The organism is Streptococcus sp. 2020WUSS084 (assembly GCF_044427445.1).
In the GTDB taxonomy this organism is placed as follows: domain Bacteria; phylum Bacillota; class Bacilli; order Lactobacillales; family Streptococcaceae; genus Streptococcus; species Streptococcus suis.
In genome coordinates this window covers 57,672-115,342 of the sequence record NZ_JAOTGC010000001.1, presented here as the reverse complement: position 1 = coordinate 115,342, position 57,671 = coordinate 57,672, and the positions used below count along the sequence as shown (strand labels likewise).

The 57,671-nt window shown below is 41.1% G+C and carries 46 protein-coding genes, 3 tRNA genes, 3 pseudogenes and 1 other annotated feature (1 of these 53 only partly in view); of the genes and pseudogenes, 10 read left to right on the top strand and 42 right to left on the bottom strand.

Annotation, left to right across the window (positions count from 1 at the left end; genetic code table 11):
- The 8 genes from lspA to ODU50_RS00520 all read right to left on the bottom strand — a co-directional run.
- Window positions 1-299, bottom strand: partial view of a signal peptidase II gene (gene lspA / locus ODU50_RS00555; protein ID WP_024400529.1) — the 5' portion only. Its footprint begins 166 nt before the window's first position; only the first 299 of its 465 coding nucleotides appear in the window; it begins with the start codon at window positions 297-299; its stop codon lies beyond the left edge, outside the window.
- Window positions 292-1,206, bottom strand: coding sequence for a LysR family transcriptional regulator (locus tag ODU50_RS00550; RefSeq protein ID WP_023370460.1), 915 nt, complete (start codon window positions 1,204-1,206; stop codon window positions 292-294). Before ODU50_RS00550 ends, lspA begins: the two co-directional genes overlap by 8 nt.
- 137 nt (window positions 1,207-1,343) lie before the next feature.
- The gene (locus tag ODU50_RS00545) at window positions 1,344-1,427 is read right to left on the bottom strand and encodes a hypothetical protein (protein ID WP_323755042.1); all 84 of its coding nucleotides are present in this window, start codon (window positions 1,425-1,427) and stop codon (window positions 1,344-1,346) included.
- Window positions 1,428-1,619: 192 nt separating this feature from the next.
- Window positions 1,620-1,913, bottom strand: a complete 294-nt coding sequence (gene rpmA, locus ODU50_RS00540; RefSeq protein ID WP_009909754.1) for a 50S ribosomal protein L27 — start codon at window positions 1,911-1,913, stop codon at window positions 1,620-1,622.
- Window positions 1,914-1,959: 46 nt separating this feature from the next.
- Window positions 1,960-2,274 (bottom strand): 50S ribosomal protein L21, encoded by a 315-nt coding sequence (gene rplU / locus ODU50_RS00535; protein WP_002941330.1) that lies wholly within the window; start codon window positions 2,272-2,274, stop codon window positions 1,960-1,962.
- Between the two features lie 36 nt (window positions 2,275-2,310).
- Window positions 2,311-2,399 (bottom strand) — a sequence feature (ribosomal protein L21 leader region).
- A gap of 67 nt (window positions 2,400-2,466) precedes the next feature.
- Window positions 2,467-3,795, bottom strand: coding sequence for a branched-chain amino acid transport system II carrier protein (gene brnQ / locus ODU50_RS00530; protein ID WP_398581287.1), 1,329 nt, complete (start codon window positions 3,793-3,795; stop codon window positions 2,467-2,469).
- A gap of 118 nt (window positions 3,796-3,913) precedes the next feature.
- Entirely contained in the window at window positions 3,914-5,131 is a 1,218-nt protein-coding gene (gene thiI / locus ODU50_RS00525) for a tRNA uracil 4-sulfurtransferase ThiI (protein ID WP_014638031.1), read from the bottom strand.
- A gap of 1 nt (window position 5,132) precedes the next feature.
- Window positions 5,133-6,275, bottom strand: a complete 1,143-nt coding sequence (locus tag ODU50_RS00520; protein ID WP_136671632.1) for a cysteine desulfurase family protein — start codon at window positions 6,273-6,275, stop codon at window positions 5,133-5,135.
- A gap of 112 nt (window positions 6,276-6,387) precedes the next feature.
- On the opposite strand from ODU50_RS00520, the gene ODU50_RS00515 reads away from it, so the two are divergent.
- Window positions 6,388-6,801 carry a DUF6556 family protein gene (locus ODU50_RS00515; protein ID WP_398581259.1) on the top strand — a complete coding sequence of 138 codons (414 nt, stop codon included), beginning with the start codon at window positions 6,388-6,390 and terminating at the stop codon, window positions 6,799-6,801.
- A 60-nt stretch (window positions 6,802-6,861) separates the two neighbouring features.
- Entirely contained in the window at window positions 6,862-7,245 is a 384-nt protein-coding gene (locus tag ODU50_RS00510) for a hypothetical protein (protein ID WP_105179460.1), read from the top strand.
- A gap of 18 nt (window positions 7,246-7,263) precedes the next feature.
- On the opposite strand, the gene ODU50_RS00505 is transcribed toward ODU50_RS00510, so the two are convergent.
- The 13 genes from ODU50_RS00505 to parE form a co-directional block, all read right to left on the bottom strand.
- Window positions 7,264-8,292: a threonine aldolase family protein gene (locus ODU50_RS00505; protein WP_398581258.1), complete on the bottom strand. Its 1,029-nt coding sequence runs from the start codon at window positions 8,290-8,292 to the stop codon at window positions 7,264-7,266.
- A gap of 60 nt (window positions 8,293-8,352) precedes the next feature.
- Window positions 8,353-8,424 (bottom strand) — tRNA-Arg (locus ODU50_RS00500).
- A gap of 37 nt (window positions 8,425-8,461) precedes the next feature.
- Window positions 8,462-9,667 carry a 30S ribosomal protein S1 gene (gene rpsA / locus ODU50_RS00495; protein WP_013730343.1) on the bottom strand — a complete coding sequence of 402 codons (1,206 nt, stop codon included), beginning with the start codon at window positions 9,665-9,667 and terminating at the stop codon, window positions 8,462-8,464.
- Between the two features lie 123 nt (window positions 9,668-9,790).
- Window positions 9,791-9,862, bottom strand: a tRNA-Gln gene (locus tag ODU50_RS00490).
- Between the two features lie 275 nt (window positions 9,863-10,137).
- Window positions 10,138-10,218, bottom strand: a tRNA-Tyr gene (locus ODU50_RS00485).
- Between the two features lie 51 nt (window positions 10,219-10,269).
- Complete coding sequence (locus tag ODU50_RS00480; RefSeq protein WP_012775068.1) at window positions 10,270-10,503, bottom strand: DUF2969 domain-containing protein; 234 nt, start codon at window positions 10,501-10,503, stop codon at window positions 10,270-10,272.
- 66 nt (window positions 10,504-10,569) lie between these two features.
- Entirely contained in the window at window positions 10,570-11,592 is a 1,023-nt protein-coding gene (locus ODU50_RS00475) for a branched-chain amino acid aminotransferase (RefSeq protein ID WP_171997297.1), read from the bottom strand.
- A 422-nt stretch (window positions 11,593-12,014) separates the two neighbouring features.
- A complete protein-coding gene (locus ODU50_RS00470) occupies window positions 12,015-12,632 on the bottom strand; it encodes a DUF4230 domain-containing protein (protein WP_398581257.1) in 618 nt (205 codons plus the stop codon).
- A 61-nt stretch (window positions 12,633-12,693) separates the two neighbouring features.
- On the bottom strand, window positions 12,694-15,147 hold the full coding sequence (gene parC / locus ODU50_RS00465) for a DNA topoisomerase IV subunit A (protein WP_398581256.1): 2,454 nt from the start codon (window positions 15,145-15,147) through the stop codon (window positions 12,694-12,696).
- Window positions 15,148-15,487: 340 nt separating this feature from the next.
- Window positions 15,488-15,838: a hypothetical protein gene (locus ODU50_RS00460; protein ID WP_398581255.1), complete on the bottom strand. Its 351-nt coding sequence runs from the start codon at window positions 15,836-15,838 to the stop codon at window positions 15,488-15,490.
- 104 nt (window positions 15,839-15,942) lie between these two features.
- Window positions 15,943-16,446, bottom strand: a complete 504-nt coding sequence (locus ODU50_RS00455; RefSeq protein WP_024401695.1) for a YkvA family protein — start codon at window positions 16,444-16,446, stop codon at window positions 15,943-15,945.
- Window positions 16,447-16,478: 32 nt separating this feature from the next.
- Window positions 16,479-17,081, bottom strand: coding sequence for a protein adenylyltransferase Fic (fic, locus tag ODU50_RS00450; protein WP_398581254.1), 603 nt, complete (start codon window positions 17,079-17,081; stop codon window positions 16,479-16,481).
- Between the two features lie 23 nt (window positions 17,082-17,104).
- Complete coding sequence (gene parE, locus ODU50_RS00445) at window positions 17,105-19,054, bottom strand: DNA topoisomerase IV subunit B (protein WP_398581253.1); 1,950 nt, start codon at window positions 19,052-19,054, stop codon at window positions 17,105-17,107.
- A gap of 142 nt (window positions 19,055-19,196) precedes the next feature.
- Here parE and plsY point away from each other — a divergent pair, with 142 nt between their 5' ends.
- Window positions 19,197-19,841, top strand: a complete 645-nt coding sequence (gene plsY, locus ODU50_RS00440) for a glycerol-3-phosphate 1-O-acyltransferase PlsY (protein WP_398581252.1) — start codon at window positions 19,197-19,199, stop codon at window positions 19,839-19,841.
- A 10-nt stretch (window positions 19,842-19,851) separates the two neighbouring features.
- Here plsY and addA read toward each other — a convergent pair whose 3' ends face one another.
- The 11 genes from addA to ODU50_RS00385 form a co-directional block, all read right to left on the bottom strand.
- Window positions 19,852-23,505 (bottom strand): helicase-exonuclease AddAB subunit AddA, encoded by a 3,654-nt coding sequence (gene addA, locus ODU50_RS00435; RefSeq protein ID WP_398581251.1) that lies wholly within the window; start codon window positions 23,503-23,505, stop codon window positions 19,852-19,854.
- A complete protein-coding gene (gene rexB / locus ODU50_RS00430; protein ID WP_398581250.1) occupies window positions 23,505-26,771 on the bottom strand; it encodes an ATP-dependent nuclease subunit B in 3,267 nt (1,088 codons plus the stop codon). Before rexB ends, addA begins: the two co-directional genes overlap by 1 nt.
- Window positions 26,772-27,065: 294 nt before the next feature.
- Window positions 27,066-31,370, bottom strand: a complete 4,305-nt coding sequence (locus ODU50_RS00425) for a MucBP domain-containing protein (protein WP_398581249.1) — start codon at window positions 31,368-31,370, stop codon at window positions 27,066-27,068.
- Between the two features lie 374 nt (window positions 31,371-31,744).
- Window positions 31,745-31,909: a hypothetical protein gene (locus tag ODU50_RS00420; protein ID WP_024393955.1), complete on the bottom strand. Its 165-nt coding sequence runs from the start codon at window positions 31,907-31,909 to the stop codon at window positions 31,745-31,747.
- A 612-nt stretch (window positions 31,910-32,521) separates the two neighbouring features.
- On the bottom strand, window positions 32,522-33,835 hold the full coding sequence (gene obgE, locus ODU50_RS00415; protein ID WP_105179441.1) for a GTPase ObgE: 1,314 nt from the start codon (window positions 33,833-33,835) through the stop codon (window positions 32,522-32,524).
- 204 nt (window positions 33,836-34,039) lie between these two features.
- Entirely contained in the window at window positions 34,040-34,168 is a 129-nt protein-coding gene (locus tag ODU50_RS00410; protein WP_002935474.1) for a DUF4044 domain-containing protein, read from the bottom strand.
- Between the two features lie 56 nt (window positions 34,169-34,224).
- Window positions 34,225-36,009, bottom strand: coding sequence for an excinuclease ABC subunit UvrC (gene uvrC, locus ODU50_RS00405; RefSeq protein ID WP_205014510.1), 1,785 nt, complete (start codon window positions 36,007-36,009; stop codon window positions 34,225-34,227).
- A gap of 114 nt (window positions 36,010-36,123) precedes the next feature.
- Window positions 36,124-36,951, bottom strand: a complete 828-nt coding sequence (locus tag ODU50_RS00400; RefSeq protein WP_044679453.1) for a hypothetical protein — start codon at window positions 36,949-36,951, stop codon at window positions 36,124-36,126.
- Window positions 36,948-37,388: a hypothetical protein gene (locus ODU50_RS00395; protein ID WP_105106152.1), complete on the bottom strand. Its 441-nt coding sequence runs from the start codon at window positions 37,386-37,388 to the stop codon at window positions 36,948-36,950. The genes ODU50_RS00400 and ODU50_RS00395 overlap by 4 nt, the downstream gene beginning before the upstream one ends.
- A 103-nt stretch (window positions 37,389-37,491) precedes the next feature.
- Window positions 37,492-39,717, bottom strand: a complete 2,226-nt coding sequence (locus ODU50_RS00390; protein WP_105153306.1) for a S8 family peptidase — start codon at window positions 39,715-39,717, stop codon at window positions 37,492-37,494.
- Between the two features lie 5 nt (window positions 39,718-39,722).
- On the bottom strand, window positions 39,723-40,766 hold the full coding sequence (locus tag ODU50_RS00385; protein WP_105153305.1) for an ATP-binding protein: 1,044 nt from the start codon (window positions 40,764-40,766) through the stop codon (window positions 39,723-39,725).
- 126 nt (window positions 40,767-40,892) lie between these two features.
- Between ODU50_RS00385 and ODU50_RS00380 the strand changes: the two are divergent.
- The 6 genes and pseudogenes from ODU50_RS00380 (at window position 40,893) to ODU50_RS00355 (ending at window position 45,184) form a co-directional block, all read left to right on the top strand.
- Window positions 40,893-41,465 (top strand): annotated as a pseudogene (locus ODU50_RS00380) (recombinase family protein).
- 226 nt (window positions 41,466-41,691) lie between these two features.
- Complete coding sequence (locus ODU50_RS00375) at window positions 41,692-42,189, top strand: hypothetical protein (RefSeq protein ID WP_105153304.1); 498 nt, start codon at window positions 41,692-41,694, stop codon at window positions 42,187-42,189.
- Window positions 42,190-42,209: 20 nt separating this feature from the next.
- On the top strand, window positions 42,210-42,359 hold the full coding sequence (locus ODU50_RS00370; RefSeq protein ID WP_238145689.1) for a hypothetical protein: 150 nt from the start codon (window positions 42,210-42,212) through the stop codon (window positions 42,357-42,359).
- Window positions 42,316-42,537, top strand: a complete 222-nt coding sequence (locus tag ODU50_RS00365; RefSeq protein WP_172033402.1) for a DUF4368 domain-containing protein — start codon at window positions 42,316-42,318, stop codon at window positions 42,535-42,537. The genes ODU50_RS00370 and ODU50_RS00365 overlap by 44 nt, the downstream gene beginning before the upstream one ends.
- Window positions 42,538-42,833: 296 nt before the next feature.
- Window positions 42,834-43,577, top strand: a complete 744-nt coding sequence (locus ODU50_RS00360) for an ABC transporter ATP-binding protein (protein WP_011922278.1) — start codon at window positions 42,834-42,836, stop codon at window positions 43,575-43,577.
- Window positions 43,574-45,184, top strand: a complete 1,611-nt coding sequence (locus ODU50_RS00355; protein ID WP_105153303.1) for a permease — start codon at window positions 43,574-43,576, stop codon at window positions 45,182-45,184. Before ODU50_RS00360 ends, ODU50_RS00355 begins: the two co-directional genes overlap by 4 nt.
- A gap of 43 nt (window positions 45,185-45,227) precedes the next feature.
- On the opposite strand, the pseudogene ODU50_RS00350 reads toward ODU50_RS00355, so the two are convergent.
- From ODU50_RS00350 to ODU50_RS00310, 9 genes and pseudogenes are all read right to left on the bottom strand, one after another.
- Window positions 45,228-45,649 (bottom strand): annotated as a pseudogene (locus ODU50_RS00350) (VOC family protein).
- A gap of 88 nt (window positions 45,650-45,737) precedes the next feature.
- Window positions 45,738-46,493, bottom strand: coding sequence for an LD-carboxypeptidase LdcB/DacB (gene ldcB, locus ODU50_RS00345; protein ID WP_105153310.1), 756 nt, complete (start codon window positions 46,491-46,493; stop codon window positions 45,738-45,740).
- 466 nt (window positions 46,494-46,959) lie between these two features.
- On the bottom strand, window positions 46,960-47,211 hold the full coding sequence (locus ODU50_RS00340; RefSeq protein ID WP_024414993.1) for a phage holin: 252 nt from the start codon (window positions 47,209-47,211) through the stop codon (window positions 46,960-46,962).
- Between the two features lie 386 nt (window positions 47,212-47,597).
- Complete coding sequence (locus ODU50_RS00335) at window positions 47,598-48,362, bottom strand: CPBP family intramembrane glutamic endopeptidase (protein ID WP_002935463.1); 765 nt, start codon at window positions 48,360-48,362, stop codon at window positions 47,598-47,600.
- A gap of 77 nt (window positions 48,363-48,439) precedes the next feature.
- Window positions 48,440-49,123, bottom strand: a complete 684-nt coding sequence (locus tag ODU50_RS00330; RefSeq protein WP_105121110.1) for a YjjG family noncanonical pyrimidine nucleotidase — start codon at window positions 49,121-49,123, stop codon at window positions 48,440-48,442.
- A 259-nt stretch (window positions 49,124-49,382) separates the two neighbouring features.
- Window positions 49,383-50,147, bottom strand: a complete 765-nt coding sequence (locus ODU50_RS00325) for a translation initiation factor 2 (RefSeq protein ID WP_105153302.1) — start codon at window positions 50,145-50,147, stop codon at window positions 49,383-49,385.
- A 438-nt stretch (window positions 50,148-50,585) separates the two neighbouring features.
- Complete coding sequence (gene pcrA / locus ODU50_RS00320; protein ID WP_105153301.1) at window positions 50,586-52,868, bottom strand: DNA helicase PcrA; 2,283 nt, start codon at window positions 52,866-52,868, stop codon at window positions 50,586-50,588.
- 180 nt (window positions 52,869-53,048) lie between these two features.
- The gene (gene nox / locus ODU50_RS00315) at window positions 53,049-54,416 is read right to left on the bottom strand and encodes a H2O-forming NADH oxidase (RefSeq protein ID WP_044759654.1); all 1,368 of its coding nucleotides are present in this window, start codon (window positions 54,414-54,416) and stop codon (window positions 53,049-53,051) included.
- A gap of 185 nt (window positions 54,417-54,601) precedes the next feature.
- On the bottom strand, window positions 54,602-54,940 hold the full coding sequence (locus ODU50_RS00310; protein ID WP_002935455.1) for an ATP cone domain-containing protein: 339 nt from the start codon (window positions 54,938-54,940) through the stop codon (window positions 54,602-54,604).
- Window positions 54,941-55,106: 166 nt separating this feature from the next.
- Between ODU50_RS00310 and pepF the strand changes: the two genes are divergently transcribed.
- Window positions 55,107-56,897, top strand: a complete 1,791-nt coding sequence (pepF, locus tag ODU50_RS00305; RefSeq protein WP_398581248.1) for an oligoendopeptidase F — start codon at window positions 55,107-55,109, stop codon at window positions 56,895-56,897.
- Between the two features lie 139 nt (window positions 56,898-57,036).
- Here pepF and ODU50_RS00300 read toward each other — a convergent pair.
- Window positions 57,037-57,342, bottom strand: a pseudogene (locus ODU50_RS00300) (MIP/aquaporin family protein); the annotation flags it as partial.
- Between the last annotated feature and the right edge of the window lie 329 nt (window positions 57,343-57,671).

The window sequence follows — 57,671 nt, the reverse complement described above, 5'->3', positions numbered from 1 at the left end:
AGAGCACCAGCAATCATCAAAGACAGACTGAATAAAATCCAGATATTGCCCTTGATCTGTTTGATATAGTACCACACTAGGCCTGTCACGGCAACAATTGTCATTATCGTGAAAAACCACTGCTGATTTTGTAAAATCGACCAGGCCGCACCATAATTTCTTAGATAAGCTAAGCTCATCAATCCTGGTATAAATTCCGTTACCGTATCTAATTCAACATTGGCAACTGTCCAAGCTTTTACAAGCTGGTCCAGACCAATTAATACTACCATCAAAAATGGAAATCCAATTTTACGCATTTTCATCCTTCTTCTTATCAAAATATGCCTGCATGGTTTCAATAAAGTCTTTGGCACAAGAACTAAGTTCATCATTGGCTCGTTTAACGTAGACCATGCGATTGTCTACCTTTCCTTTGAGAGGAATTACTGTAATGCCATTGACACTCTCATCATCAAGATAGCCCGAACCAGTTGCATAGGCATCCGTACGCTCCAAAATTCCATTCAAAGTAGCACGGTCTGTCACATCAAACACAACCGAGGAATCCGACGTATCAATCAAGTTCTCGGAATAATAAAGATAAGCCTCTTTTTCTTGAGTGAACCGTACGGTAGGTAGACCTACCAAATCTGCTGGCTCAATCTCAGCTTTCTTCGTCAAAGGATGATCTTCACGAAGGTAGATATGAGTCTGAAATGCAGACAAATCTACAGCTTGCAAGTGAAGTTTATCCAATTTCTGCATGATTCCTTTTGTATTTCTCTCGTTCAAATAAATAATACCAAGCTCGCTATAACCTTGAGCAACCTCATCTAAGATCTGTACTGTAGTCGATTCAAAAATGCGAAAATGAGGGTACTGCGGGTGGCTACGAGAGAACTCCGTAATCAATGGGGGAAGAAAATCATAATGCTGACTTGAGATTGAAAAAGTCTTCTCACCTTCTTCAGGTTGCAAATAGAGATGCTCAAACTGATCAAATCCCTTAACTAAAGCCTGAGCTTTCTCATAGAATTCCATCCCTTTTTGTGTCAAAAAAGTTCCTGAACTAGTTCGGCTAAAAATTTGAAAACCTAACTCTTTTTCCAAATCACGAATGGAAATAGACAAACTAGGCTGGGAAACGTACATTTTCTCTGCTGCTTCCCGAAAAGTACCACTGTTGGCAATGGCTACAACGTAGCGTAATTGTTGAATATTCATACCTGATACCTCTTAAAACTGCTTCTACCATTATATCAAAAAACGCAAGAATTTGCTGAACTCTTGCGTTTTTGCAAATAGACTATTCTTCTCTTATATAACTTCCAGGTTCCCAATTTCTCTTATTCAACTGCAATTTAAAAGGCTTTGGAATTTCTGTTCGCCAAATCATCGATGGCTAATTTTACTAAGTTGGAACCTATACCACTTCCTCTGAACATTTCATCTACTGCTGAACGTAGACATTATAGGAAGCGCAACAGTGCAGAAGGCAAAATATTTTTATCCTATAGAGAAGATATTGCCGTCTCGAATCACTTCTATCGTACACTTTTAAAAATATCAAAATCAAATTACAAAAATAGACTCTCCGAAAACAACTCGGAAAGCCTATTGTTAAGCCATTTTCAGACTTATTTTGCGATTGGGTAAACAGATACTTGTTTCTTATCGCGACCTTTACGTTCGAAGCGTACAACGCCTTCTACTTTAGCGTAAAGAGTGTCATCTCCACCACGACCTACGTTAGCTCCTGGGTAGATTTTTGTACCACGTTGGCGGTAAAGGATTGAACCACCTGATACAGTTTGGCCGTCAGCAGCTTTCGCACCAAGGCGTTTTGCTTGTGAGTCACGACCGTTTGACGTTGAACCTCCACCTTTTTTGTGGGCCATAAATTGCAAGTTAGCAAGATTCAAGTTTAACATATGTTATTCCTCCGAATTTCTGTAATGATTGCTTCAAGCTACGCGATTAAGCGTTGATAGCGTTGATAACAACTTTTGTGTAAGGTTGACGGTGACCTTGTTTGCGGTGGCTACCTTTTTTAGGTTTGTACTTGAAGGTAACAACTTTTTTCTGTTTACCTTGTTTTTCAACAGTACCAACAACAGTAGCGCCTGCTACAAGTGGAGTACCCACAACAGTTTTCTCACCACCAACAAGAACTACTTCTTCGAAAGTAACTTCTTGACCTGCTTCAACGTTCAATTTTTCAACGTAGATAGCTTGACCGACTTCAACTTTAACTTGTTTGCCGCCAGTTTTAATGATTGCGTATGTGCTCATTATGCACCTCCTATGGATTTTAGGGCCTTGCCCGAATTTGATGTGAAGACTCGCCTAGTACCGTGGGACGAACCACTTACTCTACTCTCAACGAAAGAACGGTATTCGTGCGGTTGCACAGGATGTGTGCATAGTCAACACTCCTATTATAACAAAAACACCTGCAAATGCAAGTGTTTTGTATCATTTTTCTTACATTTCGAAAACTTCGCTCTCCTGCTTGTTTGGTAAGAATAGAGAGAGGACGATTCCGACAAGAGCTGGTAATAACCATGCTAATGATTGTCCTGCCAATGGCAGAGCTGAGATGATTTTTGAAATAGCAGTCCAGTTGAATTGTCCTGCTAACACTTCTACCAATGACAAAGCTGTCACTACTCCCACAGTTAATTGCATACCATAAGTGGAAAGCGGTACAAATTTGTTAACAATGGTAATCAAGACAATACAGATAGTAATTGGATAGAGAACCAAAAGAACTGGAACTGAGAAAGTGATGATATTGTTCAAACCGAGGTTGGCAATCCCAAAACCAATCAAAGTAAAAATTGTCGCATATACTTTGTAGCTAAAACGTGGGAAGCGCTCAGCGAAAAATTCACCTGAAGAAACAATCAAGCCAGCCGTTGTCGTAAAGCAAGTAACGATAACCATAGCTGCCAAGAAAATTTGTGCACTTGGACCAAAAATAGCCTGTGTTGCTTGCGAAAGAATATAAACACCCTTGTTGGTATCGGACGCCAAAATATCAGCAGGCGCAGGAAAATGATTTCCTAAGAAAGCCAAACCGACATATAGAGCTGAGAAAGTTAGGGCCACAACAAGACCAACTGACCAGATGGTTGAGACATATTCCTTCTTGTTGGAGAAACCAAGTTGTTTCAAGGTATTTACTGCTACGACACTAAAGGCAATAGAAGCAAGTGCGTCGAGTGTATTGTATCCCTCGATAAATCCTGTACCAAACGCCTGTCCAGCTGAATAGGCTTCTGCTGCTGGTAGTGGACTAGTCGAACCATACTTGAAGATACCCAGCACCACCAGAATCACAATCAGAACGGCAAAGACTGGTGTCAGAATACGTCCGATACTATTTAAGATTTGAGACGGATTGAGGGCAATCAGATAAGCTGCCACAAAGTAAAGAGCTGTAAAACCAAACAACCATAGACCAAGATTCGCATCGCCCAATAATGGCGCAATACCAATTTCGAAGGACGTTGTAGCCGTACGCGGAATGGCAAAGAAAGGACCGATGGCCAAATACAAGGCAACAAGATAGACCGTTGCAAAAGTCGGTGAAATCTTACGAGAAATCTCATGCACATAGCCTTTTGGGTTTAATGTACCGACAATCAAGGCAACAACAGCAATACCGACACCCGATACGACAAACCCTAAAATAGCTGGCCAGAAATTCTCACCAGATAAGACACCAAGTGCAGGTGGGAAAATCAAGTTTCCTGCACCAAAAAACATACCAAACAGGAGTAATCCTGTTAGTGCTCCTTTTTTCATAATAACTCCTTTGTATTTTTCTGAAGTCTTATTATATCATACAAATTCAATTTTTCCGAACGATTCGAACTAAAAAATCCAGCAATAGCTGGATTTAAATGTATGCCAAAACAATTGAATTCTACAGTAAGTCTTCAATTAAACTATCCACTTCGTCTTTCACTTCCTCTTTCGGTGTGATTTCAGTTACGATAATCCCAGCCACAGCTCGTTCCACCAAGCCTTCAACATCCATACGGGCTTCGTATTGCTCGACATTTTTAATTTTAGGGTTGGTTTTTGGACGGTCAGGGGCAAAGATGGTACAGCAATCCTCAAATGGCTGGATGGAAATGTCAAATGTATCAATTTCTTGAGCAATATCAATGATTTCCAACTTGTCCATGGTAACGACAGGACGGATAACAGGTGTATTTGTCACCGCATTGATAGCCTGCATGGATTCCAAGGTCTGACTTGCCACTTGTCCTAGACTTTCACCATTGATAATAACCATGGCACCACGCTCTTCCCGTACTCGGTCTGTAACCCGCATCATGAAGCGACGTGTCAAGGTCATCAAATAAGCTTCAGGTGCTTTTTCTTTGATTTCTTCTTGAATTTCTGTAAACGGCACTTCGATAAAGGTGATATTACCACCAAAGGCAGTCAATTTACGAGTCAAATCATGGGCTTTTTTAAGCGCACCTGGGCTAGTATAAGGCGGACTTGCAAAGTGCAGGGCTTCGATTTCAACCCCACGTTTAAGTGCTAAATAGCCCGCAACAGGCGAATCAATACCACCTGATAGCATCAGCGTACCCTTGCCAGATGTACCAACTGGAAGACCGCCCGCTCCCTTGATTTCTTCATGGGAAATATAAGCAGCGTCAGGACGAATCTCCACTCGCAAGGTAATATCTGGTGACTTCATTTGCACTTGCACATTTGGAATGGCTGTGAAAACCGCATCTCCAAGGACTTGGTTAAGGTCACGGCTGTCCAATTCAAAACTGTGGTCACTACGACGTGCCGCAATCTTGAAAGTCATCCCTTCCTTGTAAATGGACTGCATAATCTCCACAACCGCCTCTTTCAAGGCTGGAACAGACTTTTCAATCTTATAAGACGGTGCGAAATTTTGGATACCAAAAATCTTCTTCAAAGAAGCTGAAACTTCCTGATAATCTGCCCCATTCAAATAGACATGACCACGGTCACGGTCAAAATAAACCGTCACTTCTGGGTAAACAGAAAGGACATGCTTGATATTATTGCGGAGTTTGTTAACAAACCGCATCTTGTTTTTCCCTTTGGTTGACAATTCGCCATAGCGAATCATAATTTCTGAATAGTTCATTCTACCTTACTTTCTGTGTGTTCTGATAAATTTGTTTGAAAATCGTGAGGAATTGCTCGATTTGCCCCATATCGTTGTCATCATCCAAGCTGATACGGACGGCAGTTTGAGCCAACTTCTGCGGAACACCCATGGCAATCAGTGTTCCAGCTGGTTTTCCAGCCTTGGACGAGCAGGCTGAGGTGGTCGAAATGTAAATCTGGTGATCTTCAAAGGCGTGGACAATGACCTCGCCACGAATATTCTTAATCCCAAATGTCACAATGCTTGGCACAAAGTCCTCTAGCCCAGAAAAGACTGTCACATCTTGGTATTTGCCCAATTCATCCACAAGGATATGCTTCATGGCTGCCAGTCGCTTCTGGCTGTCTGTCGCCTTATCTAGGGTCAAGCGGAGCGCCTTAGCAGTTGCTGCGATACTAGCCACATTTTCAGTAGTTGAGCGTTTGTCGCTTTCCTGTCCTCCTCCTGTCAATAGCGGAGCGATTTTCTTGCCAGCTTTGACATAGACGAAACCTACTCCTCTGACAGAGTGGAATTTGTGACCTGAAAAACTAGCAAAATCAACTCGGTCTGTCAAATACCCTTCCGTCGGAACCTTACCGATAGCCTGCACAGCATCCACATGGAAAGAAATGGTAGGCTTATCAGCTAACAGTTGAGATATTTCCTGAATGGGCTGAATGGCACCAATTTCATTATTGACGGCCATGATTGAAACCAGTGTGGTATCTGGACGAATCAAGCTTTCTAAGGCTGAAACATCCACAAAACCTTGGGCATTGACCGGAGCCAAATCAACCTCAAAACCTTGCGTTTTGAGCCAAAGCGCTGATTCTTTTACCGCTGGATGCTCAATTGCTGACACGATGATGTGCTTGCCCAGATGTGCCTTTTCAAATGCCACTCCCTTGATGACCCAGTTGTCACCTTCCGTACCACCTGAGGTAAAAAAGATTTCTTTGCTATCCTTGCCAAGCAATTCTGCGATTTGCTTGCGAGATGCTTCCAAAATACGGGTTGCCTGACTGCCTAGACTATGGAGGCTAGAGGGATTTCCCCAGATTTTTGTCGCCACTTCCGTATAGGTCTTGAGAACTTCTGGATAGACCTGTGTCGTTGCCGCATTATCAAAATAGATCATTTTTTATATTCCTTTTATTGCAATAGTCCTATTTTATCACGTTTCACATCTTGTTTCCACTCTTTAAGATAGTTTTAAACTTCCTATCTTAAACTAAAGGTGGAGGTACATCATGAATACACGTAAGAATACAAATAAAAAACCGGCTGCTTTAACTAATTTTCAAAAATATTTAACCTTTATCGGATCTATTTTAGGGATTATCACTGCCTGCATCACTATCTACAGCTTTACAGCACAACCTGCAACATCCTCAACATCTCCAAGTACTACCATTTCATCATCCAGCGTCACTAGCCCCAGCCAATCATCAAGCGACAATCCATTAACAGAAGTACAAGATTCAACAAGTTCAAGCTCCGAAACAACATCCTCAACCCAAACCGAGACCAGCTCTTCAGTAGAGTCTACTGCATCTTCCTCGTCTACAGAAACGTCTACTACCCAAGCTTCGGAGATAACGACAGAAACCAGCACTAATACAGAGGTAACTAGTGGGGCATCCGAAACGACTTCTAATCAATAGAACAAAAATATTTGTTTTGCTTTCTTGGATTTGATATACTAATTTCAGGAGGAAGGCAATATGAAATACGTCATTCTAAAAACGCCGATTTTCGTTTGGCTACTGATTTTTGCGCTTATACAAATCTTCGCCTTATCGTCATTTTTACCAGAACCATTTGATACTCGTTCATTGCTCCCCATGGGAGTATTAACCGGCTGTTCAATCAGGGTTTCCAGTGAAGTTAAAGACCAGGATGGTCAGTATGCTCCACTTAAGTACTTATGGTGGGTGATACTAGGATGGACTGTAATCGGTATTCTATTTGGTATCACTATAAAAGCACCACTAGAATTGCACATTGCCCTGATTGTACATGCAATCGCAGGAGGAATAGGCTACCGCCTTATTGAACGTTATGCAGTTTATCGCTATCATTATTTACAGACTAAAAAGAAAGGCTAACCCTTTCTTTTTTGATTACTATAATCTATTTCTCAATTCATCAATATCTGCTTGACTAGTTGACCAGCTGGTCGCAAAGCGGATGATACTGTGGCTATCGTCGTATTTTTCCCAGAAGCCATAGGCAATTCCAGCTTCTGTCAATCTAGTCAATTCTTCATTCTTAACAATAACGAATTGCTGATTGGTCGGGGATTTGAGATAGAATTGAAAGCCTTTCTCTTCCAAAATCTGGATCAGTTGCTCTGCCATTGCGATAGCATGACGCCCCAATTCAAGATACAAGTCATCAGTAAATAAGCAATCAAACTGGACACCCGCCACTCTTCCTTTCGCCAACAAGGCACCATGGTGTTTGACAATCGATACGAAATTCTTTGGCTGGTTGTTCTTTGTAAATACCAAAGCTTCCCCCATCAAGGCACCGAGTTTTGTCCCACCAACGTAGAAAACATCTGTCAGCTCTGCAATTGTCTTCAAATCAAGATCCGTTTCACGAGCAGCAAGACCATAACCCAAACGAGCTCCATCTAAAAAAATCGGAATATTATGGGTGCGGCAAACTTGGGATAATTCTTCCAACTCTGACTTGCTATAAAGTGTACCATACTCTGTTGGATGGGAAATATAGACCATACCAGGATGAACCATATGGGCATGATTAGCATCTGCGTAGAAATCGGAAATATAGTTCTCAACTTCACTTGCAACAAGTTTGCCATCCGTATGCGGTAAGGCCAACACTTTATGGCCTGTGAATTCAATTGCCCCCGCTTCATGAACTGCAATATGACCAGTATCCGCTGCAATGACTCCTTCATAGGAAGCTAACATAGACGAAATGACAATTTGATTGGTCTGAGTGCCACCTGCTAAAAACGTAACTTGTGCATGAGGGCAGGCAGTTGCCACTTTAATTTTTTCGATAGCAGATTCAGTATATTTATCAGTGCCATATCCAGATAAACCTTCTTGGTTGCTTGCAACTAAGGCTTCTAGCAAGATAGGATGGGCACCTTTATTATAGTCATTTTCAAAATGTAACATATCATGCCTCCTTGATATAATATAACAAAAAAGCCTGTTAATCCAGGCTTTTCAATTTAGTCCACCCTGAGGGAATCGAACCCCCATCTCAAGAACCGGAATCTTACGTGATATCCATTACACTAAGGGTGGAAAGGAAAAACTTGCACAAGGCAAGTTTTTATATGAATTACAATTCAATGTCACCGAAAAGGTCAGCCATTGAGAATCCAGATTGAGTTTCTGGCAATTCGTAATCACGTTTTTCTTCACGTTTTTGACGACGTGGACGTGGAGCACGTTTTTCAGCTTTTTCTTCACCTTCAACTGCTGCTGGACGCTCTTCCAAAGCTTTGATAGAAAGTGATACACGCTCATCAGCTGCGTTTACTTCAAGAACTTTAACAGTTACTTCTTGACCTACTGACAAAGCATCTTTTGGATTTTCAACACGTTTGTGTGAAATTTGTGAGATATGTACCAAACCATCGATACCTGGCAATACTTCAACGAAAGCACCGAAGTCAGTCAAGCGTTTTACTTTACCTTCGATGACATCGCCAGCTGCCAATTTTTGCTCAACGCCATCCCATGGACCAGGCTGTGTAGCTTTCAATGACAATGATACACGACCTTCAACTTCATCGATTGCAAGAACTTTAACTTCAACTTCTTCACCAACTGTTACAGCTGATTTAGGAGATACGTTACGCTCGTGTGACAATTCAGTCAAGTGTACCAAACCATCTACACCACCAAGGTCGATGAATGCACCAAAGCTTGTGATACGTGCAACTTTACCAGTCACAACTTCACCAACTGCCAATTTACCGAATACTTCAGCACGTGCAGCTGCAGCTTCTGCTTCAACAACGTCACGACGTGACAAGATGAAACGGTTCTCAGCAGGATCAACTTCTTTGATTTTAGCATCAAATTCTTGACCTACAAAACGCTCAGTGTTACGAGTGAAACGGCTGTCGATCATTGAAGCTGGGATGAAACCACGAAGACCTTCAAATTCAACTGCAAGACCACCTTTAACGGCACGAGTTACTTTAACTGTAACAACTTCTTCTTCACGACCAACAAGCTTGTCCCATGCTTTACGTGCTTCCAAACGTTTTTTAGATACAAGATAAGTAACAGTGTCTGTATCTTTACCAACAACTTGGCGAAGTACTAACAATTCAAGTGTTTCACCAACTTTTACAAGGTCGTTGATATCAGCATCACGGTCGTTAGTCAACTCACGAAGAGTCAATACGCCTTCAACACCAGTACCTGAGATAGCTACGTTTGCTTGACCAGCATCAACTGTCAATACTTCTGCAGTTACCACATCACCAGGTGTAACTTCGCTTACACTGTTCAACAAATCTTCAAATTCGTTCATTATAAAAAAACCTCCGACAATCAGGTCTTTCGACCCAACATAAAATATATTTTATTTAAGGCACACGCAAGGACAACAACAATTAGACATCTTTGACGAACTAGACTATATCTAGTACCTTTACTGGGGTAGCTGGATTCGAACCAACGCATGAGGGAGTCAAAGTCCCTTGCCTTACCGCTTGGCGATACCCCAAAAAATAGATACAATTCATTTATTTACTAATCACAAGAAATTGAACTCGATATTAATTTCTTAGGAAAATAGATAGCCTTCCTTGAGTGTTAACATTCAGCGTCAGTCTCCTAATTTTCTACAGAAATTTCTGATAAACCAGAACATCTCTCGTATCTTAGTTGAACACGGACTAAAATCCTAGTGAAAAAGATAAACTTCCTTTTGTGTTTAGCACACTACGTCAGTTTCCTATTTTCATACGGATTTCTTAACGTCCTTTGTATCCTGTTCAATGGAGAGAGAGGGATTCGAACCCCCGAACCCGAAGGAGCGGATTTACAGTCCGCCGCGTTTAGCCTCTTCGCTATCTCTCCGTGCACTAACAGTTACTATTCTAACATAAAATAGCGACTATTACAAGCCTTTTAGTGACTTAAATTATAATTTTCAATAATATTTCCGACTGCTTTTTCTAATTTTTTGTAAAAGCTTTCGGTATTTCCATTTTTAATAACTGCAAAGTTATTTTCAGCCAATTCTGCAATTTCTCCAATTACTTTTTTACCTATAACAAGGCGGTAGCCAGGGAACTCTTCTCTATTGACAAGAACTTTGCTATCTTCAATCTGAATTTCAATTTTTTTATCTTTTTTACTCATTTTCAAACCTCACTTTTACTATTCTACAAAAAAAGAGAAGAGCTTGCAAGTGCAAGCCTTCTGAAATTATTCTACTTCGACAATCCAGCCTTCAGGCGCTTCAATATCACCAAACTGGATACCTGTTAATTCGTCATATAATTTACGAGTGACAGGTCCTACTTCTGTTTCACTATGGAAAACATGGAGTTTGTCTGCAATCTGGATACCACCAATTGGTGAGATGACTGCAGCTGTTCCGCAAGCTCCTGCTTCGACAAACTGGTCTAATTCTTCGACAAGGACTTCTCGTTCCACTGCCTTCATCCCCAGACGATGCTCTGCCAAATACAAGAGAGAATACTTGGTAATGGACGGCAAGATTGATGGTGAAATCGGTGTGACAAACTCGTTATCAGCTGTAATACCAAAGAAATTTGCAGACCCTACTTCTTCAATCTTGGTGTGGGTAGCTGGGTCCAGGTAGATGACATCTGAGAAGCCCTGCTTTTTGGCATATTGGCCCGGTAAGAGTGATGCCGCGTAGTTACCACCAACCTTAGCCGCCCCTGTTCCATTTGGTGCTGCACGGTCGTACTTGTCCTGAATGAGGAAGTTGGTCGGAGCCAAACCACCCTTGAAGTAGTTGCCAACCGGCATGGCAAAAACGGTAAAAATGTACTCTTCCGCAGGTTTGACGCCGATAATGTCGCCGACACCAATCAGGAGCGGACGGAGATAAAGGGTACCACCAGTTCCATAGGGAGGAACGTAGTCTGCATTGGCTTTGACCACCTCTTTACAGGCCTTGATGAAAAGGTCAGTCGGTACAGGCTCCATGAGCAAGCGGTCAGCTGTCCGTTGCAGGCGCTCGGCATTTTGGTCTGGACGAAAGAGCTGGAGTTTTCCCTCTTTGGTGCGATAGGCTTTAAGGCCCTCAAAGGCCTGCTGACCATAGTGAAGGGCTGGTGAGCTTTCTGAAATGTGCAGTTCCGCATCTTCGGTCAATTGCCCTTCAGACCATTGGCCGTTTTTGAAATGAGCGATGAAGCGATAAGGTAGTTTCATATAAGAAAAACCAAGGTTTTCCCAGTCAATGTTCGCTGTCATATAGTTTCTCCAAATTCATTTTTTATTATTTTACTACTTTTGAAAGTGATTTTCAATTAAAAATTCAGAAAATTTTGTGAATATAAGAAAAGGGAGTGAGAAAGAACTCGACTGGTCTAATAAAGAGTTCGTCAACAAGTCTTTATTTCTAGTTGTTGAGATGAAACAGTCTATCCTCAGACTGTTTCACTCCCACCCCCGCACAGCTCAAACTGTCTGGGAGACAGTTTAAGGTTGGAGATGAAGCGAACTTTGTTCGCAACAGTCGTAATGGTCGAATTTGGAGTGTAAGACACGAATTGCTGAGATTTGCTTCGCAAATCTTATCTCCAACCTTTAACAGTCCACTGGACTGTTAAACCCAATCAACCACTGCGCTGAGATGTTGACACGAACTCTGATAAGTGGCGTCGGGCTCCACCTTACTCTTTAAAAACAAATTCTAGTTGAATTTCAGGTGAGATAGCACTAAATAAATTTTGATAGTAGGTTTTGGCTGACTCTTTTATGTCATCCTGATAATCTGCTAAAAACTTTTCTTGCTCTACTGACTGAAATTCATCTGTGATGAGTTGGGCAGTATCGATTTCTTCTGTCGCAAAACTCAGTATCTCACCGCTCTTATCATATAAGGTATAAGGTTCTTCTGCATCTAATTCCAATCCAATGACTTCAAAGGCTGGAAGGGTAATTTTGTACCGATTTTCAGAAAGATGTTCAATGGATACAGGACTTTTGATACCAAATTTTGCCTTGTACTTGATGATTAAGAGGGCTGATTTTTCTGAAAAAGGCATTTCTTGACCAAATAAGACCGTGTAGTTTTTAGCGGTCACAATTTTCTGGACAGCTGTATTTAGAAATACTAGTTCATTGACCTGCTCGACAGATTCAATAGCTGTATGAACACTCACTTCCTGCTGACTGCTCCTTTCGCCAGAGAGATAGCCATATCCCCATACACCACACAATAACAGAAGGAAGGACAGAACAAGCCATAGATAGACTTTTATACTGAAAAATAATTTGATAATTTTCATAGCATTTACCTCCTCTACAGTATAGCAAAAAGACTGCTTTGCGAGCAATCTTTTCATCTTTTTAGTCTATCCAGGCTCTGAAAACTTCTTCATCAGAAATGGTATCCGAAATGAAGCTACCGTTGCTAGTGCGTTCAGACAGGCTAAGCTGGGTCACATCAACCTCATAGAGTTTGCCTGTTTTGGACTGCACGTGAAGGATTTGATTAGTCGTTTCATCTTCATTTGCTGTGCTAAAGAGGTCAAAATCTCCCTGGTCCGTCAAGACTGGACCCGCCGCAAAGACACGGTGAGGCTTAGCCTTGAGTTCGCGAAGCACCTGCAAACCACGCTTGGCACGGCTGGTCACAGGGATTTCCTCCGCCGCCATCCGCTTCAAACTACCACGCTGGGTCAGGAGATAGACGGAGCTGGTATTGCTGATAAAGGCCGCAGCCACCACATCCCCATCCTTGAGGTTGACCGCCTTGACACCGGCCGCCTTGGCACCGATGATTGGCACTTCTTCGATGTTAAATCGCAGAGCGTAGCCCTTTTCTGTGATGAGCATGATGTCGTCCAAAACTACAGGCGATACAGTTATGACCACATCATCCGCATCTTTAAGTTTGGCATACTTGGTTGACTTAGACTTGTAAGTCCGCCATGGAGCAAACTCCTTCCGCTCCACACGTTTGATTTGACCGTATTTAGTCACCGCGAAATAAGTTCCCTCTTCAAAATTCTCAACCAGTTCAGCGAAGATAATCTCTTCATTGGTATCAAAGTTCATTAGGGTCTGGCTCAGGTGTTCACCAATATCTTTCCAACGAATATCTGTCAGTTCATGGACAGGTCGGTAGATAACATTTCCAAGATTGGTAAAGAGCAGGAGATGCTGGGTTGTCTTGGCATTCTGCAAGAAAATCAGCTGGTCATCCTCTCGTTTGCCCATTTCTTCAAGGGTTGAGGCGTTGAAGGAACGCGGACTTGTTCGTTTGATATAGCCTGCCTTGGTCACGCTGACAAAGGTTTCTTCTTCGACAATCAAGCTGGCGGTGTCAATCTCAATCGCTTCTGCCTGATCCTGCAATTCACTCAAACGAGGATTGCCAAACTGCTTCTTAACCTCACGCAGTTCCTTCTTCATGAGATTGAACATGGTCCGCTCATCACCGATAATGGCTGCCAAGGTCTGAATCTGCTCGCGTAAGCCTGCTTCTTCATTTTCCAAGGTCACAATGTCGGTATTGGTCAAGCGGTAGAGTTGCAAGGTCACGATTGCTTCTGCCTGTTCCTCGCTAAACTCATAGCTGACTTTCAAGTTTTCCTTAGCATCCGCCTTGTTTTCAGAGGCACGGATAAGGGCAATGACCTCGTCCAAAATAGAAATAACACGAATCAAGCCTTCTACGATATGGAGGCGTTTCTCTGCCTTTTCCTTGTCAAACTTAGAACGGGCAATGATAATCTCACGGCGGTGGGCGATGTAGCTAGACAGAATTTTCTGCAAGCCGACCTGACGCGGTGTGAAGTTATCAATGGCCACCATGTTGAAGTTGTAATTGATTTGTAAGTCGGTATATTTGTAAAGGTAGTTGAGAATGGTTTGCTCATCGCTGTCTTTTTTCAGCTCAATGGCAATCCGCAGACCTGTACGGTCTGACTCATCACGCACCTCAGCAATACCAGGCACCTTGTTGTTGACACGGATATCATCAATCTTCTTAACCAGAACAGCCTTGTTGACCTCGTAAGGAATCTCAGTAATGACAATCTGTTTCTTGCCAGCCTTGAGTTGCTCGATTTCACAACGGCTACGGACTACGACACGGCCCTTACCAGTTTCATAGGCCCTCTTGATTTCGTCAGCCCCTTGGATAATGGCACCTGTTGGGAAGTCTGGTCCAGGAAGGAACTCCATTAGCTTGTCTAAGCTAGCTGTCGGATGATCAATCATGTAAACAACGGCATCGATGACCTCCGCCAAATTATGCGGCGGGATGTCAGTCGCGTACCCTGCTGAAATTCCTGTCGCTCCATTGACCAAGAGATTAGGGAAGGCAGCTGGTAGCACAGTGGGTTCTTTTTCCGTATCGTCAAAGTTCCAGGCAAATGGCACCGTCTTTTTCTCGATGTCAGCCAAGAGATAGCCAGCCATTTCCGACAGGCGAGCCTCGGTGTAACGCATCGCCGCAGGCGGATCGCCGTCCATGGAACCGTTGTTTCCGTGCATCTCCACCAAAATCTCGCGGTTTTTCCAGTCCTGACTCATGCGGACCATGGCATCATAAATAGAGTAATCACCGTGCGGGTGGAAATTCCCCATGATATTCCCGACTGACTTGGCAGACTTACGGTAGCCCTTGTCAAAAGTGTTGCCGTCCTTATTCATGGAATAAAGAATCCGACGTTGCACGGGCTTTAGACCGTCACGAATGTCCGGCAAGGCCCGCTCCTGAATAATGTATTTGGAGTAGCGACCAAAACGCTCTCCCATGATGTCCTCAAGGGACATGTTTTGAATGTTAGACATAAATTAAGATACAAAGGGACGATTCAGTCCCGTGTTCAGTTAGACAGACTAGCTGAACATTCCTTTCTTTGTTTCTTGTCGAAAAATTTTCTTTTTTACTTTTTTTGATAATCGCCTTAAGTAGTGAGAACGGAAGAGACCTTCGGGAGTGGGAAAGAACTCGACCAGTCTAAAAAGAGTTCGTCTTTCCACCCCCGCACAGTTGATTAGGTCAGATTGGGAGTGGGAAACACGAACAAATCTGCCAATCAACCACTGCGCTGAGATGTTGACTCGAACTCTGAGAAGCGAGGCTGGACTTTCTGCCCAGCCTCTCCTTAGCTAAACATTAGTTCTTTACCTAAGTTCTCTGATAAAAGAAAGCAATCATATCCCCTACTCTATCATAAAGATTATCATCAACATATGCTAATTTCTCAATTTCTAGTTCCTCATCATCAATCAAATTTTCTTGATAAGCTTGAGCATATTCACCACACGATTTTAGATAATCCATTATTAAAACTAACTCTTGCTTCTGTTGAGAAGAAAGGACTTTTCCTTTATAGAGAGTCTCCTTTATGAATCGACAGTAGTCTGAGTGCTCTTCACACCAATTGACATTGCCATTTGCTTGAGCTTCCCAGCGAAGTTTTTCTAATTGTCGAAGTAATTCACCTTGTAAAGTAGAAGAAATCCCGTATTTAGGCACATCTGCTCGCCAAATTGAACGTAGAACCTCTGTATGCTGAGAAGCATACGGAACTTTCTTAAGTTGCTCGATAGTTGGCTTTTTTCTTAAAAACTTTAGCAGAGCTACTCATCCACTTTCCACTGGCTTGCTTGCCAGCTTCTAAAGTCCTCGACATCTGCTTTGATTAATTTCAAACAGGCATTAAGGACAAAGGCATCGTCAAGTAGACCTGCTCCAAGGATGAAATCTGGTAAGGCATCAATAGGACTGAAAAAATAAATCAAAGCACCTATAATTGCGAGGATTGTCCCTTTGGGTAACTTGCTGTAATCTCTACGGATATAGCTTCGCACCATGGAAATCAAGCCTGGAATAGCCGCAAATTTATCTCCACCAAAAGGCATACGAGACAGTTTCCGTTCCGTGCTATGTAAAAAATGTTCTAATTTTCCTTGCTCAGATAGCAAGTTTTCTGCATGTTGCCGAGTTTTGGAAGATTGCCAAATCTTCAATGCTTGGTCAAATTTCTCTTCCAACTCCTGTTTATTTTTAAATGGCTTGCGCTTTCGAGCCCATTCAGACAACCGTTTTTGAAAACGGTCAGTTAATTTTACTCTTAATGGCATAAAACACCTCACATCATTTGTTTATGCTAGATTTACAAATCCTCAATACGATAAAGGTTGTAACCCTCGTAGTAATAGGATTGATCGATGCCTTTGAAATATGTTGCTTGATCAAGATTCTCTGTTAATGCCTTAAATAATAAATATTTAAGCTCGCCTGTTGATACATGACTTCTAATCATCGCATTGAAATAGTCATCTTTATCAATACTATTCCAATCAACCACCTTGCCCAAACTATCTCGTAGCATACAATCCAACCAGATACGCATACTACGACCATTTCCCTCACGGAAAGGGTGAGCAATGTTCATATCCGCATATTTTTCAACAATTTCATCAAAAGTTTCGTGAGGTAGCTTGTCGATATAGGTTAAAGACTGCTCAAGAAAGATTCGTGGAGCGAATTGAAAATTATCTTTGGCAATGTTGACATCGCGAATTTTACCTGCAAAGTCGTAAATATCCTTAAATAAAGCCTGATGAATGTGTGCCAAACCTGCAAAAGTCCCAACTTCTATCTGGAATAACTGACCAGTTTCGAACAGTTGAGCTGCTTTTTTCTTGCTGATTTGTTCTTCAAGACGGGCTAATTCAGCCGAATCTTCAATCCCAAATTTATTTTCTAAAACCATATGGCACCTCAACTTCCCTGAGATTATTTAGTAAAAGCTGTCGCTTCCTCCAAGGTAAACTTGACATTGTCCTCAATCCACTTGCGGCGTGGCTCGACCTTGTCGCCCATGAGGACGGATACACGGCGTTCAGCACGGGCTAGGTCTTCAATGGTGACGCGGATAAGGGTACGGGTTTCAGGGTTCATGGTTGTTTCCCAGAGCTGATCGGCATTCATCTCACCAAGTCCCTTGTAGCGTTGGAGGATAAAGCCCTTGCCAAAATCCTTGCGGAGATCTTCTAATTCTCCGTCAGACCAAGCATAAGCAATCTTTTCTGTCTTGCCCTTGCCTTTTGACATCTTATAAAGTGGCGGAAGGGCAATGTAAACTCGTCCTGCTTCTACCAATGGTCGCATATAGCGATAGAAGAAGGTCAGCAAGAGGGTCTGAATGTGGGCACCGTCCGTATCCGCATCGGTCATGATAATAATCTTGTCATAGTTGACATCTTCGATAGTAAAATCTGACCCAACACCTGCACCGATGGTATAAATCATGGTGTTGATTTCTTCGTTTTTGAGGATGTCCGCCATTTTTGCCTTGGCGGTATTGATAACCTTACCACGCAAAGGTAGAATGGCTTGGAACTTACGGTCACGCCCCTGTTTGGCAGAGCCTCCGGCCGAATCTCCCTCGACCAGATAGAGTTCGTTTTTGGCTGGATTTTTGGACTGGGCTGGAGTTAATTTTCCTGATAGGAGGCCCTTATCCTTCTTGTTTTTCTTGCCATTTCGGGATTCGTCACGCGCCTTACGCGCAGCCTCGCGAGCGTCACGGGCCTTAATGGCCTTGCGAACTAGATTAGATGCTAGCTCGCCATTTTCCAAAAGGAAGAAGGTTAATTTATCCGATACAATGCCGTCCACCACAGGACGAGCAAGTGGGCTTCCCAACTTGTCCTTGGTCTGTCCTTCGAACTGCAAATGCTCTTCTGGTACAAGGATAGAAAGGACCGCAGACAAACCTTCACGGTAGTCAGAGCCTTCCAAATTCTTGTCCTTTTCCTTGAGCAAGTTGGTCTTACGAGCATAGTCGTTCATGGCCTTGGTAATAGCTAGTTTGAGACCTGTTTCATGGGTACCGCCATCCTTAGTCCGAACGTTGTTAACGAAAGACAGGATGTTGTCTGAATAGCCGTCATTGTACTGCATAGCCACTTGGACCTGGAATCCTGCATCTTCCCCTTCAAAATAGAGGACTGGTGTCAGAGTTTCCTTGTCTTCGTTGAGGTAGGATACAAAGTCCTGGACGCCATTTTCATAGTGATACTCTTCCTGCTCACCCGTCCGCTCATCTGTCAAGGTCATGGTGACTTGTTTGAGCAAGAAGGCTGATTCTTTCAGGCGTTCGGCAATAGTATTAAACTTGAAATCAGTCGTTGAGAAAATGGTATCATCAGGCATAAAGGTAACTTTTGTACCTGTTTTTGATTTTGGAGCGGTACCAATCTTCTCTAAAGTCGTAACTGGCTTTCCGCCCTGCTCAAACCGTTGTTTGTAAACAGCACTGTCACGGGTAATCTCAACTTCCAACCAGCTGGACAGGGCATTGACCACCGAAGAACCAACCCCGTGAAGACCACCTGAAGTCTTGTAGCCACCTTGACCGAACTTACCACCTGCGTGTAGAACGGTGAAGATGACTTCGACTGTTGGCTTGCCTGTTGCATGCATACCGACAGGCATACCGCGTCCACGGTCAGACACAGACAGGCTACCGTCCTTGTTAATAGTCACGTCAATCCGATCACCAAATCCTGAGAGAGCCTCATCGACAGCGTTGTCGACAATCTCCCAGACCATGTGGTGCAAGCCGTTTCCGTCTGTGGAGCCGATGTACATACCAGGGCGTTTGCGAACGGCATCCAGCCCTTCCAATACCTGAATGGCATCATCATTGTAATTATTTATATCAATCTCTTTCTTAGCCAAAATTGACCTCCATACTTATCATCCTTTCTATATTACAAGTTTTTTAGCATTTTTGCAAAATATTTCTGCTACCTATCGGCTGAGACAGCTCATAAAATAAGATTTTGGACTAAATTAGATGAAAATATGCTATAATGAAAACATGTTAGTCAATCTTATTTTACTATTTATTGCATATTTATTGGGATCTATCCCGTCAGGACTTTGGATAGGTCAAACTTTTTTCAATATCAACATTCGTGAACATGGTTCGGGAAATACTGGAACAACCAACACATTCCGTATTTTAGGTCCAAAGGCTGGTACGATTGTATTTGTAATTGATTTTCTCAAGGGAACTGTGGCAGCCTTGCTTCCGCTGATCTTTCATGCCCAAGGAATTTCTCCGATTGTATTTGGGCTAATGGCTGTACTGGGACACACTTTCCCTATCTTTGCCCAATTCAAAGGTGGAAAGGCGGTTGCAACATCTGCTGGTATGCTTCTGGGCGTCGCACCTGCTTTTTGCCTCTATCTAGTCATCATTTTTGTGACTTCTCTTTACCTCACTTCGATGGTTTCCTTCTCCAGCGTATTGGCTGCTGCTTTAGCAATCTTAGGAGCTCTGCTATTTCCAGCAATAGGAATCATCCTGCCAAGCTACGACTGGCTCTTTACCATCATCATCGTCTTTTTGGGCCTATTTGTCATTATCCGCCACAAGGAAAATATCCAGCGGATTTTGAAAAAAGAAGAGAACCTTGTCCCATTCGGACTCAATCTAACCAAACAGAAAAAGCGAGTTTAACCACTCGCTTTTAATTTGTATTGACTTCTACCACTTCAATCCTTTCCCCACCAAGCAAAATCAAATGACAGTCTACACGATCTATCTTGTAGGCTTTTTTCAATGCCTCGGCATAGAGTTGCATTTGAGCTTGGTAACGTTGGCTGAGTTGGATTGGTTGGTCATATTTGTCTGTCTTATAATCAAAGAGGACAATATGATCATCATATAGCAGGTAGCCATCGATAATCCCACGAAGGACAAATTGTTCCTGCGATACAGAATCAGTCTGCAAACTTGCAAATGGAGCTTCTCTGTGGAGTTTGTCCGTATTGGCTAGAATTTCTCTTCCTAAGTCTGTATCAAAGAAATCCAAAATCATTTGAACATTGATTTTGTCTTTAACCGCTTGCTCAGCATGAACAGTTTCTAGGGCTTCTCTTACCGTATCTTCTGTCACCAACCAAGACAGATCCAAGCGTTGCATGAGTTCATGGATTGCTGAACCGACTTGGGCTCCAGTGATTTTTGGTTTCTTGGAAAAATCTGGCAAGTTGAAGGTCCGTTTTGGCAGGTATTTTTCCATAACTTCCATGCCTTCTTGTTCCAAGACAGGCTCATAGAGTTTCTTGATTTGACTTGGAGTGCGTAAACTTGGTAATTCAATCGCAGCCTTATAGCGGGTATTCAACTCTTGGACAGAAGATAATTGGTCCAAGGCTTGGGCAATGTCTTCTGATTGACGAATATCTTTAAGGCTGGCGTCTTCTAGCTTATTCTTCAATGTAAGTTTACCAATCTTCTCCTCTGTCAAATCCTCGTCCGTCACAAAAACTTTTTTGAAGTGCAAGTCTTCTCCTGAGAAGGCCTCATCAATGGCTAAAATCCAGTCTTGGAAGGTCGCCATACTTTCACGTGTTGATTGGGCAAGTACGCCATCTTCCTTCTTGCCATCGTATTTTTCAGCTAACTTGTCAGCATTGCCCTTTCCAACCAGATACAGCTTCTTCTCAGCACGCGTTAATGCGACATAGAGCAACCGCATTTGTTCTGAAAGATTGGCAATTTTTAGTTCTTGGAGATTCTTTTGATAAGGAAGGGTGTTCATTAAGACTCGTACCTGAGGCAATGGGCTATTTACCTTATCTTTCATATCCGCTAAATATTGGATACCCAGACCATTTTTCCGGCTGATGATGACTGATTGGTAATGGTCTTCCAAGTTGAATCGCTTATCGATATTCATGAGGAAGACATATTTGAACTCCAAACCTTTTGACTTGTGAATGGTCATAAGTTGTACAGCATTTTGCGGTAGAAACTCTTGTACATCTGCCAAATCCTTATCATTTGCTAAGGCACGGTCAATCATGGCGATGAAGCGGGACAAGCCCTTGTAGCCTGTTTTTTCAAATTGGTTGGCACGCAGACCTAGTGCATATAGATTGGCCTGACGCTTGCTGCCATTTGGAAGAGCGCCGACATAGTCATAGTAGAATTTTTCATTGAAAATCTTCCAGATCAAGTCATAAATAGAGTGCAGTTTAGCAAAGGCACGCCAGTTTTCCAAAATAGACAAGAAATCCGTAATTTTCTTCTTCAACTCTCCTGACATAAGTTCAGGATGTTGTCCACTTACTTGTTGGGCTAATTCCATTTTCTGGTAAAAGAAACCTGTCCCAGCCTGCAAGGAAATCCGTGTCAGTTCATCCTCATCGAATCGGAACATAGGCGATTTTAACAGGGCAACCAAGGCATAGTCATTGAGTGGATTATTGATAACCCGCAAGGTATCCAGCATGATCATGACTTCTAAAGATTGCAGATAGGAGGCTGCTCCGCCATCTGCCACAATAGGAATCCCATGTTTTTCAAAAATGGACATAATGAGGTCATTGTGCGTCCGTTTTTGTACCAAGAGAGTGATGTCCTTGAAGTCTGCTCCTTCTTCATTGTGAAGACGAATAATCTCTTTTGCAACGACCTCAATTTCACCAGCAGTCAGAGGAGTTTCCTCCTCAGCATCCGTTGAAGAAGGTGCACTATCCTGCTGGTCGTAAATCAAGTATTCCATCTCATGCTTGGGCTGGGCAATTTTTTGACCAGGACTACCAGCCACTAGACTGTGGGTGTCGTCATACTTGATTTCCCCTACTTGACGGTCCATCAGGCGCGTGAAAATAGCATTTGTTGCCTCCAAGACCTCAATCTGACTACGGAAGTTTTCCTTGAGCAAAATCAATTTTCCAGCCTGAGGATTTGCCTGGTACAGTTCAAATTTCTCTTGAAAAATCATCGGATCCGCCTGACGGAATCGATAGATGGACTGCTTAATGTCGCCCACCATAAAGCGGTTGTGACCGTTAGACAGCAGGTCCAGCATTCGCTCTTGGCTATGGTTGTTATCCTGGTACTCGTCCACCATGACTTCGTGGTATTTTTCTTGGAAAAACTGGCGGATGTCCGCATTTTCTTCTAAAATGCGAATAGCGAAATGCCCAATATCGCCAAATTCAAAAGCTGCTTCCTTGATTTTGACATCCAGATAAGCCTGTGAAAAGTCTAGGACAAAATCACGTAATAATACAAGCAGTGGCAAAGCTTGAACCTGATAATCTTTCAGCAAGGTCAATTCATAGACTTCCTGACCCAAATCCCGTAGTCCTGAGATAATCTGGCTCTTGCCAGCATTGTATTCTTCTTTAAAGGCTATCAAATGCTCATCTTTTGGTCGATTGACATTGGTCAGGCCTTTTCCTCTGGACTGGTCATTGATGAGAAGGATTCTTTCAACCCGTTCCATCAAGTCCTTCTGGTCCAGACTATCTAAACCTGTCAACAAATCCAAGACTTCTTCCACATTGGCAAAATACTTGGCGGAACCAAAGTCATTTCTGCCCCATTCCACATGGTAGCGGAAGAAATCTGCAGCTTGATAGAGTTTGTCTAATACTTTTTCTTTAAAGCCTTGCTCTAAGATCTGCTCTATACGCTCTTGACTGTACAAATCAGCTTGAACAGCCTGCTCTTTCAGCCATTTAGTTGGATTGCTCGTCGATTGGCTAAAATCATGCACCTGATAAACAACCTGACGGAAACTACTATTATCCTTGCGGTTACCTGAAAAATTGCGAACCAGTTTGCGGAATGCACCATTTTCATCCTGTTCAAGATAATCTGCAAAAAGCTGATCGAAAACCTCTTTTTTCAGACTTGCTTTTTCAGTCTCATCCTGTAAAATCCGAAACTGCGGAGAAATACCAAGGCTATAACCATAGGTTGTGACCAATTTCTGCGTAAAGGAGTCCATGGTCCCAATATCCGCCTTGGTCAAATCCGCCAACTGGGCAGACAAATGCCGACGCAATTCCATATCGGTCGTCTCCGCAATGGTTTCGTTGAGATTTTTCTCAATCCGCTCCTTCAACTCACCAGCCGCTTTGACTGTAAAGGTCGAGATAAAAAGCTGGTCGATTCCCACACCACGCTTCAACTTATCCAAAATCCGTTGAACCATGACAAAGGTCTTGCCTGACCCAGCCGATGCAGAGACCAGAACATTCTGATCGTGCGTGTAGATGGCTTCAATCTGCTCAGGTGTGCGTTTTTGTTGCTTATCAGAATTGGCTTCCGCCAGCTGCACAGCCTTGATTTTTTCCGCGCTTAAAAATTCTTCAAAAGCCATTAGTCCTGACCTCCTTTCATTCGTTCCATCCAATCTTGACGCTTGGCCTCTTTGACCAACCGCCGTGCCATGCCCATGTGCCGATCCGCCTCAAAGCCAGTGATTGCCTTCAACTGCTCACCTGCCACCGAGCGACCATCTTTGGTATAAGGGTTAATAGCAAAGCGACCAGCCAGGATGTCCTTGGTAGCTTGTTTGTAGAGTTCTTGGTTGTGGTTCAATAAAACCGCAAACTCATCTTCCGTGTAGAGTTGGTTACGAGTCTGATAAAAATGATTGAGCCCCAGACTTCCCTCCTTCAAGAAAAGCCCCTTGTAAACCAAGCTAGTATTGGCAGCTCCTTCTAGCTGTTCTAAATTCTTCGTATCCTTTAATTTGATAATCGGATCCTGCAAATGCAAATACATAGCCCCAAAAACAGGTTTATCCTTGGTTTCATCCAGCTCTTGTAAGGCTGCCAAGTAGGTCACCAACTGAGGTTTGAGACCATTGTAAAAATCCCCAACTGAAAAAGATTGGTCGCTGGACTTGTAATCCACAACACCGACAGCCTGATTGATTTGCAAGGTATCCAAGCGGTCAATTGTACCATTTACATGCACACTCTTGCCATTTTGAAGGTCAAAAACCAGCGCCTTATCCTGACGGAAACTCTTTTCCTGACCATCAATTTCAACCAAATCATTATCCCGCAAAATAGTCGCACTGGAACGAGCAATCTTATCCAGCACCTCCTCCGTATAGCGAGCATCTGCATCTTGTCTATAAAACATAGCAAATTCTGCCTCGTCACGCGTATGCAGGATAGCCTTGTCCACTTTTTGATCAAAATCTAGATCAGACTGGTCCATGACCACTCGTTCAAAAATCCGATGCAAAAACAAACCATGCTGAAAGGCAGTCGGATGGATGGATTCCTGTTCCCGCAAGCGAAGAACATTGCGGATAAAGTAAAGATATTGGTTATTGTAGAAATTGGTCAAGCTGGATGCAGAAAGATTGAGCGGCTTATCCTCTGGATAGAGAGCAGCCAAGGTATCAGCTGCAAGTTTTTTAGAAGTTATTTCGCCAGTAATGGTCGGAATTTCAATGCCTTGCGACTCCAATTTCTTCTTCAAATGGCGAACCAAGACTGTCCAGAAGGCCGTCTGCCCTTCCCATTCTTCATTATCAAGAGATGGTCTTTCTGACTCAATCAAACGGGATAAGAGACTCTTGTAGTGACCGATGTCTTGCGGACTAAGTGTTTTAATCCGACCATGTTCTTCGGATTTCAGCCCCATTTTTTGGAGAATCTTGATATAAGGGGAGAGACTATCTTCGCCTTCGTTATAAATCTGAGGAGTTGAAATAACTAACTGTTCCGTCGCAGCATTAAACAGAGACATCATGGCAGCATGGTTCTTCTTGATATTCTCTCGGCTGACCAAATCAAAACGTGAAGAACTAGCCGAGACAAGATTGACTTTTTCCATCTCTTCTTCTGTCAATAGACTGGTATTCTTAGCAACTTTTGGAAAATTGGACTGGCCCATTCCGATAGCATAAACATACTTAGCAGTGTGCGGCTCGATCAAATCATAGGATTTGACATTGACCACATCAACCGTTGCAGGAACGGTACGATAGTGACTGGCCTGCATACCAGCCTGTAAAATAGCCAGAAAGTCATCCATTTTCAATTTTTCTTTTCCGAAAATCTGATGAAAATTCTCTAGAATATGGGTAAAACTTTTCCAGACCTGTTCTTCTTTTTCTTGCTCTACTTCACTCAAATTTCGAGACATATTTTCCATATTTTTAGGAAGCTCAATTGCCTCCAAAAATGCCATAAATTTCTCAAGCAAGGCAGTTCCAGATTGTGGTCCAGCCTTAAACAGCTGGTTCAAAGGCTCCATAATCTTAGCACGTAGGGGTTCCAAGACATTCAAATCATAGACAAGTCGCTTCTCCTTGACAGTCTCAACATCGTAGTCCGCTCTGCCATTGACCGAAAAAGCCCTCGAAAAAGCAGCCTGCCCCTTCATATCCGCAAAAAGGATGTAAGACTCAAATAGGTCCAGCTCCTTTTGGGAAATGCTGGCGTACAAACCAGATTTGAGGAGATTGAGCAGGTCTTCTGCACGGAAACGATAGCGACGCAAGCGTTCCAAGGACTCCACAAAGTGGACCAGGGGATGATGACTCATCTCCTCTGCCTTGCCGAAATAGTAAGGAATATCATACTTGTCAAAAATCTTGCCAATCTGCAACTTGTAGCTATCTACATCACCCAAGAGCAACAAGATGTCTTTATAGCGAGCCCCTTGATGCACATGCTGACGAATGGCGGTCGCAACCTGCTCCACCTCTTCTTTTTGGTTAACGACTTCCCAGAGTTGGATTTTTTCTTGGTCTGCTGGAGTCAAGTCTATCATGGTCCCGCTGTAGTCATAATAGGCTTCCATATTCTTTGAAAATTTACCAATACTGTCCAAGACTGGCTCTTGACCAATATAAGTAGCCTTAGTCTGGAACTGCGCTGATAACTGACGTAAAAAGTCAACGTTGGCTTGATAAACGTTCCCTTCCGCATAGGCGGCTTGCACAGCTTTCTTGCTGGCATATACACCAATCAGGATTTCCGACACCCGTTCATTTAAAGCACTTACTAAAGCTTCTTCTTCTGCCGAAAAACGAGAAAATCCGTCTACCACCAGCACAATGTTCTTCAACTGCTCATCCAACTGACCAGTTTCCACCAAGCAAGTCAGCTGTGCTAACTTAGACTGATGCTCAAAGCCTTCTTTGGACAAAATGTCTGTTACAGCCAGAAAAATCTTCACCAAATCAGCCTGCTTATCTGGTGACTCCATGGCTTCCAAGTCCAAAATAGACATATTTGCCTGTTGCAATTCTTTGTATAAAGCAACTAGCTGGTTAATGAACCCAAAATCTGTCTGTAAACGACCATAGACTTTCAAGTCGCCGTCTTCAAATTGCGATAGAACACGAAAGAAAATCATGGCAAGACCAACATCATCCAGTGGTTGACCTGTTTCTTTCTTATCAATCATCAAATAGCGTACCAATTGCCCAAAACGGGTCACGATAATATCAAAAGTTGCCTGTTCAGGCAGGTATTCCAAGACCTTGCGCTCCATCTCAAAGGATAGAGAGTTTGGAGCAATGTAAAAAACTCGCTTACCTTCCTTAGCAAATTCTGCTGCGGTATTCGTTAAATATTGCGTCAGAGGATTGCGAATATCTGTATAGACTAATTTCATATCAAATTCTCATGCTTTCGTTGAATATACTATATCTAGTATATCAAAATAAGACAAAAAAATGGGAGTGAGAAAGAACTCGACCGAACAAAAAAAGAGCTCGTCTCCCACCCCCACACAGCTCCAACAGTCAGAGTAGTGACCGACTGTTGGAGGTTGGAAATGGAGCGAACTCTAAGATGTAGCTCTGGACTTTTTGCCCAGCCTCATTTTTTCGGAAAGGCAATCCTGCCTGTTACGTACAATTCTTATACTTTCTATATGGGGGAATAAAGTCTGTATAAAGAATTTTGACTAATCTTCGTTACGACGACGTTTTCTTGCAAACGCAAGCGTTGCGACAAGCATTGCTGTACCAAGTGCACCTGCCACAGATGAAGCCTCACCAGTATTTGGCAATTGAGCTTTACCTGAAGCGGTTTTACCTGCTTGAGGTTTTGCAGGAGTTTCCTTCTCAGGTGTTGTTGGTTTATTAGAAAGTTTGCGATAAATATGTGTCGTATTACCTTCTTCATCAACTACAGTACGCACATACTCGTAACCTGAAATTTGACGTTTTGGTGTTGACCCATCCTCTTTTGGCGCAATAGGGTTACCCTCTTCATCAACGTGGTTAGTCACAACTTTCTTAGCAGGTGTTTTCTTGTAGATGTGAGTTGTATTACCATCTTCGTCAGTAACAGTTTTACCTGTGAACTCATAACCTGGGATTGATTTGTTTGGTTTTGTTCCCTCTTCTTGTGGCGCAATAGGGTTACCTTCTTCATCAACGTGGTTGGTTACAACTTTCTTAGCTGGTGTTTTCTTGTAGATGTGGGTTGTATTACCATCTTCGTCAGTAACAGTTTTACCTGTGAACTCATAACCTGGGATTGATTTGTTTGGTTTTGTTCCCTCTTCTTGCGGTGCAATAGGGTTACCTTCTTCATCAACGTGGTTAGTCACGACTTTCTTAGCAGGTGTTTCAACTTTACGGTAAACGTAAGTCACAACTGTTTCACCTTCTACAACTTTACCGTTTTCTGTACCATCAACACGAACCAATTCATACTCTTCATCTTTGAAAGTAATTGTCTTAGGTTTGTTGTCTGTAGTGTCGTATGGTGTACCCTCTGGGGAAGTTGGTGTATCTGTTACAGGAGCCTTGATAACTGTGCCATCTTCTGTCACATAGTTAACAACAACTGTACCATTCTTAACTTCTGGTGTTTTCTTGTAGATGTGGGTTGTATTGCCATCTTCGTCAGTAACAGTTTTACCTGTGAACTCATATCCTGGGATTGATTTGTTTGGTTTTGTTCCCTCTTCTTGTGGCGCAACAGGGTTACCCTCTTCATCAACGTGGTTAGTTACAACTTTCTTAGCAGGTGTTTCAACTTTACGGTAAACGTAAGTCACAACTGTTTCACCTTCTACAACTTTACCATTTTCTGTACCATCAACACGAACCAATTCATACTCTTCATCTTTGAAAGTGATTGTCTTAGGTTTGTTGTCTGTAGTGTCGTATGGTGTGCCTTCTGGGGAAGTTGGTGTATCTGTTACAGGATCCTTGATAACTGTACCATCTTCTGTTACGTAGTTAACAACAACTGTACCATTCTTAACTTCCGGAGTTTTCTTGTAGATGTGAGTTGTATTGCCATCTTCATCAGTAACAGTTTTACCTGTGAACTCATATCCTGGGATTGATTTGTTTGGTTTTGTTCCCTCTTCTTGTGGCGCAACAGGGTTACCCTCTTCATCAACGTGGTTAGTTACGACTTTCTTAACTGGAACATAAGGAATTGGTGTATCAACACCTGGATTTTCTGGTGTTGGTGGTACATATCCCTTACCTGGATCGTTTGGATCAACTGGTTCCAACGGTGTGTTGTCCTTAGGATCAACCGGTGTGTATCCTGGAACGTAAGGAATATTTGGAATCTCACCATTTGTTCCTGGTATCGTTGGATCGATTGGCTCATCTGGCTCTGTTGGGTCAAATGGGTAAGGTACTTTTGGACGCTCTGACTCTGGTACATTTGGAATCTCTGGAATCCAGTTTGCAACTTTCTGGTAAACATAAGTTACTGTGATTGTTCCTTCGATAACTTTACCATTTTCCTCACCATCTGTCTTAGATGGAACAAGGACATAGCGTGACCCATCTTTTGTGACGATTTCGTTTGGTTTCTTGTCAGTTGTAGTATAAGCATCTCCAACCGGTGCATCAGACACATCCGTTTCTGGATCTTTAATTACATTACCTTCTGTATCTTTGTAATTTACAACTACAGAACCTGTCACTGCTTTATAGACATAGGTAACTTCTTTGTTAACACCAGCTTCAATCTTACCTGTTGTTGGGTCAATACCTTTCGCAGTATTATTGCCAACTGCAATCAAGTTATTTCCCTTGCCAACTTTACCAACCGGATAATCACCAGCAGGAACAAGTTTGTACACCTTGCCTTCAAAAGTGATGGAAGCTAATTTCTGATCCAAGTCGGTATCATAATTATAACCAGGTTTCGCATCTTTTTCATCTGAAACAGGAGCTTTGATTACTTTACCATTGACATCAACAAAGTTAACATTAACGCTACCAGCTTTTTCGTAAACATACTTAACAGTTGTTGTACCTGCAACTACTGTACCGGTTGTCTTAGCTGAATCAGATTTCACTTCTTTGTAGAAGTAGACTGTACCATCAACAACCAATCTATCCGGTCTATGGTCAGCATCTGTATTATACTGGGTACCAAGTTCTGACTTAGGAGTATCCACAACTGAATTTACAATTTGTTTTCCGTCAGTATCGTAGTACTCAACAATAACATCACCATACTTGGAATTTGCTTTGTAGATATGAGTTGTCTCGTATGCTGTAGTTACCGCACGATTTCGAAGCGTCAACACTTCACCACCAGGAACATACCCCTTATTAGTAAAGCTTTCAAATACACCACGCCAACCGTACTCTTTGCTACCTGTATCTGCAGTTGTCCAAACTTGAGTACCAAGATAGAGTATTCCATACGGACCACTCGTTGCATCACCTTTCCATTGAGCAATTACACGATACTTACTACCTTGATCATTTGTAGCACTTTCACCAAAAATCATCACACCATTTTCAACGGTATGTGGTGCAATAATAATCGAATTTGTATTGTAAGTATCCGTTTTTCCATCGTAATAGACCGCTGGAGATGTATTTAAAATATGAATAAAGCCTTTTGTATCAGTTCCAGTCCAGTCCACTTCGCCTGTATAAGCTGGATCTACATGATAAAACTTCAAGATAGTTTTATTTTCCGCAACAAACTCTCGAAGAACTTTATAACCTAATGTGCTTTTCCCATGATTATTAAAAATATTCGCAACTGTACCTTCTGGATAAACACTTGCAACAGGTTTAGTCGTTGTTTTTACGTAATCATAACCCGTAAAATCACGTACACTAGACGAGGTAACTTTTTGACCTGCAATGGTTTGTAGGCTATAGGTTGCCAGAACTGTCCCATCTTCAGTGACATAACGAGTCGTATTGACTTGATAAGCAGGCACTATAACCATGTTGATGAAACCTGGTCCAACAAAATCTAATCTACCTGGGCTTCCCCCTTCAACGGCTTCCGAAACATCATATGTCAAGGTAAAATTTTGGCTTGAGGCATCAACTGTTGAGGGATATGTAAATGTAACTTTTGCTCCCGCATCAACTGTATGAGTTTCCACCACATTTCCAGCTTTTTTATCCACTAATTCTGCCATCACGGTCGTAGTTGACGGGTCGTTATCTAATGAGTAACGAATGTAAACTCCCTCATCTTTTTTGGTAGGATTTGAATCGTATGATGCAAAGGTGTACCAACCAGATTCTTTAGTTGCTTCATGACCAGTGATAAGCATATGAGGAGCAATAGCCGCATCTTTTGGATCAGACATTGAAGGTGTTGCTGTTGTCGTTCTATCTAGAAGAGTACCTTCGCCATCGCCAACTTTCAATGTTGATGCAGTTGTATCAAGTGCTGCTGTATCAAGAGCCGCTGTCAAGAGACCATCTACAGTGTATTTTTGCAATGCATTCCCCAACGCCTCATTGGCTGCTTTAACCGCTGCGACTTGCGCTTCAACTTGCTCAACAGTTGCTGCTGGGTCCGCCCAAATTGCCTTAGCTGTTGCAAGTTTTGCTTGAACATCCGCTACAGCTTCCGCAAGAGTTGCATCTTCAGTTTTAGCCAACTCTTTTTGACCAAGATCAACCAACAGTGGTGATTCTGATGTTACCTGTTCAAGAACAGCTTTCGCTTTTTCAACTTCTGTCGAAGTCGTAGCTACCGCACTCGTATTTTCAGCCGGTGCTGGCATAACTTCAGCATTTGTTTTTCCAACTTCTTCTGCAACCGCTTCTGTTGAAGCAGGCGCTACACTACTGGCAATAGTTGGTTCTGATGAAGCACCAGCTTCTTCAGCTTTAACAACCTGTGTACCGGCACCTAAAACTAACGACACACCAAGCAAAACACTTGCTGCACCAAAATGATACTTACGAATCGAAAATTGTTGTTTCGTACCGTACCAGTCAAATGATTTTTTATTTGCTTTACGCATAAAAAATCCCCCATATAAATATTAATTTAATTACACAAATTTTCTACTCTTTGTATCAAAGCCTTGAAAACTCCTGCAATCATCCGAGGTATTATACTACAAATAACTTTAAATGCCAAGTAATATTATAAAATTCCTCAAAAAAACATTATGAAATATTATGAATCCGCTTCAATTCGAGAAGAAACCAGTATATTCATAGTTTTTTCATATTTTTTAAGAAATTTCACTTTTGAGAATTTCTATAAAATTACCGACACCGCAAAAATATTCGCACCATATCTTGTATTCTTATGCATATAGCCAATAATAAATAGTCAATAAATTTTTAAAAAAATCTGCCTGTTTTCTGATACAACAAGCAGATTTTGACTTTATTCCTTTTCTTGCTCTCTTGCCAAACGCTCACGTTCCAAACGGAATTTGCGATTGGGATTGAGCCTGTTAAAGAGTTCTTCTAATTTTTCAGCATTCCAAACATCGGCTGCTGAAACAAAATTCCCATCTTTATCCTTGAAGGATATTGGCTTATCACCCATACAGACCTCCAACTATTTTTTTAGATTGCTCACAAACGACTGTCACCAACTGAATGAAATTTGTAAAGCTATAGTCTGCTCTAGAATTTCTAAGTTCGTACTAGACTAACTTACCGGACAGGTTACGACATGGAGTACAGGCAGTCGAAACTACTGCCTGTACGGAATAGTCCACCATAGCGGCTACCGTACTACATCAAGTCCTTTAGGACTTAAAGGTAGTTCCAACGTTACGACACGGAGCCCAAATGGTTGATACTACCATTTGGGTGAAGTTAGTAAAGTAGCTAGCCAAGATCCCCTAGGACTTGGCGTAGTTTGACTAGAGGCTGGGCAAAAAGCCCAGCGGCTACTACTCAGAGTTAGTGTCAACATCTCAGCGCAGTGGTTGATTGGCAGATTTGTTCGTGTTTTACACTCCAAATCTGATCTAATCAACTGTGCGGGGGTGGGAAGACGAACTCTTTTTTAACTAGTCGAGTTCTTTCCCACTCCCAGTCAAACTGCTTACCTCGCTTGCGAGTTTTCAGGCTCGGGTTAAAACTGTCCCCCAGACATGGTCGCTTTCGTATTTCAAGGCGACCAGCTGATACAGTCTATCCCCAGACTGTATCAGTCCACAAACTCAAATTCGAACTTGCCGATACGGACGATGTCGCCGTCTTTGGCACCACGCGCACGGAGGGCTTCATCAACACCCATTCCACGTAACTGGCGAGCAAATTTCATGACAGATTCGTCACGATCGAAGTTGGTCATGGTGAAGAGTTTTTCCAGCTTGTCACCAGATAGAATCCAACTTGCATCGTCTGCACGACTGATTGCAAATTCTGGTTCATCTGGATTAAAGCCATAGTAAGCCTCTTCTTCTTGGAAATCTGATTCGTCGTAGAGCAAGAATTCTGGCGTTTTCTCAAGCAACTCGGCTGTGGCTTCTAGTAGATTTTCCAGACCTTGGTGAGCAATACCAGAAATTGGGAAAATCTGTGGCAATTCTTCAAACTCATCATAGTTGGCTGCCAATTTTTTCTTGAACTCTTCCAGATGTTCTTCTGCCTCTGGCATGTCCATCTTGTTGGCAACGATAATCTGAGGACGCTCCATCAAACGAAGATTATAAGTTTCCAATTCATTGTTGATGGCTACATAGTCCTCATAAGGATCACGACCTTCACTTGCTGACATGTCCAAAACATGCAAGATAACACGTGTCCGCTCGATGTGACGGAGGAATTGCGTTCCAAGTCCCACGCCTTGACTAGCACCTTCAATCAAACCAGGCAAATCAGCCACTGCAAATGACTCGCCTGACTTGGTCCGCACCATTCCCAAGTTAGGAACAATGGTTGTAAAGTGATAGGCCCCAATCTTTGGTTTAGCAGCTGTAATCACGCTAAGAAGCGTTGACTTACCAACTGATGGAAAACCAACAAGACCAACGTCAGCTAGTACTTTTAATTCCAATTCAAGGTTGCGCTCCTCACCTGGTTCACCATTTTCAGAAATCTCTGGCGCAGGATTCTTAGGTGTCGCAAAACGAATGTTTCCTCGACCACCACGACCACCATGAGCAATAACAAATTCCTGCCCATTCTCAACCAAGTCCGTAATGATTTTACCTGTATCAGCGTCACGCACAGTTGTTCCCTGCGGTACACGAACAATTAAATCTTCCGCTCCTCGACCGTGCATACCTTTGGTCATCCCTTTTTCACCATCATCAGCCTTAAAGCGACGGTTGTAACGGAAGTCCATCAAGGTCCGCAAGCCTTCATCTACAACGAAGACAACATTCCCACCATGACCACCATCACCGCCCCAAGGACCGCCGTTTGGTACATACTTTTCACGACGGAAGGCAACCATCCCATCGCCTCCCTTACCTGCCTTGACCTTAATCTTGGCGGTATCTAAAAACATACTCATAATTTACCCTATTCTTTCCTAGAAAAAAACGCTTAAAAGCGTTTTAGACCTCTATTCACAAGCGAAGTGCTTATATATAAGAGAAGTTTTTTAGCTAATCAAGGTCGTTCTTTGAGAGAATACTGACTGTATTTTGAAAAAACTAACGATGAACAGCTTAAAAACCAACCTTAGATAAAAGTGCCGAACTGTAAATACAGGTTCTTAATTCATCAATGCATTAATAGCTGGTAAAATCAAGCCAGCCAATGTCGCTACAACCATCACGACAACGATTACTAAAGTCACTTTCTCAAATGTTGTTTTTTTGTGTTTTTCTTCACCAAAAGCCATTGCTTTCTCCTTATTTAGTCATTGATAGTTTATTCTAACACATTATGGGAATGTTTTCAAATCTCATCCTTTGAAGAAAGGCTTTCCTTGACCTTTTCCGCCACCTTATACGGTACACCAGCTTCTGCGATTTCTTGCAGGCTGGCTGACTGGATATTGCCAATAGACTTGAAATGCTTCATCAGAGCCTGCTTGCGTTTTGGTCCCAAACCTTCTATACCGTCCAATTTGGATGAGAAGGAATTTTTTGACCGAACCTGACGATGAAACTCAATAGCAAAGCGGTGAACCTCATCTTGAATCCGATGCAGGAGGAAAAATTCCTGAGAATTACGTGGCAACTCCACCACTTCCAGCGGATTGCCAAAGAGCAATTCGTGGGTTTGGTGCTTGTCATTCTTCTGCAAACCTGCAATTGGTATAGACATGCCTAACTCCTGCTCGATGACCTGCTTGGCAATGTTAACCTGCCCCTGACCACCGTCAATGATAATCAAATCAGGCGGTGTCAAACCGTCCCGAAGTACCCGACTATAACGGCGTTGCAGCACTTCACGCATGGAAGCATAGTCATCTGGCCCCTCCACCGTCTTAATCTTGTACTTACGGTATTCCTTTTTATTAGGCACCCCATTTTCAAAGACCACCATAGCCGACACAGGACTGGTCCCCATGATGTTGGAGTTATCAAAAGCCTCAATCCGCACAGGCGTCGGAATCCCCAGCAACTGACCGATATTCTCCACAGCACCGTAGGTCTTCTCCAGATTTTTTTCCAAAAGATTAAACTTCTGCTCCAGACTGACACGCGCATTCTTGGTTGCCAGATTGATGAGCTGCTTCTTCTCACCACGCTGGGGCTTGATGACCTTGGTATCTACCAGAGCTTCTACGGCTTCTTGGTCAATATCCTGCGGTATCAAGACCTCTGAGGGAATCAAATGTTGCTGGTCCCTGTAAAACTGACCTATGTAGGTCAAAAAATCTTCGTCCGCATCATTATAGTATGGAAAAAGATTGACATTCCGCTCAATCAGTTTCCCCTGCCGAACAAAGAAAACCTGCACACACATCCATCCCTTGTCAACATAGTAACCAAAGACATCCCGATTCTGCAAATCATGAGCCATCACCCGTTGCTTGGTCCGCAGGGTTGAAATAGATTGAAGAATATCACGATATTCCGCAGCTCTTTCAAATTCCAAATTGCCAGCTGCCACTTTCATCTTGTCCTGAACTTCCTTGACAATCTTATCATCATGCCCTGTCAAGAACTGGGCCACTTCCTTGGCCATCTTGTCATAGTCAGACAGGCTGGGCAGGTCTTCCCCGTGAGCCAGACATTGCCCCAAATGATAATAAAGACAATACTTGTTCTCAGGCAATTTACACTTGCGGAAAGGATAGAGGCGCTCCAATAGTTTGAGGGTCTGATTGGCCGCACCCACATCTGGATAGGGACCAAAATACTGACCGCCATCCTTCTTAATCTGCCGTGTAATGAGCAGCCGTGGATGACGTTCCTTGGTAATCTTGATAAAGGGATAGGACTTGTCATCCTTAAGCATGATGTTATAGCGAGGCTTGTTTTCCTGAATCAGATTGATTTCCAACAAGAGCGCCTCGATATTAGAATCCGTTACGATGAATTCAAAGTCGGCAATCTCTGACACCAGGGCTTCTGTCTTGGTATCATGGGCACCACGAAAATATGACCGCACCCGATTGCGCAGGTTTTTGGCCTTGCCCACATAGATAATCTTACCGTACTTGTTTTTATGGAGGTAGCAACCCGGACTGTCCGGCAGCAACTCCAACTTATGCTTGATCAAATCGTTCATAGGTCTATTATAGCACAGTCCAGACAGCAGTCCAAATCGCCACAAATCCTATAACCACAAAAATCACGGAATAGCCCGTGATTTTTATATATCCCACAATAAGAGATTGTAGTACTAAAAAAATAGTGCGGATAATTTCTCACCCAGTTCTATTAATTGTAATGTGACAGGTATTCCTGCTGGGATTTTAGGGAGAAAACTTTGAATTGAAGACCACGCTTTCTTAAGCTTTATTTTCTTAGGTCTATCGGAAACGACTTGCGATTGAATCGTTTCAATATCATCAATAATCACTTCCTTATCATCCTCAGACAACATATTTAATCCAGTTAAATCTTTCAAAATATTTGAACAGAGATTTTTTAAAGTTTCAATATCCGTCGTAGAGACATTATTTATTGATGATATAGTTCCAGTTCCCACTGCTGAAGCTGTTCCGTAATTATTTTCAATATTTTGTGTAATTTGAGACATGGCTTGATTTACTCCGGTTAATTCTATTATTTTTTGAGATAATTGATCGTTGATATAGTCAACTAAGGGTTTGAACGCTTTCTTCAAAAACTCTCGTATTTTATCATTAAATTTTTTAGAAGAAGTTAAAAGAAATGCACAAGATAATTCTGCTAAATCAACGTCATCTTCTATAATTTTATTCAAATAATCATAGCAAAGTTTTAAATGTTTCGATTCATCTATGGGAATACTGAAATTGCTCCATCCTGAATTATTATCTTCCGATACGAGCTTTTCATTAAAGTCTTTCGGTAAATCAGTCCATAGGTCTTCTAAAATTTGACATATAATATCGTTCTTGTCAATAAATTCTTTAAATCTGATGAGATATAGTAAGCCATCATTATACTTTGTATTCAACATATTTGATGAATTTCTTCTGAAATCTAAACTGATTTTCCTATATTTTTGTAATTCTTCCATCATAAATCACCTCCACAGTAAGCACAGAAAACTTTTGAAGCTCCTGCACTGAATAAAACTTTTTCATGTTTTTCGCACATTTCACAAGTAAATACTTCCTCAACGGAGTCTATTTCAGATGGTTTAGCAATGGAGTTATGCTTTATCTTCTTGAAGTCAACCTTAAAATTTTTTGAACTTTTGATTGAACCAAAACTCTTATTTATAGTGTTAATCATCCATTCTTCGGCGAGATTTTGAATATAGGCTAATACTTCCTTTGAATAGAACTTATCCGCATTATCAACTAATCCGCAATACGGACAAAATAGTTCCTTGAGTTCAAAATCTCTATCTTGCACCTCGGAAGCCAATAGCTTAAATTGCTCTTCGCAAAATGGACACTCATAAGTAAAATAGCCATCTGAATCGGCTTCAAATTCAATTGTAAAGCTTTCCATTCATTATCCACACTTTCTTAATAATTTCTAATTTAATTTCTAACCGATTCAAACAAAAATACTACAATATTTACCAAATATAAAGGAACACTTTTGACGCTCGTTACTCATCAAAACTAATTTCTTCTTCAGCAATACTGTGAACTTGAATCAGTTCTTCCACATCGATTCTTTGCACTAACCAGCCACGCATTGAGCATTGGTTTATAAAGTCGTCAATCCTGTTTATACCGTTGATTTCTTTAAGAGTGACAACAATTCCAAATTTTAGCCCTTCTCCGTCTCCAGTATTTAATCTCTCCTTAGTCTTGAGACTGAATCCCCATAAGCCATTATCATAAGCTTTCTTCGCACGTCCACGTGGTTTAACATATTCTATAATTGATTTTACATTATCCCATTTTCTGTATTGTTCCCGCGCATCTTCTTCGTGGAGTGCTACATTATCACTTTGCTTATTGTCATTTATTGTTTTAATACCTTTACCATTAGGCAACATTCTTCCGAAATAAATATCTAATTCTGTGTTAGTATAATCAACTCCCTGATTTCTGGAACATTTTGGGAAATAACAGAGTGTCGCTTTAGCAACAAAAGGATGTTGTCCATTTACAATAGGAACTGGTAACTGGTGGTTATATGTATCATACTTGAGAGATTCCCCAGTCAAAATGAATTTTATCTCATCATCTTTTGCATTTATTACTTCATTAATATCTTGAGGAACAACACCGTAACCTATAACATTTGAAGATGCCATATTTTGGCTCCAAGATATAGCTGAATCAATCACTAATGCTTTAGCAACTTCCCTGCTTAATCCCACTTTATGTATGAGGTATGCAATTTTCCTCGTAATCCAAGGCGCTGCAAATGAAGTTCCCTTAACAAAACCTTCTCCTAAAGGGAAACATACCCTAATTCTATCTCTACCATCTCCACCATAATAACTAACATCTGGTTTATTAAAGAAAGATAGAACTTTACCTATTCTGGAATATGAAGCAGGCATATTTTCCCTATTTACTGCGTTAACGATAAGTGAATTTATTGAGTCTGCTGGTGCTCCAATTAACATCGGGCTATTCGAATCTGATGGCTTATTTGTTCCAGCAACAACAAATATAACATCATAATCGTATTGAATTTTATCCAATATTGCCGCCTCAGGAGAGATAAAATCTTTATGAATTTCAAGTGCAGAACCAAGAGATAAATTCCAAACTTTAATTTCTCTATTTTCAGCAACTATCTCTTTTATGTGTTTCATAATGGTAAAGGAACTAAATTGTTTGCTTGTAGCAACACCAAAATGTTTGACTCTGAAACGACCACAATTATCATCAAGATCCGGATTAATTGAAGCCCCATCAACAATTATAGATGATACGCCCGTTCCATGCTCATAATCACTTGACATTTTTTCAATTTGACTATCAACTCTATCTTCATATTTTACCCATTTCGAAAAATAAACGCTCTCATCAAATAAAGTATCAATAACACCGATGATAGGCTCATTGGTAGGATTTGGAATTGACAATATTTGGCTCGATTTTGCCTCATCAAAATCCAGAATATCTAATTGAGATAAATCCACTGTCGCCATAGATATGAGATAAGGTGCCTTTTCCATTATTAAGGCAATCTCATCCGGAGTTAATAAAATGGTTGAATCATCTATTACTCTACCGATAGAAATATCTAAGCCCAATCTACGAAGCAGTTCGGACGTTTGTAGTTCCGTTTTAAACACACTAACAATTGACAGTTGCCCTGAATCAATATTTGCCTCTGGAATAGTGAACTCTGCGATAGAGCTAACATCAACAATGACTTGTAAGAATGTTGTCTTCGATAACTTAGAACTTCCATATGGATACAACTTAGCATTTATTGCATCAACTACTTCTGTAGTAATCTTGCCGGAAAATTCTTCATCAAGAATTTCTATCGCTAAGTCTAATTTATTTATTGTTTCAACAATAGTATTGTTATCAACATAGTAAGTAATGGCATGTCGTATCTTGTCACCTTCTATATAACGAGCACCAACAATTAGATCATTTGGAAAAGTACGACTATTCTTCTTTAATAGCTCTTTTGCTCGCCGACTCTTAGCTACTATGTCTTTATAAACAATTGTTATAAAAGCTCCTTCAAAATAGGTAACAGTTTCCCAGTATTGTCTTAGTGACTCTAGCTGATTTCTTAACTCCACTAACTCATTAATCGTCACAACTTTATTGGATAAGAGTTTGGGTGCTCCTGGCTTACTACTACTCGATCGTTGCTCAAAACGCCCTTTCAATTGTAAAAGATCATTCATCTATATCAATCCTCCTTTAATTCTCTAGCTGTTTGACTTTTAGATATTCCTGTCAAAATTTCGATTTCTCTTACCGTAAAACCTAATTCTTTCAACTCTTTTAAGGTTGTGTTGTCAACCGGTTTATAAAAAATTGAAAATAATCGTCGTAAATAGTCGAACTTATCTGTTAGACTACTGAATGCGACTGCACTTTTCAAGGTATTCTTAAGCTCCCCAGGATATGGAATAGGGGAACAAAGCGCAACTATCTTTTTAAAAAGTCTCACATTTTTACCAGAATGCTTTGAATCGTTCAAAATAGTTGACATCATAGATTCCGCAATCACCAATAAATCTTCTTGACTATATCGATTAAAATTAATAACTGCATCAAATCTTCGAATTAGAGCTTTATCAAAAGCGCTAAATAAATTAGTGGTTGCAATCAAAACAATTCCGTCTCTCAACGTATCCATCCCTTTTAATATTGCTGTAGTTGCACGCCCCATCTCCCTAAGATCATTATTATCTAATCTGTTTAATGCAATAGCATCAATTTCATCGAACAAGATAAGCGTTTGTTCAGGGTGTGTAAAACTATTGATTTCTTTAAATAAATTAGCTATATTTTTTGCAGTTTGACCTAGTTTACTATCAATAATAGTTTCAAAATCTACAACATATAGTTCTCTTTGCAGCAAGCGAGCAATCTGCTTTACTGTTTCTGTCTTCCCTGTCCCAGGTGCACCTTCAAACAGAAATTTATCTACCCCAATGTTTCGTCGCACGGCGTTCACCACTCCTATAACATCTGAAGATATAGCTTCTGGAAGTGGTAAAGGGTTGAAATTTGTCAACTGAATTTTTCTTAGTGATTCAAATTTTTCTTCACTTACTTGTGGAATAAATGTATTGTTTTCTGAAAGCATTGCTATAATATATTCTGCTAATTGGTGATCCCCCGCTTTGTCGAATGCTTTAGCTATCTCATAAGCTTCAGTTCTAAATCCAGAAGTATTGCCCTCTGTAAAATATCTAATAAGGTTTATCACTTGTTTTTTTTTCATCTGTCTATCCTCCTAGAAATATAATAACAATCTTTTGGGACAAAGTCAATGTTATAGGGACAAAAACATCTTTTTAATATACAAGAAATCTAAAAAATTATTACATAATTATAATTTTCTTCTAAAATAGAACCGGGATTAGAAGTTCAAAAAGAAGCCCTGAACTTCTGCGACAAACTCTACATCGAAAAAGAATCTGGACCGCCCACAACTTCAAAAAGCTCTCAAGCTCGCCAAAGAATGTACCGACACCGACAGCGGCATAAAAACTAGCTTTGTGGTGTATAAGCTAGACCGCCTAACCAGAAAAATGCTCCACCTGTCTGCTATCATCTCGAAACTAACCAGCTACAATATCCGCCTTCAATCTCTTCACGAACAAATTGAAACAGACCACTGACCGGCAAGTTCTTCTGCCTTATATTGGGCTATGTGGCAGAGTGGGAGCTTCAAGCTATTTCGGCACGCACCAAAGACGGACTACGTAAAGCTAAAGAACGAGATGTGAAATTAGGAAATGAAGGTATATCAAAATCGAAAGAAAAGCAAGTTATTATAAGTTATCTGGAAGAAGAGCTGACCGTTCGAGACCTCGCCAGCCAGTTCCAGATTTCTACCGCTACCATTTATAGCGTCCTGAAGCGTAATAATATCCAAATAAACAGAAAAATTAACCCAAAAATCGTTGACAAAAACTAGAAAAAACAGTAAAGTAAGATCGTGAAAAGTTTTAGTGGACGGTCGTTTGTTAAAACAATTAAAGGTATCAATAAAAAATATTAGAAATGCTGATTTGACGGGGTTTTTGAAGCCTTGCCAAGTCGGCATTTTTTGATTTTTCATTGTTTTAGTTAACGACCATTCACTAAAACACACTCAAACCCTATTGTAGCAGGGATTTTGATGAAAAAAATGGAGGGATTTTATGGAAAAGATAATAATTACTTGTATAATAGGTATTTTTATCTATTGTATCCGCAATTTCTTCATAGGGCAACGCCGAGATGAGCTACTCAATCAAGGAGCTATCGAATCGCGAGATAAATTATTTCTATCTCAAGAGCATTACTTCTTTTCAAGCAAAATTAGTTCTGTTCAAGAGATATTATCCGTATTGGATATGGGGAGTTTCAAAGATAACCATATCCAACTGCTAAACGTAACAGATGACGGTGCTGCTGTTTTCAAAATAACGAACAATATCATTGTCAAGGAAAGCTATGTTCTCGCTCTTTTAGCGTCTGAAATTAGAAATGAAGAAAAAGCGTATGTGCTTGTTATCACCAACACATATAATTGCGATAAGAGTATTATAGAAAATCCTTACAATGTCTTATTGACTCAAGTCGAGCGAGCTATCAAAAAACTTGATAGCAATACAACGGTTGAACGTCGCGTCATCCAATACCATACAACAAAATAAAATTATTTAGGAGATTAAAAATGAATGCAGAAACACTTTATGTAATCCTCGTCATCGGATTGATTATTGGTGCCTATATTTTGAAACATATTTTGATGAAGGGTATATATCATTTAGAAGACTCATATAAAAATAAACGCAACCAAGCTAAACAAAGAGGTTCTGGTTAGCCAGACCGAATCTACGCAAAACACTGACAAGTTTATGCGAACTATTCGCCAATACACAAAACTTGAGAACTTGACAACACAACTGATTGATAAAATCGTCATTCACCAACCAACTGGACGTGGCAAAAATCGCCAAGTTACGATTGAACTACATTATCGATTTATCGGAGAACTATAAAACGAGCAAACTAAAACCCGCTCGTAAAATAATAGCTAACGGACTGCTCGGTGAGATGTGGACATTATAGCAAATTTTCTGATAATCGAGCTTATTACATTCCTTTTTACACTCGACTTCTTGGAATATATCCGCATCTATACTACAAAAATATTGATAGAAACTATTGCTTTTGTACTAATTCAGCAGTATAATAAATGTAATTAATTGTATATATTATTCGAAGAACATTTGGAATAAGGCTTGGAATACCTACAAGCCCCTACTTTTAGTTCACGAATAACAAGGAGGTTATTATGATACAATTTGACCATATCACAAAAACATACGGCGAAACAATCGCACTTGATGACCTAAATTTGACAATTGAAAGCGGCGAGATTTTCGGTTTAATTGGTCACAATGGGGCAGGAAAAACAACGACAATCAGTCTACTGACTTCGATAATCGAAGCCAGTTATGGAACTATCTCTGTTGATGGTTTAAACCTAGAGGAAAACCGCGATGAAGTCAAAAAACGGATAGCCTATGTTCCAGATTCGCCAGACATCTTCCTACACTTAACAGCTTTTGAATACTGGCACTTTATGGGCAAGGTCTATGGTGTAGAAAAGGATACAGTTGATGACCGTATCGCTAAACTATCTAGTCTATTTGATATGACAGCGCGCCAGCATGAGCCTATTGATAGTTTTTCACACGGTATGCGTCAGAAAACCATTATTATTGGTGCATTGATCCCTAACCCTGATATTTGGATTTTGGATGAACCCCTAACTGGACTGGATCCTCAGGCCTCTTTCGACCTAAAACAAATGATGAAAGAACATGCTCAATCTGGTCACACCGTTCTATTTTCTACACACGTCCTTTCAGTAGCTGAACAACTCTGTGACCGCATTGCTATTCTCCGAAAAGGGCAACTCATTTTCGTAGGAAGTCTTGATGAACTCAAATCACAGTATCCAGATAAAGATTTGGAAACCATCTATTTGGAATTAGCTGGACGCCAACAAGTGAAGGCAGGTGAGGAAGTATGAGTAAATCCATCATTTGGGAATTAGTAAAGATTAATATTCTTTATTCCAACCCTCAACTTCTAGCTTCCGTCAAGAAGAAACAAAGTAAGCGCAAAGACGCCTCCTTTTCAGCCTATAAAAGTGTCCTCTTGCAACAAGTATTTATGGTTTTGAGTTTCGGACTTCTCTATTCTGTCTTTTTCATGGGAGTAGATTATAGTCAGTCTATCGGTTTCTTTTCTCTGCAACTAGCGCTCTTTACCATTATTGCCATTGTCTACGGTTTTACAGGTTTCTTCTCCGTTTTCTACGACAGTAAGGATACAAAGTTGTATTTAGCACTTCCCCTGAAGCCACAAGAAGTCTTCCTCGCTAAAATCCTCTCTGCACAAGGGATGGTCCTACCCTTCCTCATGCCGTGTCTGTCTTTACTTCTAATCACTTACTGGCAAATTGGCGGTCCGCTCCTCGCCTTAGCTTCCATTCCTTCCTTTTTGATTCTCTGGATTTTAGTTAATTTAGTCAATCTGATTATCATGCACTTTGTTGGGGAAGTTCTGACAAAAAGCCCTCGTAAAACCTTGATTTCTACAATCCTGATGACAGGTTCTTCCTTGCTGGCTTTTGCTGCACTCATGTTCCTGCAATCTCAGCAGACCGTTTCACTCGAATCTGGTGGCTTTGTTGATTTTCCTATCATACCCGTATTTGCTGGATTCCATTACTTGGTCAGCCATACTATCTCACTAGAAACACTCCTTCATTTTGGACTTCCTCTCATTTTGATGAGTGGACTTATTGTGTTTGCGTTTAAAACTGTCATTCCCAACTACTTTAATCAAGTTTTGGCGATTGAAAATGCTTCGACAAAACGAACCAATAATGCTAAATCTGCCAAGATTCCTAGCAATCTCAATCAGGCTTTAGTGAAACACCACCTATCTACTCTTAAAGATAGCAACCTCATGGTCCAAACCATGATACAACCAATCATTATGGGAGTGGCGCTTTTTCCAAGTTTTAGCCGTTTCACGGAGAATGGTGGTCTGAGTTCAGTTGAATGGGATTTCTTTGGTATTGCTCTATTAGCTGGATTCTTGCTTGGCAGTCTATTTGCTGGTTCTACAACCTTCATCGGAGTGGCCATGTCATTGGAGAAGGAAAATTATCATTTCATTCGAACACTTCCTATAAGTTTCAAAAAATTTATCATCCAAAAATTCTGGGTATTGGCTGCCGTGCAATTTGCACTACCGACTCTACTTTACTTCGCTTTGGCTCTAGGTTTCATGAAAGTCAAATTCATTCTAGCATTCTTCTTTACAGTCGGCATCATCATTTCAGCCCTGCTAACTGGTCAGATTTATTACTGGCGTGACCAACGACTCCTCATGCTCAACTGGCAAAATAGTAACCAGTTATTTGGTCGCGGAGCGGGTCAATGGTTGATTGCTGGATCTATCATAGGAACAATGTTTCTCGGAGCCATTATTCTAGTTTTCAGCATCATATTAGCTGGCACTATTGGTGCAGCTTATGTAAGCTCAGCCTTGATGACCTTACTGCTTATCCTATCAGCTACTCTTCAACTGTATATTTACAAAGCTTATTGGCAAAAACTAAAATAGATTGGACAATGTCCAATCTATTTTAGTTTTCTGCGTAATATTCCTAACCGTAGCCTTCTACTTCAGCATTGATTTGCCAAGAGATACCAAACTTGTCTGTTACATTGCCATAGGCAGGAGACCAAGGAACTGCTTGAAGTTCCATATTGATAGCAGTTGCATCTACGGATAACTTGCTGTATAGTTCCTGCGCTGTCTCAGCATCATCTGTGATAAGCGCAACTGTAATATTGTCACCTACTGTATAAGGCATTTCTGGGTTGTTGTCTGACAACATAAACCGTTGACCATTCAAACGAAACTGTGCATTCATCACGTAATTTTCTAGTTCAGCAGGGCAGTCTGGTAAGAATCTTTAAATAGATTTACTTGCTCAACTGTTGCCCCAAGAGCATTTTTATAAAACTCGATGGCTTCCAAACCATTACCATTAGTAACCAAGTATACTTCCATTGCTTTGAGCATGATGGACCTCCAAAATTATGATGGTTTATTATATCACGAGTTAGTTATACGGACAAATTTTTCGACTTATTTCTGACTAAATGTAAAATTAGTAGTCTCCACCTGGTACACCAAAATATTCTTCCAAGGTCAAGCCTGAATTGTAAATATCTGTCGCTTCTTGACCAATATATCGCACATGCCAGGATTCTGCCATATAGCCTGTGCTGGATTCTTTTCCTGGAAGATAGCGGACAATAAAGCCATATAGATGCGCATTCGTAGCCAACCACTGAGAAGCATTGGGCTCTTCTAATAAATTACCACTTGTATCCAATAAATCAAAGGCTAATCCTGTCTGATGTTCACTATATCCAGCTCTTGCAGAATACCTATCTGCCGCTGCTTGTCCTTCCTGATTTACATAAGACTGGTAGAGACTTGCCTGAGTTTCATAGGAACGAAACCCACTATAGTTATTGGAGATACCAAATCCTAGCGCCTGCATATCTGCTATTAATCGTTGAAAAGCTGCTAAGGCTTCAGGATTTTCGCCCGGTGCATAATCAGCTGCAAGCGGATGCTTTTTATTTGTGATAATCACTTCGCCATATTTTCCTTGTACACTATAATAGGAACCGTTAAAATTTACCTGAGTCTCTGTACTTGTTACTTCCTGATCCGTTTCCGCCGATGTAGAGCTGCTTGTTGACTGCTCCGAAGTTGTTGAAGCAGACTGACTTGAAGTAGTCGAGACAACTGTTGACGAATTTTGGGTAGTATTGGCCTGATCCGGCTTTTGATGACATGCTGCTAGTAACAGTATTGTCGGCAAGCATATTAGAATAGTACGTTTCATTATTATCACTCCGTTCTCTTATAATTATGTCTATTGTAGCACAATCATAAGACCCCGTCTAATGGTGGCTTATGATTTTAACCATTAATATTTTAATGCACGTTGAACTTCTCTAGATTTGTTTTCTTTACAAGAATGCACATTTACCACTGTTGCAAAAATGATAACATACATGTCATAAAAAGAAACACCAGCCTTTCGACTGGTGGACATATATGATGTTAAATACCTGTATTCACAAGTAAAGTGATTTATATACAAATAGTTTTTGAGGAAATACTGACTGTATTTTGAAAAATCAGTATTAGCTAGAGATACTGATACTCAATGAAAATCAAAATCAGACTAGGCGACGCAGATGCAGATAGAACTGAAGTTCATCAAATCAAGTCAACAACGTCTGATTTTGATTTTCGAAGAGTATGAACTGTAAGTACAGCTGAGATACCTCAGCAATAGTCCCTACCAAACATTATTTTTGATTTTTAGATGACATACCGTTTTTTATGATGTCTTCTACCTTCACATCCGGTTTATTATTTAGCACTCCTAAAAATACAAGAATACTGAGGATAATACAAATAGTCTGCTCGATTTGGTTTAAAGTACGACTACACTCAATATTGAAATAACAAACCAGAACATTATCAACGAGCATCAATACCAACGAAATTAGTCCAATCCAAAACATATGTTTTTTCAAACGATTCTTTATTTGTTTCATATCTATACTCCTTTTTGATGTATAAAAATACATTTTACCATAAATAAATCATTAATTCAAAAAATATAGAATAAAAATATGATAAAGCAATCGAAATTTGACTGAATAGAATACAAAGTTTCACTATGGTCGAATGAATTAGCTTTCAGACAAGGAACTAAGGTACAGGTTGCTAGGCTGTTCTAGGTTGGAAATAAGACTTGCGAAGCTAGAGTACAGCAAGCGAATGAGACAATGTATCAAAGCTAATTCAAATGTCTATATATCAGCACAATAAAACGGATGATGATACCGAGTTGATAGAAACTACATATCATCATCCGTTTGTCAGCTGTAGGGAGAAAGAAATTTTATCCGATTAGCTTGATGTCCGTTCTTCACATTGTTTACCCTGCAATAAACAATGTGAAGAAACTTGTACCAACCATATCCGCAAGAGCATGTCCTAAGAAATATGGCAATAAATTATCATTTTTCCTTGTGTACATGTAGTAATAGAAAAGGCCGAAGGCTACACCAATAACAAGAGCAGATACCATTCCTTGATAGGTATGGAAAGATATACGGACAATTGTTGAAAAGAGTAAGACCAGCGAACGCTTTTTCTTATCTGTACTCAACAATAAGCCTAAGAAAAAGAACTCTTCATAGAGGCCATTAAACAAGGAATAGATAACTGTGCTGTAGTCAACGGCTAGGAAACGGTTGAGCACTGTCATGATATTCCAGTCATAATAAGGCAAGTATCCAAGGTAATTATATCCACCAGATAGACCAGGAATATATGAAAAAGCTGTAAATGTCAAATCGCTAATCAGGCCCGCACCAATGAAAATCAGTGGTCCCCAGAGTAGAACGGTCCATTCTAATTTTACTTTTAGCTGCTTGAAATCATAATTCCGAATCAATAAATACACCAGGGCAAACAGGAATAATTTTCCTTGATTGGCTAGAGCCCACCAATTATCGGCTGGACTAAACGACAGAACTCCTGTTTCAACGGTTTCTGTTGCGGAAAATGATGCTATCCATTGCATGGTTGAGGTATAAATAGCATTACCACATAAAATCGTTGTGATAATAATCAAATCTATCCAAGTGAGTTCTTTTAGGGGCTTGGTTGGACGAATGCGTCTCAGTAATCTTTTCACTTTTTCCTCCTTATATTTTGTACATATTCTTTCTGTATAATTATATACTAAAATCCTTATAAGTTTCTTAAAATATCTTATAACAAATCTAATAATTCTTGATAGCTATGAATGGTATAGGTTGGAACTGCTTTACTCTTGTTTATCATATGAGTTGGATTGTACCAAACAGTATCCATGCCAGCATTATTGCCGCCTTGAATATCTGCTGTCAAACTGTCTCCAATCATTAAGGCTTGGTCAAACTGAAAACCTGCAATCTGCTCTGCTATTTTTTCATAAAAATCAGCCGCAGGCTTTTGCGTCCCCATCTGCTCAGAAATAAATACTTCTTTAAAATACGATTGAATCGGTGAGTGAAGCAAGCGATTTTCCTGTATATAGGTCACGCCGTTGGTCGCTGCATAAATCTGGTAGCCTCGGTGTGTCAATTCCTGCAAAAGCTTATCTGCACCTGTAAAAATTTGTCCCTGCCGCCCAATAAATTCTTGGTAGCGCAAGGCCATCTCCCTTCCATCAACTTGCCGACCAAAGTGGGCAAAGGTCCGTGAAAAGCGGGTGTTTATTAGCTCTTTCTTTGTAATGTTCCCTTTTTCCAAATCCTTCCACATGCCCTGATTGAGTGGTCGATAGACTTCTTTAAAAGCTTGAATATCTTCAACCTCCATAGCTGTCAAAAACTGGGTTAAGGCTACTTCTTCTCCACGGCTAAAATCAAGAAGAGTATGGTCAAGATCAAAGAGTAAGTGTTTGTATTGCAAGATGATAGGTCCTTTCTAAGCAGAAACTACTGAAACGATGTCAGGCAGTATATCTAAAGTATACCACAGTTTCTAAAAAAATAGCTCCGTGTCCTAGGCTCTATTATACTGTTTTTCAGATTTCAGTAGCTCTGGACGTACGGGTTTCCTCATCATAATATTCAAGCACTGGTTTATTCAAGTAAAGAGAAGAGGACTCGCAGAAAAAGGCAATCGTAGTAGCCTTAACTACACACGATTGCCACTGGTTGGTTTAGTTCTACAAATTTAAGTTATTATTTGGGGGCCATTCAACTTTCACATCAAGTCCTGCAAGCGAAGTTGGTTCACTCAAGTATGATGTTCTAGCATAGAAGTTTTTCATTACCGCTACCAGAGGGAAGGAAGTGTTGGTATTTTGTGGATTTGTTACTTCTGCTGACAACTGGTAGGTCACTGGTCTGCTATGACCAGGCTTATCAATGTAATAAATCTCTGAAAATAAATTTCTATCTTTCCATTGGTTTACTTGACCACTACCTACACGACCAGCAGACCAGCCCCATTGGCTTTCGAAATTACGATCTCCAGACGCGTTGCTTTCTTTTTTAAAGAGACGGTACTTACTGTCAGAGCTGTTAGTATTGTCATTGGTATCATTTGGGAATTGATTTAATAGCTCTTGCCCTGTCTGCGTATCAGTAATACTTTTCAACTTTAAGCCCTCAGGAATAATAAAGTAGTACCCTCCCTTGTCATTGGTGAAGTTCCAATGTGTAGGATCGAACTTTACTTTCCATGTAAACTCATTATTGCTATTTGTCGAAAAATCCTCAATAGATACTGACTTTCGGACCAAGTCGTTATAGTTAGTTTCTTGAATAGGATCCCCTAGAGAAAAGATAGGTGAATTTTGAGGGATATTATTTGTTATTTGCACCTTTCCCTCTTCATTTGCTTTTACGGTTGGTGTCTGTGTAAACAGCAATCCTCCCAATACGGTAGCACTTAAAAATAAACTTGATATAATTTTACGTTTGCTCATAAGAGTCTCCTTCTTTTATTTGATCTATTTTTGCGCTAGCTACAAAAATATTGGCAAGCTAATCGTCCCATTTCTAGGCTATCCCTTCCTTACTAAGATGAGAGTCTCTAGCAAATAAAAGACTTTTAACTACTATCAGTATAACAATACAAGTAGTATTTTCTCTTGGAGCCATCCGTTTTTTTCTATATTTGTAGTTTATCATATGGATGGTAAGACACACTCTAAAAACATCCGATTCAAAATTCAAAATTTGCTTATCTAGATGTCATCAAAGCGTGCAAGATTGTTTCGATGCTTTAAGCAGTATACAAAAAATCACCTCAAAACAGTCAGGTCAAGACCCATTTTGAGGTGATATATATCGTTCTAAAAATAATATTATGAAGACGTCGCAAGTCTTGTAAAATGCGATGTTTCCTCTTCACTTTTGATTCATCACGACTCTTCCTTACTAATCGGTGCTAAGCTTGCCAAGACTTTTTTGAGTCCCATATCCGGGAAATTGATTTTGAGTTCTTGGTTGCTGCCTGTACCTGATACTTCAAGAACAGTTCCACGGCCCCATTTTTTATGGACAGCGATGTCACCAACTGACCAGTTGGTGCCTGAGCTTGACGATTTGTTGCTTGATGCGAAGGGCATGCTGCCTCCGAGCTTGGCAGATGGTTGGACGGTTGCTTTTCGGCCTTGCATGGCCTCTTGTAAGCTCATACCTTGTCCAAACTGTGTCGCTCTGCCATTGACATAAGAGGCCTTAAAGCTAGTATTTGCAGGACGAGCAAGGCCTTGATAGTCCAATAGATCGCTGGAAATTTCGCGAATAAAGCGACTTGGCTGATTGTAATTGCTGCGGCCAAAAAGGAGTCGAGAATTGGCATTTGTCAGATAAAGGGTCTGCTCTGCCCGTGTGATACCCACATAGGCAAGTCGACGTTCTTCTTCCAACTCATCCTCATCTTCTGCTGCACGACTGAGTGGGAAGACATTTTCCTCCATACCAATCAAGAAAACAACCGGAAACTCTAGACCTTTTGCTGCGTGGAGGGTCATGAGGGTGACCTCCGATGCCTCACGGCTATCGTCGTCCGTATCAGCAATCAATGCCAAATCAAGCAGGAAACGAGTCAAGCGATCCAGACCTGTTTCTTCTTCCTCAATATTCTTCTCATCGAAGTTTTTGGTCACAGATAGGAATTCTTGGATGTTTTCAATGCGAGCATTGGCTTCTAGTGTATTTTGAGCTGCAAGGGCATCGATGTAGCCTGTTTGGTTCAATACTGCCTCGACTACTTGGGTAACCGTCAAGTTGTCTAATTGATTACGAAGATTATAGAGGAGATTGGCTAGGTCAAAGACTGCCTGCGCTGCCTTCCCTTTAATCGGCGACAACATAATATCCTGAGAAGCTTCTAGCAAGGACATGCTGTGGCTGGTCGCAAAATCACGGAGTTTGTCAACCGTACCAGGTCCAACGCCACGTTTGGGCTCATTGACAATACGTTCGTAGGAGATATTATCTGATGGGTTGGCAATGATATTCAAATAAGAAATCACATCTCGAATTTCCTTACGGCTGTAGAACTTGGTACCACCGACCATGGTGTAAGGAATGTTGGACTTAAGTAGGGCTTCTTCAATGGTACGGGATTGGGCATTGGTACGGTAGAGAACTGCAAAATCCTTATAAGCCTTGCCTTCTCGGTGCAACTGGTCAATCTGCCCTGCGACAAAAATCGCCTCGTCATTCTCATCTCTGGCACGATAGTAGGTAATCAAATCCCCTTGGGCATTCTGTGTCCAGAGTTTTTTTGGACGGCGATTGCGGTTGTTTTCGATGACCTCATTGGCAGCCTGCAAGACGTTCTTGGTCGAACGATAGTTTTCCTCCAAAAGCACAACCTTGCTCTCTGGATAGTCCTTTTCAAAGTCCAGGATATTTTGCATATCCGCACCACGCCAACCATAGATAGACTGGTCCGCATCACCGACCACGCAGATATTCTTGAAACGTGATGCCAGGAGCTTGACCAATTGGTACTGGGCATGGTTGGTATCCTGATACTCATCGACATGGATATACTGGAATTTCTGCTGGTAATAGGTCAGGACCTCTGGATTTTGATCAAAAAGGCGGAGCGTCAACATAATCAAATCATCAAAGTCAACAGCCTCTGACTGTCTTAGTTCCTTTTGATAAGCCATGTAGCATTTAGCAACAATCTGCGTGTATAGATCGCCTGCCTGGGCTTCAAATGCCTTGTCATCAATCAAGTCATTTTTGGCATTGGAAATGGTTCCCAGGATAGAACGTTCACTCCACTTTTTCGGATCTAAATTCAGATTTTTCAAAATCCGTTTCATGAGACTACGTTGCTCACCAGGGTCTACGATGGTAAAATTGCGATTGTAGCCGATATGATCAGCATCACGACGCAAAATCCGCACACACATGGAGTGGAAAGTAGCTATCAAACAATCTTGCGTAGCAGGATTGAGGGCGTAGGCCCGCTCCTTCATCTCACGCGCCGCTTTATTGGTAAAGGTAATGGCCAAGATATTCCAAGGATTGACCATTTTTTCATCAATCAAGTAGGCGATGCGGTGGGTCAGGACTCGCGTCTTACCCGAACCAGCCCCTGCCATAATCAATAGCGGGCCTTCCGTTGTCTGCACCGCTTCCGCCTGTCTGTCATTCATTCCGTTTAATAATGGGTTCATTTTCTCTTACTTTCTCTAAAAAATCATTCTCTCCATTATACCAAAAAATCATTTTTAGGGCAGGTGGTAAATTAGAAAGATCAACTAATCGTTGAGTGATGAATTTCCAAATTTGGAGGGTCATTAGTAGCAAGCACCAAAAAAGCCCAGAGTTATCTCTGAGCTTTTGTATTCAATTGATTATTCAGCACCCAAGGCAGCTACTGTGATGTAGTTGTAAGGTTTGTTGAAGTGTGGCAAGAAGAACAAGTCTGTCAAGGCCAATTTTTCGATTGTTACGCCTTCTTGGATTGCCAATGAGAAGAGGTGGATACCCAATGAGATATCTTCACGAGCAGCCATTTGTGCACCAAGGATACGACGTGAATCTTTATCGTAAACAATCTTGATTGTAACTGGGAAGTTACCATGCTCCATGAATTCTGGTTTTTGGTTGTCCGTTACTTCAGTAACAGCAGCATTCAAACCAAGACGAGTAGCTTTTTCAAGTGTCAAACCAGTTGATACAAGGTTAAGACCGTAGATAGAGATACCGTTAGAACCTTGTACACCGATACCTTCAAGGTCAGTGCCACAGATGTTGTGAGCTGCTACGATACCAGTACGTACTGCGTTTGAAGCCAAAGCAATATAGCTTGTATCGCCAGTAGCGTTGTCATAAATAGTTGCACAGTCACCGATAGCATAAACGCCTGGGATAGAAGTTTCTTGGCGTTTGTTTACAAGGAAGGCACCGTTACGGAAACGCTCGATTCCTTCACCTGCAAGCGCAGTGTTTGGACGGAAACCAACAGCCAAGATAACCATATCAACATCGTATTCGTTCTTATCAGTGATGATTTTCTCAACTTTACCATTACCAGCAACCTCTTTAACAGTTTCGCCGAAGGCAAGTTTGATACCATGCTCTTCCAAGTTTTTAGCCATAAGGTCTGACAAGTCGCGGTCATAGTAACCAGCCAAACATGTATCCACAACGTCAATAAGTACTACTTCTTTACCTTTACGTTGGAATGCTTCCGCAAGCTCAACACCGATGTAACCAGCACCAACAACTGCGACGCGGTTGATGTCTTTGTTTTTCAATTTTTCAATAACATCTGCTGAGTTTTGGTACAATTTAACGAATTGCAAGTTTTCAAGAGTTGCTTCAAATTCAAGAGAACCTTCTTTGATTTCAGCTCCTTTGATTGGTGGCAAGACAGGTTGTGAACCAGTTGCGAAAAGAAGTTTTTCAAATGATTCAACATGTTCTTGACCATTTACAAGCGCTGTAACTGTTTTGGCATCATAGTCAATATTTGTAACAGGTGATTCCATGTATACTGTCGCGCCCAAGCTCTCCAACTCTTCTTTGTTTGAGTAGAAAAGTCCTTCAGGACCGCCAATTTGCTCACCGATCCACAAAGCCATACCACAACCCAAGAATGAAATATTTGAGTTTTGGTCAAATACAACGATTTCGTTTTCTTGACCATAATTTGTCAACATAGTTTTGATTGCGGCAGTACCAGCATGGTTAGCACCGACAACAACGATTTTAGCCATAATGTAAAATCTCACTTTCGAAAATATATTTTTTTACGAACTATATTATACAATACAAATGTTACCGATTTCAAAAAATATGCTCAGAATATCACATTTTTTTCAAAAAGTTTTTGAAATGCTATTTTCTTTAAACAATGTAAAGATATATAAAAGCAAAAAACCTAGATTTCTCTAGGTTTCTCTTAACGTACTTGTTCAAAACGCAGATGTACAATAATCTTATCGCCATAGCCGTTACGTTCCAAATCACGTTGCAAGCGATAGGAAATGTAATGCTCAGCAATAGAAATATACCCTGCATCTAAAAGACGGTGTTCAACTTGCGACTGAACCATGCTAATCGTTGGTCGCTCTGTATGAGCTTCTTCCAAGTCAAGCACTACTTTCTTTGTGACCTGTGCAAGATTTTTCCGCCAAGTTTCATCAATGACATAGACTGTCTGTGCAGCTTTAATGATGGCTTGGTAGATTTTATCTGGGTCAAATTCAACAATCTCTCCACTACGTTTAATGACTTGCATAAAAGCTCCTTTCTGGTTTTCAGTAAACCCTTTCATACTTACATTATCTAGGTTTTTGTGTATTTTGTCAAGTATTCTTTTTCATAAATTTTGCCTTGGCTTATTTTCGCTGAAAGCCCTTTAGTATGATATAATGGACCTATTAAAATGAAATAAGGAGAAAATCATGACAAATGCAATGCCTAAACGTCAAGAAATTGATGTGCAATTAACCTGGGATACGGACATTTTATTTCCAACCCCTGACAACTACAAAGAAAATTTGGCAACCTACGCTAAGCAAGTGACAGCTTTCGAATCGAATTACAAAGGTAAGCTAACTGATAAGGATACCATCGTTTCCGCCTTAACAGAATACGAAAAAATCGTTATTCTTGATAGCAGACTTTCCCACTATGCCTTCCTTCCTTTGGAAGTCGATAAGATGAATACTGAATTGGCGAGCCTGGCCAACGAATACGACCTCGTTTCTGCCAAGGCACGTCCTCAACGAGATTTCCTCTATTCAGAACTTGGTCAATTAGATAAAGCATTTCTACTTGAATTAAAAGAGGAACAATCACAATGGGCTGCTTTCTTCGATGCTATTCTCCGTGACAAGCCGCATCAGCTTCATCCGCTACAAGAAGAACTTTTATCAAATTTTGCTCCAACATTTGGTCAGCCCTATAATAACTACGGTGTAACCAAGTTTGAGGATATGACCTTTGAAAACTTCGAGGCAAATGGTCAAACACTCGGTAATAGCTATGTTCTCTTTGAAAATGATTATGAACTCAGCCATGATACCGAAATCCGTCGCAATTCAGCTGCTGGTTTCTATTCAACCTTGAAGAAATACAAGAATACAACTGCAGCAACTTATTTGTCTCATATCAAAAACGAGCAAATCGAAGCTCGTTTGCGTGGTTTTGACAATACGATTGACTTCCTCTTGCACAGTCAAAATGTCTCCCGCGACCTCTTCGACCGTCAGATTGATGTCATCATGAAGGAATTGGCTCCTCACATGCGTCGCTATGTGAAATTGGTTGCCAAGGCTCATGGTTTGGATAAAATCACTCATGCTGACTTGAAAATCAGTCTACCATCTGAATACAACCAACGCATTACTCCAGAAGAATCCAAACAATTCTTGATTGACTGCTTGGGCCTTCTTGGTGAAGATTATGTGAAAATGATTGAACAATCATTTGATGAGCGTTGGATTGACTTCGCTCAAAACGAAGGTAAGGCTACTGGTGGCTTCTGTGCTACTCTTTATGATGGACCATCTTACATCTTACTTTCATGGACAGGTTTGATGAACGAAGTCTTGGTATTGGCTCACGAATTGGGACATGCTGGTCATTTCCAATTAGCTAAGAAACAAAGCGTCCTCAGCTACGATCCATCCCTTTACTTCATCGAGGCACCTTCTACTACTAATGAAGTCCTAACATGTAACACCCTTTTGAAAAACAACCAAAACCCTGGCTTCCAGGCTTACTTGATTAGCGAGTTGATTAGCCGTACTTACTTCCACAACATGGTGACTCACTTGCTTGAAGCAGCCTTCCAACGTGAAGTCTACACTCGTTTGGACAATGAAGAATACCTCAATGGTGATATTCTCTGCCAAATCAAGTTGGATGTCATCAAGGAATTCTGGGGTGAAGACTTTGAAATCGGTGACGATGCAGGTCTTATCTGGATGCGTCAACCACACTACTACATTGGGTTGTATCCATATACCTACTCAGCTGGTTTGACCATCGGTACGGCTATGGCTAAGCAATTGGAAGAACATCCTGAAGAAGTTGTTGAAAAATGGTTGGAAACCTTGTCACTCGGTGCAAGTCTTTCTGCCCAAGACCTTGCTAAACACGCAGGTGTCGATGTTTCAACAGACCAACCACTCAAAGAAACCATCGCCTATGTTGGTTCCTTGGTGGATAAATTGGAATCTCTCATCTAAGACGAATAAAAGGCTTGAACATATTGGTTCAGGTCTTTTTTGTTTGCTTGTTTTCTCCATAAGACCAGTTCCTCCCTTATTTGGTATCTACGTAATAAAAAAACTTCCCTAACCATTGCTGATTAGTGAAGGATATTTCTTAAAAAATGAGACCATATAGGACAGCCGCAAGCAAGCCTCCGATGATGGGACCAACTACTGGTACCCAAGCATAACCTCAATCTGAATCTCCCTTGTGTTTCAACGGAAGAATGGCATGCATGATACGAGGACCAAGGTCATGCGCAGGGTTTAGGGCATATCCTGTTGGACCACCAAGAGAAACTCCTAGGGAAACAATTAAACCGCCGACGATTAAAGTGCCAATCCCTGTTGGAAAATCATACTGACCGAAAGCCAGGAATCCCAAGACCAAAACAAAGGTTCCGATTGCTTCGCTAATTGTAAATGTCCCCTAGACGTTGTTCGCTCCCTTATTTCAAGGCTCACCTTAAATTACTTCGCTTTTTTATTTTCAAGCTCAGGTAAGAATAGTCCACTGGACTAGCTCGCCTTCGTATTTTTGGGCTCGGGTCTTCTGTGGTCACTTTCGTATTTCTTGGTGACCATCTGAAACAGTTCCCCGAACAAGCCTCGCTTTCATATTTTCAGGCTCGCGTTAAAACAGTCTATCCGTAGACTGCCCTCGCTTTCGAATTTTTGGGGCTCGGGTCTTCTGTGGTCACTTTCGTATTTCTTGGTGACCAGCTGAAACAGTTCCCCGAACAAGCCTCG

Coding starts and splice junctions, on each gene's coding strand:
- rpmA (WP_009909754.1), bottom strand. CDS start 1,913: ATGTTAAACTTGAATCTTGCTAACTTGCAATTTATGGCCCACAAAAAA.
- addA (WP_398581251.1), bottom strand. CDS start 23,505: ATGGCTTTTGAAGAATTTTTAAGCGCGGAAAAAATCAAGGCTGTGCAG.
- ODU50_RS00355 (WP_105153303.1), top strand. CDS start 43,574: ATGAGTAAATCCATCATTTGGGAATTAGTAAAGATTAATATTCTTTAT.
- ODU50_RS00410 (WP_002935474.1), bottom strand. CDS start 34,168: ATGGCTTTTGGTGAAGAAAAACACAAAAAAACAACATTTGAGAAAGTG.
- ODU50_RS00370 (WP_238145689.1), top strand. CDS start 42,210: ATGAATGCAGAAACACTTTATGTAATCCTCGTCATCGGATTGATTATT.
- ODU50_RS00420 (WP_024393955.1), bottom strand. CDS start 31,909: ATGGGTGATAAGCCAATATCCTTCAAGGATAAAGATGGGAATTTTGTT.
- rexB (WP_398581250.1), bottom strand. CDS start 26,771: ATGAAATTAGTCTATACAGATATTCGCAATCCTCTGACGCAATATTTA.
- plsY (WP_398581252.1), top strand. CDS start 19,197: ATGTTAGTCAATCTTATTTTACTATTTATTGCATATTTATTGGGATCT.
- rplU (WP_002941330.1), bottom strand. CDS start 2,274: ATGAGCACATACGCAATCATTAAAACTGGCGGCAAACAAGTTAAAGTT.
- fic (WP_398581254.1), bottom strand. CDS start 17,081: ATGGTTTTAGAAAATAAATTTGGGATTGAAGATTCGGCTGAATTAGCC.
- rpsA (WP_013730343.1), bottom strand. CDS start 9,667: ATGAACGAATTTGAAGATTTGTTGAACAGTGTAAGCGAAGTTACACCT.
- ODU50_RS00505 (WP_398581258.1), bottom strand. CDS start 8,292: ATGTTACATTTTGAAAATGACTATAATAAAGGTGCCCATCCTATCTTG.
- ODU50_RS00360 (WP_011922278.1), top strand. CDS start 42,834: ATGATACAATTTGACCATATCACAAAAACATACGGCGAAACAATCGCA.
- pepF (WP_398581248.1), top strand. CDS start 55,107: ATGACAAATGCAATGCCTAAACGTCAAGAAATTGATGTGCAATTAACC.
- ODU50_RS00550 (WP_023370460.1), bottom strand. CDS start 1,206: ATGAATATTCAACAATTACGCTACGTTGTAGCCATTGCCAACAGTGGT.
- ODU50_RS00545 (WP_323755042.1), bottom strand. CDS start 1,427: ATGTTCAGAGGAAGTGGTATAGGTTCCAACTTAGTAAAATTAGCCATC.
- thiI (WP_014638031.1), bottom strand. CDS start 5,131: ATGAACTATTCAGAAATTATGATTCGCTATGGCGAATTGTCAACCAAA.
- ODU50_RS00395 (WP_105106152.1), bottom strand. CDS start 37,388: ATGGAAAGCTTTACAATTGAATTTGAAGCCGATTCAGATGGCTATTTT.
- ODU50_RS00515 (WP_398581259.1), top strand. CDS start 6,388: ATGAATACACGTAAGAATACAAATAAAAAACCGGCTGCTTTAACTAAT.
- ODU50_RS00520 (WP_136671632.1), bottom strand. CDS start 6,275: ATGATCTATTTTGATAATGCGGCAACGACACAGGTCTATCCAGAAGTT.
- obgE (WP_105179441.1), bottom strand. CDS start 33,835: ATGAGTATGTTTTTAGATACCGCCAAGATTAAGGTCAAGGCAGGTAAG.
- ODU50_RS00310 (WP_002935455.1), bottom strand. CDS start 54,940: ATGCAAGTCATTAAACGTAGTGGAGAGATTGTTGAATTTGACCCAGAT.
- nox (WP_044759654.1), bottom strand. CDS start 54,416: ATGGCTAAAATCGTTGTTGTCGGTGCTAACCATGCTGGTACTGCCGCA.
- ODU50_RS00340 (WP_024414993.1), bottom strand. CDS start 47,211: ATGAAACAAATAAAGAATCGTTTGAAAAAACATATGTTTTGGATTGGA.
- ODU50_RS00390 (WP_105153306.1), bottom strand. CDS start 39,717: ATGAATGATCTTTTACAATTGAAAGGGCGTTTTGAGCAACGATCGAGT.
- ODU50_RS00475 (WP_171997297.1), bottom strand. CDS start 11,592: ATGACAGCGAACATTGACTGGGAAAACCTTGGTTTTTCTTATATGAAA.
- ODU50_RS00470 (WP_398581257.1), bottom strand. CDS start 12,632: ATGAAAATTATCAAATTATTTTTCAGTATAAAAGTCTATCTATGGCTT.
- ODU50_RS00400 (WP_044679453.1), bottom strand. CDS start 36,951: ATGATGGAAGAATTACAAAAATATAGGAAAATCAGTTTAGATTTCAGA.
- ODU50_RS00375 (WP_105153304.1), top strand. CDS start 41,692: ATGGAAAAGATAATAATTACTTGTATAATAGGTATTTTTATCTATTGT.
- uvrC (WP_205014510.1), bottom strand. CDS start 36,009: ATGAACGATTTGATCAAGCATAAGTTGGAGTTGCTGCCGGACAGTCCG.
- ODU50_RS00385 (WP_105153305.1), bottom strand. CDS start 40,766: ATGAAAAAAAAACAAGTGATAAACCTTATTAGATATTTTACAGAGGGC.
- ODU50_RS00455 (WP_024401695.1), bottom strand. CDS start 16,446: ATGCCATTAAGAGTAAAATTAACTGACCGTTTTCAAAAACGGTTGTCT.
- pcrA (WP_105153301.1), bottom strand. CDS start 52,868: ATGAACCCATTATTAAACGGAATGAATGACAGACAGGCGGAAGCGGTG.
- parC (WP_398581256.1), bottom strand. CDS start 15,147: ATGTCTAACATTCAAAACATGTCCCTTGAGGACATCATGGGAGAGCGT.
- ODU50_RS00480 (WP_012775068.1), bottom strand. CDS start 10,503: ATGAGTAAAAAAGATAAAAAAATTGAAATTCAGATTGAAGATAGCAAA.
- ODU50_RS00510 (WP_105179460.1), top strand. CDS start 6,862: ATGAAATACGTCATTCTAAAAACGCCGATTTTCGTTTGGCTACTGATT.
- ODU50_RS00425 (WP_398581249.1), bottom strand. CDS start 31,370: ATGCGTAAAGCAAATAAAAAATCATTTGACTGGTACGGTACGAAACAA.
- ODU50_RS00325 (WP_105153302.1), bottom strand. CDS start 50,147: ATGAGCAAACGTAAAATTATATCAAGTTTATTTTTAAGTGCTACCGTA.